Source organism: Pseudoalteromonas luteoviolacea NCIMB 1944, from assembly GCF_001625565.1.
In the GTDB taxonomy this organism is placed as follows: domain Bacteria; phylum Pseudomonadota; class Gammaproteobacteria; order Enterobacterales; family Alteromonadaceae; genus Pseudoalteromonas; species Pseudoalteromonas luteoviolacea_F.
Genome location: NZ_AUXS01000027.1, coordinates 1 through 57,671, shown reverse-complemented (window position 1 = coordinate 57,671; position 57,671 = coordinate 1). Strand labels below are relative to the sequence as shown.

At 41.7% G+C, this 57,671-nt stretch carries 54 protein-coding genes and 3 tRNA genes (1 of these 57 running past the window's edge); 22 read left to right on the top strand and 35 right to left on the bottom strand.

From position 1 onward, the window contains the following. Positions 1–706, top strand: partial view of a DNA repair protein RecN gene (recN, locus tag N483_RS10500; protein WP_023402218.1) — the 3' portion only. 971 nt of this gene lie to the left of the window's left edge; the window shows 706 of its 1,677 coding nt (coding positions 972–1,677); its start codon lies off the left edge, out of view; the stop codon is at positions 704–706. Between the two features lie 52 nt (positions 707–758). Here recN and N483_RS10495 read toward each other — a convergent pair whose 3' ends face one another. The 4 genes from N483_RS10495 to N483_RS10480 form a co-directional block, all read right to left on the bottom strand. Beyond that, positions 759–1,349 carry a cytochrome b gene (locus tag N483_RS10495; RefSeq protein WP_036977435.1) on the bottom strand — a complete coding sequence of 197 codons (591 nt, stop codon included), beginning with the start codon at positions 1,347–1,349 and terminating at the stop codon, positions 759–761. A 216-nt stretch (positions 1,350–1,565) separates the two neighbouring features. Continuing rightward, positions 1,566–2,981 carry an FAD-dependent oxidoreductase gene (locus tag N483_RS10490; protein WP_023402220.1) on the bottom strand — a complete coding sequence of 472 codons (1,416 nt, stop codon included), beginning with the start codon at positions 2,979–2,981 and terminating at the stop codon, positions 1,566–1,568. 10 nt (positions 2,982–2,991) lie between these two features. Next, positions 2,992–7,449 carry a glutamate synthase large subunit gene (gene gltB / locus N483_RS10485; protein ID WP_023402221.1) on the bottom strand — a complete coding sequence of 1,486 codons (4,458 nt, stop codon included), beginning with the start codon at positions 7,447–7,449 and terminating at the stop codon, positions 2,992–2,994. A gap of 489 nt (positions 7,450–7,938) precedes the next feature. Next, positions 7,939–8,277: a Grx4 family monothiol glutaredoxin gene (locus N483_RS10480; protein WP_023402222.1), complete on the bottom strand. Its 339-nt coding sequence runs from the start codon at positions 8,275–8,277 to the stop codon at positions 7,939–7,941. 235 nt (positions 8,278–8,512) lie between these two features. On the opposite strand from N483_RS10480, the gene N483_RS10475 reads away from it, so the two are divergent. The 4 genes from N483_RS10475 to N483_RS10460 all read left to right on the top strand — a co-directional run bounded on the left by N483_RS10475 (position 8,513) and on the right by N483_RS10460 (position 14,045). Next, positions 8,513–9,094 (top strand): superoxide dismutase, encoded by a 582-nt coding sequence (locus N483_RS10475; protein WP_023402223.1) that lies wholly within the window; start codon positions 8,513–8,515, stop codon positions 9,092–9,094. A gap of 192 nt (positions 9,095–9,286) precedes the next feature. Then, positions 9,287–11,209: a PrkA family serine protein kinase gene (locus N483_RS10470; RefSeq protein ID WP_023402224.1), complete on the top strand. Its 1,923-nt coding sequence runs from the start codon at positions 9,287–9,289 to the stop codon at positions 11,207–11,209. 22 nt (positions 11,210–11,231) lie between these two features. Beyond that, positions 11,232–12,518 carry a YeaH/YhbH family protein gene (locus N483_RS10465; RefSeq protein WP_023402225.1) on the top strand — a complete coding sequence of 429 codons (1,287 nt, stop codon included), beginning with the start codon at positions 11,232–11,234 and terminating at the stop codon, positions 12,516–12,518. 18 nt (positions 12,519–12,536) lie between these two features. After that, entirely contained in the window at positions 12,537–14,045 is a 1,509-nt protein-coding gene (locus N483_RS10460) for a SpoVR family protein (protein WP_023402226.1), read from the top strand. A 436-nt stretch (positions 14,046–14,481) separates the two neighbouring features. On the opposite strand, the gene N483_RS10455 is transcribed toward N483_RS10460, so the two are convergent. Continuing rightward, positions 14,482–15,453 carry a GGDEF domain-containing protein gene (locus tag N483_RS10455; RefSeq protein ID WP_023402227.1) on the bottom strand — a complete coding sequence of 324 codons (972 nt, stop codon included), beginning with the start codon at positions 15,451–15,453 and terminating at the stop codon, positions 14,482–14,484. A gap of 4 nt (positions 15,454–15,457) precedes the next feature. Next, complete coding sequence (locus N483_RS10450; protein WP_023402228.1) at positions 15,458–16,462, bottom strand: response regulator; 1,005 nt, start codon at positions 16,460–16,462, stop codon at positions 15,458–15,460. Between the two features lie 188 nt (positions 16,463–16,650). Between N483_RS10450 and tpx the strand changes: the two genes are divergently transcribed. Further along, entirely contained in the window at positions 16,651–17,238 is a 588-nt protein-coding gene (tpx, locus tag N483_RS10445) for a thiol peroxidase (protein WP_023402229.1), read from the top strand. A 168-nt stretch (positions 17,239–17,406) separates the two neighbouring features. Here tpx and htpG read toward each other — a convergent pair whose 3' ends face one another. Both htpG and N483_RS10435 read right to left on the bottom strand, forming a co-directional pair. Beyond that, positions 17,407–19,323, bottom strand: a complete 1,917-nt coding sequence (gene htpG / locus N483_RS10440) for a molecular chaperone HtpG (protein WP_023402230.1) — start codon at positions 19,321–19,323, stop codon at positions 17,407–17,409. 210 nt (positions 19,324–19,533) lie between these two features. Next, on the bottom strand, positions 19,534–19,836 hold the full coding sequence (locus N483_RS10435; RefSeq protein ID WP_023402231.1) for a helix-turn-helix domain-containing protein: 303 nt from the start codon (positions 19,834–19,836) through the stop codon (positions 19,534–19,536). Between the two features lie 192 nt (positions 19,837–20,028). On the opposite strand from N483_RS10435, the gene N483_RS10430 reads away from it, so the two are divergent. Continuing rightward, positions 20,029–20,481 carry a helix-turn-helix domain-containing protein gene (locus N483_RS10430; protein WP_023402232.1) on the top strand — a complete coding sequence of 151 codons (453 nt, stop codon included), beginning with the start codon at positions 20,029–20,031 and terminating at the stop codon, positions 20,479–20,481. Positions 20,482–20,533: 52 nt separating this feature from the next. On the opposite strand, the gene N483_RS10425 is transcribed toward N483_RS10430, so the two are convergent. The 10 genes from N483_RS10425 to N483_RS10375 all read right to left on the bottom strand — a co-directional run bounded on the left by N483_RS10425 (position 20,534) and on the right by N483_RS10375 (position 29,712). Beyond that, the gene (locus N483_RS10425) at positions 20,534–20,878 is read right to left on the bottom strand and encodes a hypothetical protein (RefSeq protein ID WP_023402233.1); all 345 of its coding nucleotides are present in this window, start codon (positions 20,876–20,878) and stop codon (positions 20,534–20,536) included. A 734-nt stretch (positions 20,879–21,612) separates the two neighbouring features. Continuing rightward, a complete protein-coding gene (locus N483_RS10415) occupies positions 21,613–21,981 on the bottom strand; it encodes a hypothetical protein (RefSeq protein ID WP_155250836.1) in 369 nt (122 codons plus the stop codon). A 293-nt stretch (positions 21,982–22,274) separates the two neighbouring features. Then, positions 22,275–22,874 (bottom strand): recombination mediator RecR, encoded by a 600-nt coding sequence (gene recR, locus N483_RS10410; protein ID WP_023402236.1) that lies wholly within the window; start codon positions 22,872–22,874, stop codon positions 22,275–22,277. Positions 22,875–23,005: 131 nt separating this feature from the next. Then, complete coding sequence (locus N483_RS10405) at positions 23,006–23,518, bottom strand: rhomboid family intramembrane serine protease (RefSeq protein ID WP_231105443.1); 513 nt, start codon at positions 23,516–23,518, stop codon at positions 23,006–23,008. Positions 23,519–23,717: 199 nt separating this feature from the next. Further along, positions 23,718–24,044: a YbaB/EbfC family nucleoid-associated protein gene (locus N483_RS10400; RefSeq protein ID WP_010368987.1), complete on the bottom strand. Its 327-nt coding sequence runs from the start codon at positions 24,042–24,044 to the stop codon at positions 23,718–23,720. A gap of 59 nt (positions 24,045–24,103) precedes the next feature. After that, positions 24,104–26,653, bottom strand: coding sequence for a DNA polymerase III subunit gamma/tau (gene dnaX / locus N483_RS10395; protein WP_023402238.1), 2,550 nt, complete (start codon positions 26,651–26,653; stop codon positions 24,104–24,106). A gap of 5 nt (positions 26,654–26,658) precedes the next feature. Then, positions 26,659–27,204, bottom strand: a complete 546-nt coding sequence (gene apt / locus N483_RS10390; protein ID WP_023402239.1) for an adenine phosphoribosyltransferase — start codon at positions 27,202–27,204, stop codon at positions 26,659–26,661. A 388-nt stretch (positions 27,205–27,592) separates the two neighbouring features. Then, positions 27,593–28,363 (bottom strand): DNA-binding domain-containing protein, encoded by a 771-nt coding sequence (locus N483_RS10385; RefSeq protein WP_023402242.1) that lies wholly within the window; start codon positions 28,361–28,363, stop codon positions 27,593–27,595. Continuing rightward, positions 28,363–29,208, bottom strand: coding sequence for a DUF692 domain-containing protein (locus tag N483_RS10380; protein ID WP_023402243.1), 846 nt, complete (start codon positions 29,206–29,208; stop codon positions 28,363–28,365). Before N483_RS10380 ends, N483_RS10385 begins: the two co-directional genes overlap by 1 nt. A 39-nt stretch (positions 29,209–29,247) precedes the next feature. Beyond that, positions 29,248–29,712, bottom strand: a complete 465-nt coding sequence (locus N483_RS10375; protein ID WP_063383341.1) for a hypothetical protein — start codon at positions 29,710–29,712, stop codon at positions 29,248–29,250. Between the two features lie 194 nt (positions 29,713–29,906). Here N483_RS10375 and N483_RS10370 point away from each other — a divergent pair, with 194 nt between their 5' ends. Together N483_RS10370 and N483_RS10365 are read left to right on the top strand one after the other, a co-directional pair. Next, a complete protein-coding gene (locus N483_RS10370; RefSeq protein ID WP_036977438.1) occupies positions 29,907–30,887 on the top strand; it encodes a tRNA-dihydrouridine synthase in 981 nt (326 codons plus the stop codon). A 42-nt stretch (positions 30,888–30,929) separates the two neighbouring features. After that, positions 30,930–31,295, top strand: a complete 366-nt coding sequence (locus N483_RS10365; RefSeq protein WP_023402246.1) for a TraR/DksA family transcriptional regulator — start codon at positions 30,930–30,932, stop codon at positions 31,293–31,295. On the opposite strand, the gene N483_RS10360 is transcribed toward N483_RS10365, so the two are convergent. The 9 genes from N483_RS10360 to N483_RS10320 form a co-directional block, all read right to left on the bottom strand. Continuing rightward, positions 31,282–32,304, bottom strand: coding sequence for a hypothetical protein (locus N483_RS10360; protein ID WP_023402247.1), 1,023 nt, complete (start codon positions 32,302–32,304; stop codon positions 31,282–31,284). The genes N483_RS10365 and N483_RS10360 overlap by 14 nt on opposite strands. 183 nt (positions 32,305–32,487) lie before the next feature. Further along, positions 32,488–33,750 carry a hypothetical protein gene (locus tag N483_RS10355; RefSeq protein ID WP_023402248.1) on the bottom strand — a complete coding sequence of 421 codons (1,263 nt, stop codon included), beginning with the start codon at positions 33,748–33,750 and terminating at the stop codon, positions 32,488–32,490. Positions 33,751–33,760: 10 nt separating this feature from the next. After that, the gene (locus tag N483_RS10350) at positions 33,761–34,375 is read right to left on the bottom strand and encodes an energy transducer TonB (protein WP_023402249.1); all 615 of its coding nucleotides are present in this window, start codon (positions 34,373–34,375) and stop codon (positions 33,761–33,763) included. Then, the gene (locus N483_RS10345; protein ID WP_023402250.1) at positions 34,375–34,779 is read right to left on the bottom strand and encodes an ExbD/TolR family protein; all 405 of its coding nucleotides are present in this window, start codon (positions 34,777–34,779) and stop codon (positions 34,375–34,377) included. The genes N483_RS10350 and N483_RS10345 overlap by 1 nt, the downstream gene beginning before the upstream one ends. A 14-nt stretch (positions 34,780–34,793) precedes the next feature. After that, positions 34,794–35,318 (bottom strand): MotA/TolQ/ExbB proton channel family protein, encoded by a 525-nt coding sequence (locus N483_RS10340; protein ID WP_023402251.1) that lies wholly within the window; start codon positions 35,316–35,318, stop codon positions 34,794–34,796. Beyond that, positions 35,318–36,682: a MotA/TolQ/ExbB proton channel family protein gene (locus N483_RS10335; RefSeq protein ID WP_023402252.1), complete on the bottom strand. Its 1,365-nt coding sequence runs from the start codon at positions 36,680–36,682 to the stop codon at positions 35,318–35,320. The genes N483_RS10340 and N483_RS10335 overlap by 1 nt, the downstream gene beginning before the upstream one ends. Positions 36,683–36,688: 6 nt before the next feature. After that, positions 36,689–37,459, bottom strand: coding sequence for a DUF3450 domain-containing protein (locus N483_RS10330; protein WP_023402253.1), 771 nt, complete (start codon positions 37,457–37,459; stop codon positions 36,689–36,691). 379 nt (positions 37,460–37,838) lie between these two features. Beyond that, positions 37,839–38,504 carry a CatA-like O-acetyltransferase gene (locus tag N483_RS10325; RefSeq protein WP_023402254.1) on the bottom strand — a complete coding sequence of 222 codons (666 nt, stop codon included), beginning with the start codon at positions 38,502–38,504 and terminating at the stop codon, positions 37,839–37,841. Positions 38,505–38,564: 60 nt separating this feature from the next. Beyond that, positions 38,565–39,605 (bottom strand): Leu/Phe/Val dehydrogenase, encoded by a 1,041-nt coding sequence (locus N483_RS10320; protein WP_023402255.1) that lies wholly within the window; start codon positions 39,603–39,605, stop codon positions 38,565–38,567. 421 nt (positions 39,606–40,026) lie between these two features. On the opposite strand from N483_RS10320, the gene N483_RS26955 reads away from it, so the two are divergent. Further along, complete coding sequence (locus tag N483_RS26955) at positions 40,027–40,194, top strand: hypothetical protein (protein WP_023402256.1); 168 nt, start codon at positions 40,027–40,029, stop codon at positions 40,192–40,194. 51 nt (positions 40,195–40,245) lie between these two features. On the opposite strand, the gene N483_RS10315 is transcribed toward N483_RS26955, so the two are convergent. Next, a complete protein-coding gene (locus tag N483_RS10315) occupies positions 40,246–41,772 on the bottom strand; it encodes a fumarate hydratase (RefSeq protein WP_023402257.1) in 1,527 nt (508 codons plus the stop codon). A gap of 241 nt (positions 41,773–42,013) precedes the next feature. Between N483_RS10315 and pabB the strand changes: the two genes are divergently transcribed. The 3 genes from pabB (at position 42,014) to N483_RS10300 (ending at position 45,388) form a co-directional block, all read left to right on the top strand. After that, positions 42,014–43,357 carry an aminodeoxychorismate synthase component I gene (pabB, locus tag N483_RS10310; protein WP_023402258.1) on the top strand — a complete coding sequence of 448 codons (1,344 nt, stop codon included), beginning with the start codon at positions 42,014–42,016 and terminating at the stop codon, positions 43,355–43,357. Next, the gene (locus N483_RS10305) at positions 43,354–43,911 is read left to right on the top strand and encodes a CoA pyrophosphatase (RefSeq protein ID WP_023402259.1); all 558 of its coding nucleotides are present in this window, start codon (positions 43,354–43,356) and stop codon (positions 43,909–43,911) included. The genes pabB and N483_RS10305 overlap by 4 nt, the downstream gene beginning before the upstream one ends. A 100-nt stretch (positions 43,912–44,011) precedes the next feature. After that, complete coding sequence (locus N483_RS10300; protein WP_023402260.1) at positions 44,012–45,388, top strand: L-serine ammonia-lyase; 1,377 nt, start codon at positions 44,012–44,014, stop codon at positions 45,386–45,388. A gap of 84 nt (positions 45,389–45,472) precedes the next feature. Here N483_RS10300 and cysB read toward each other — a convergent pair whose 3' ends face one another. After that, on the bottom strand, positions 45,473–46,450 hold the full coding sequence (gene cysB / locus N483_RS10295; RefSeq protein ID WP_023402261.1) for an HTH-type transcriptional regulator CysB: 978 nt from the start codon (positions 46,448–46,450) through the stop codon (positions 45,473–45,475). 279 nt (positions 46,451–46,729) lie between these two features. Here cysB and N483_RS10290 point away from each other — a divergent pair, with 279 nt between their 5' ends. Continuing rightward, the gene (locus N483_RS10290; protein WP_023402263.1) at positions 46,730–47,491 is read left to right on the top strand and encodes a hypothetical protein; all 762 of its coding nucleotides are present in this window, start codon (positions 46,730–46,732) and stop codon (positions 47,489–47,491) included. Here the strand turns inward: N483_RS10290 and N483_RS10285 are convergent, their stop codons facing one another. Then, positions 47,492–48,781, bottom strand: a complete 1,290-nt coding sequence (locus N483_RS10285) for an NCS2 family permease (protein WP_023402264.1) — start codon at positions 48,779–48,781, stop codon at positions 47,492–47,494. Positions 48,782–48,900: 119 nt separating this feature from the next. Between N483_RS10285 and N483_RS10280 the strand changes: the two genes are divergently transcribed. The 3 genes from N483_RS10280 to N483_RS10270 all read left to right on the top strand — a co-directional run bounded on the left by N483_RS10280 (position 48,901) and on the right by N483_RS10270 (position 50,366). Continuing rightward, the gene (locus tag N483_RS10280) at positions 48,901–49,359 is read left to right on the top strand and encodes a tetratricopeptide repeat protein (protein WP_023402265.1); all 459 of its coding nucleotides are present in this window, start codon (positions 48,901–48,903) and stop codon (positions 49,357–49,359) included. A gap of 110 nt (positions 49,360–49,469) precedes the next feature. Beyond that, a complete protein-coding gene (locus N483_RS10275; protein WP_023402266.1) occupies positions 49,470–49,895 on the top strand; it encodes a SulA-like leucine-rich domain-containing protein in 426 nt (141 codons plus the stop codon). Between the two features lie 15 nt (positions 49,896–49,910). Further along, the gene (locus N483_RS10270) at positions 49,911–50,366 is read left to right on the top strand and encodes a YchJ family protein (protein ID WP_023402267.1); all 456 of its coding nucleotides are present in this window, start codon (positions 49,911–49,913) and stop codon (positions 50,364–50,366) included. A 92-nt stretch (positions 50,367–50,458) separates the two neighbouring features. On the opposite strand, the gene N483_RS10265 is transcribed toward N483_RS10270, so the two are convergent. After that, positions 50,459–50,980, bottom strand: a complete 522-nt coding sequence (locus tag N483_RS10265; RefSeq protein WP_023402268.1) for a VC2046/SO_2500 family protein — start codon at positions 50,978–50,980, stop codon at positions 50,459–50,461. A gap of 112 nt (positions 50,981–51,092) precedes the next feature. Between N483_RS10265 and N483_RS10260 the strand changes: the two genes are divergently transcribed. From N483_RS10260 to N483_RS10250, 3 genes are all read left to right on the top strand, one after another. Further along, positions 51,093–51,177: transfer RNA gene (locus tag N483_RS10260), tRNA-Tyr, on the top strand. Positions 51,178–51,196: 19 nt separating this feature from the next. Beyond that, positions 51,197–51,281: transfer RNA gene (locus N483_RS10255), tRNA-Tyr, on the top strand. 23 nt (positions 51,282–51,304) lie between these two features. Beyond that, positions 51,305–51,389, top strand: a tRNA-Tyr gene (locus N483_RS10250). Positions 51,390–51,442: 53 nt separating this feature from the next. Here the strand turns inward: N483_RS10250 and N483_RS10245 are convergent. Next, positions 51,443–52,105, bottom strand: coding sequence for a M48 family metallopeptidase (locus N483_RS10245; RefSeq protein ID WP_023402269.1), 663 nt, complete (start codon positions 52,103–52,105; stop codon positions 51,443–51,445). A 78-nt stretch (positions 52,106–52,183) separates the two neighbouring features. On the opposite strand from N483_RS10245, the gene N483_RS10240 reads away from it, so the two are divergent. Continuing rightward, positions 52,184–53,164: an ion channel gene (locus tag N483_RS10240; RefSeq protein WP_023402270.1), complete on the top strand. Its 981-nt coding sequence runs from the start codon at positions 52,184–52,186 to the stop codon at positions 53,162–53,164. A 7-nt stretch (positions 53,165–53,171) separates the two neighbouring features. Here the strand turns inward: N483_RS10240 and N483_RS10235 are convergent, their stop codons facing one another. Continuing rightward, positions 53,172–53,804 carry an HD domain-containing protein gene (locus tag N483_RS10235; protein WP_231105442.1) on the bottom strand — a complete coding sequence of 211 codons (633 nt, stop codon included), beginning with the start codon at positions 53,802–53,804 and terminating at the stop codon, positions 53,172–53,174. 95 nt (positions 53,805–53,899) lie between these two features. Here N483_RS10235 and N483_RS10230 point away from each other — a divergent pair, with 95 nt between their 5' ends. Next, on the top strand, positions 53,900–55,090 hold the full coding sequence (locus N483_RS10230; RefSeq protein WP_023402272.1) for a class I SAM-dependent methyltransferase: 1,191 nt from the start codon (positions 53,900–53,902) through the stop codon (positions 55,088–55,090). Between the two features lie 38 nt (positions 55,091–55,128). Here N483_RS10230 and N483_RS10225 read toward each other — a convergent pair whose 3' ends face one another. Next, the gene (locus N483_RS10225) at positions 55,129–56,994 is read right to left on the bottom strand and encodes a S8 family peptidase (protein ID WP_023402273.1); all 1,866 of its coding nucleotides are present in this window, start codon (positions 56,992–56,994) and stop codon (positions 55,129–55,131) included. Positions 56,995–57,427: 433 nt separating this feature from the next. Further along, positions 57,428–57,671, bottom strand: a 244-nt coding sequence (locus N483_RS27480) for a hypothetical protein (RefSeq protein ID WP_231105441.1), incomplete at its 5' end; no start/stop codon positions are given.

Here is a 57,671-nt window from a genome sequence, read left to right as displayed (position 1 = left end):
TTCACATCATTTAGCCTTAAAGCAAGAATTAGACAACATTTGTTCAGATAACGCGCGTATTGACGACTTAGAACATGAAATTGCTGAAGCCCTGCATGCGTACCATATCTCTGCAAGCCAGTTGAGTGACAGCAGAGCAAATGCAGCTGGCAAATTAAACACACTGATCACCCAAAGCATGCACGAGCTTTCAATGGAAAATGGCCGGTTTGCCATTGAATTAAGTAAAGATGCCGACAGACGCCCCAATGAGCTAGGCATGGATAACATCGAGTTTTTAGTGTCAACTAACCCTGGACAACCAATGCAGGCCCTTGCAAAGGTGGCTTCTGGCGGTGAGCTATCACGGATCAGCCTCGCAATTCAGGTAATTATTGCTAATAAGGTCACCACACCGACTTTAATATTTGATGAAGTAGATGTCGGGATTTCAGGACCTACCGCCTCTCAAGTTGGTAAACAATTAAGGTTACTCGGTAACTCCACACAAGTCATTTGTGTAACACACTTGCCTCAAGTTGCCTGTAGTGGTCACCAACAGTTTTTTGTCCAAAAAGCGGTGAACAATGCGCAAACATACACCTCTATGGTGCCATTAGATATGCATCAACGCGTAGATGAGATAGCCCGATTGCTTGGCGGGGACAGTGTCAGTGACACCACCAGAGCCAGTGCAAAGGAGCTGCTGAGTGTGCAAAGCTGCTAAAACAGCGTGCATGTAAGTGATATCTCTTGTCGATATCACTTACATTTTTTATTTATGGTGCACTGGATGTCATTTTTTTCAGTGTCCGGTCTTTTTTCACATAGTGATGAAAAAGTGCAGCGACGACATGACCTGCTATTAATAACCAAATCAACCATGCTCCGAGTATGTCTTTGTGAATAAAATCAATGGGCTTCTCAAATTCCTTAAAGGTAAGCCCTAGACCATCTAGAACAAAGTATTGAAACAGAGCCGTGTCCTCGAATTTCGGGATCTCTAATAAAAAGAAAAACTCCGTATTTGCACCTGTCCCAATATACCCAGTCACAGGTGCGATAATCATGATGGCATACAAAGCGTAGTGACCCGCATGCGCTGCCAAATGTTCCACTTTGGTGCCGGGTTCCGGCGCTGGCGGTTTATTCATTGCTCGCCACAGGAGCCTCAACAAAACAACAACCATAATGGATACACCAAATGATAAATGCAGCTGCAATGCCGTCCAGTTCTCGGAGGTTTTTGCCTCAGTAAACCAATGACGATAATACACGCTCATATAGGCTGCCAAAAATAATATCGCTGTTATCCAGTGGATCCACTTGGCGATGGTACCATAATCCGTGTCTGTATTTTTTAGTGTCATAAATACCTCAATCATTTCCCGAAATATAACCAAGCTATAAGAGATTATTTTAATACTAACCCCCATAAGTGTATCTCGGTTAATGCTGGACAACATATTCTGAAAAATAGAATGTGAATAGATAAGCCGTACTAGATAAATTCCTAATAAAACAAAAAAGCCCCAGCGTTTATGCGCTGGGGCTTATCAAAGCATTAGATTAGTTCAAAGCGTAGCTTATACCTCAAGGTAATCTAAGATCCCTTCTGCCGCATTCCTGCCTTCAAAAATAGCCGTAACAACCAAATCAGAGCCGCGTACCGCATCCCCTCCTGCAAAAATTTTAGGATTGCTAGTTTGGTGCGTATATGCGCCTTGTTCAGGAGCGACAATACCGCCCCAATGATTTATCTCGACATCATATTGAGCGAGCCAATCTAAGTTATGTGGTTTGAAGCCAAATGCCAGTACTACTGCATCAGCGTCTATAATATGCTCAGAGCCAGCCACTTCCTGTGCTTGTCGACGTCCGTTGCCATCAGCCTCACCCAATTGTGTTTTCACCATTTTAACGCCGCTCACATTGCCCTTTTCATCGACAACAATCCCTTTGGGTTGAACGTTAAATTGAAAGACTACACCTTCTTCTTTAGCATTTTTAACTTCTCGCTTAGAACCAGGCATGTTGTCCTCATCACGTCGATAAGCACAAATCACGGATTTGGCTTTTTGTCGCACCGAGGTGCGGACACAGTCCATTGCTGTATCTCCTCCACCAAGCACAACAACACGCTTGTCAGCCATACTAATGTAGGGCTGCTGAGACTCGTCATAACCCATCACCCGGTTAGTATTGCCGATCAAAAATGGTAACGCGTCATATACCTGTTTTGAATCCTCATTCTCCAATCCACCGCGCATATATTGATATGTTCCAACACCGACAAACACCGCATCATATTGTGCGATTAACTCATCCATTGTTACATCAGAGCCAACTTCTGTATTTAATTTGAATTCAACGCCCATCTCGGTGAACACCTCACGGCGTTTTTCCATGACTGACTTTTCAAGTTTAAACGATGGGATCCCAAAAGTGAGTAAGCCTCCGATCTCTGGATTGCGGTCGTAGACCACTGCTTTAACCCCATTGCGAACTAAGATATCAGCGCAGCCAAGCCCTGCGGGACCTGCGCCGATAATCGCCACTTTTTTGTCAGTCCAAGTGACGTAAGACAAATCAGGCTTCCACCCTTGTGCAAATGCCGTATCAGTGATGTATTTCTCTATGTTGCCGATTGTAACGGCACCAAACTCATCATTTAGCGTACAGGCACCCTCACATAATCTATCTTGTGGACATACACGCCCACAGACTTCAGGCAAACTATTAGTACGGTGTGACAATTCAGCCGCTTCCAAAATACGTCCCGTTCGGATCAACTTCAGCCACTGAGGAATATAGTTATGCACGGGGCACTTCCATTCACAGTAAGGGTTTCCACAATCTAGACACCTGTCTGCTTGTGAGTCTACCTGCTGCCCAGAGAATGGCTCATAAATTTCAACGAAGGAGTTTTTACGCGTTGATATTGGTTTTTTTCTCGGGTCAACACGCTGCACATCGATAAATTGGTAAACGTTTTCGCTCATAATTCCTCCTCTACTGCGCCTGCACTCTTAGTTCAGCACTACTGCGCGCTCGATGCCCTAATAAACTCTTTACATCACTTGACTTAGGCTTTACTAACTTAAACATAGGAATATACAATTCGAAGTTTGCAAGTACTTGCTCAGCTCTACTTGAGCCTGTGCACTCCAAATGTTCTGCTATTAACCCTCTTAGATGCTCCTGATGTGACGGTAGTCTGTTCAAGGTCAGAACCTCCACCAGTTCTGGGTTAAAACGTTTGTCCATGTCATTTTCTTCATCAAGTACATATGCAAACCCACCTGTCATCCCGGCACCAAAGTTAACACCAATTTGACCAAGGACACAGACAACTCCACCCGTCATATATTCACAGCCGTTGTCTCCTAACCCCTCAACCACAGCATGTACACCGGAATTACGCACAGCAAAACGTTCACCAACACGTCCAGCCGCGAATAACTTACCTCCTGTTGCGCCATATAAACAAGTGTTACCTGCAATAGTCGCTTGATGAGACATAAAACTAGAACCCAATGGCGGTCTTATTACCAGCTTGCCGCCAGCCATACCCTTTCCAACATAGTCGTTGGCATCACCAACCAAAGTTAGCTCTAGCCCACCTGCATTCCATACACCAAATGACTGTCCAGCCGTACCATGTAACTCTATCGACACGGGATCTGCTGCCATTCCTTGATTACCGTATTTGCCAGCAATGTAGCCAGACAACATAGCGCCAACGGAGCGATCCGTATTTTTGATTCTACTAACAAGCGATGTGCCAGACTTTTCATCAATTGCTTGTTTAGCTTTACTCAATAACGACTCATTTAACTCCCCACGGTAGTGCGACGTATTCTCTGCGCTACAGTACAAAGTCTGATTACTCGGGTTATTGGGTTTAGCCAAAATTGGTGATAGATCTAACTTTTGCTGTTTGCTCGTTTTTCCTTCAAGTACATCTAAAAGATCTGTTCGGCCAATTAAGTCTGTTAATTTTGTTACACCTAGTGAAGCCATAAGTTCACGGGCTTCTTGTGCAATGAATTTAAAGTAATTCATAGCCATTTCAGGCAACCCATGGTAGTGGCGCTGTCTTAGCGTGTCATCTTGCGTTGCAACACCTGTCGCGCAATTATTCAGGTGACATATACGTAAGTACTTACACCCTAATGCCACCATAGGCCCTGTGCCAAACCCAAAGCTTTCAGCGCCCAAAATAGCAGCCTTGATAATATCTAATCCTGTTTTTAAGCCACCATCAGTTTGCAAACGTATTCTGTGTCTCAAACCATTTTCTACCAGTGCTTGTTGGGTTTCTGCTAATCCAAGCTCCCACGGACATCCGGCGTATTTCACAGACGTCAACGGACTCGCACCGGTACCGCCATCATAGCCAGCGATAGTGATCAGGTCGGCATAAGCCTTGGCAACACCAGTGGCAATAGTGCCGACGCCCGGTTCAGAGACAAGCTTAACGGAAATCATTGCCTGCGGATTAACCTGCTTTAGGTCAAAAATTAGTTGAGCTAAGTCTTCAATAGAATAAATATCATGGTGCGGAGGTGGAGAAATCAAAGTCACACCAGGAACAGAATAACGCAACTTGGCAATATATGGCGTTACCTTTTCGCCTGGTAGCTGACCACCCTCACCAGGTTTTGCGCCCTGCGCAACCTTAATTTGTATCACGTCAGCACTTTGTAAATAATGTGGCGTCACACCAAATCTTCCTGATGCAACCTGTTTGATGCGAGAGTTTTTCTCGTTACCAAAGCGTAACTTGTCCTCTCCACCTTCTCCAGAGTTTGAAAATCCGCCAAGGCGATTCATGGCAATCGCCAGTGCTTCGTGCGCTTCCGGTGAAAGAGCTCCTATACTCATTGCTGCTGAGTCAAAACGTTTGTATAGATTTTCGGCCGGTTCAACCTCGTCTATCGAGACTGCTTGTTGCGACGTTTTTAATTTCAACAAGTCCCTTAAATTAGTCACCGGTCGATTATTTACAATGTCCGCATACTTCAGGTAGTCTTCGTACTTACCCGACTTAACCGCCACTTGCAGCGACTGCACTACATCAGGGTTATAAGCGTGATACTCGCCGCCGTGCACAAATTTCAACAAGCCACCATGACTCAACAATTTTCGTTTGCTAAAAGCAAGCTGGTTTAACAATTTGCTTTCCGCTTCAAAGTCCGTAAAGTCCGCACCTTTAATACGGCTCACTACGCCTTTAAAACATAAATTGACAACTTCATCAGACAAACCTACCGCTTCGAAGAGCATTGAACAACGATAAGATGCAATGGTGCTGATCCCCATCTTAGACATGATTTTATACAAGCCTTTGTTAATCGCATTTCGATACGACAGCGTCACGTCACGATATGATTTTTTGATCACACCTCTGTCGCACAGAGAAACCAAGGTTTCGTAGGCCAAATAGGGGTAGATCGCAGTTGCGCCAAAGCCAAGTAATACAGCAAACTGATGAGGGTCACGCGCACTGCCCGTTTCTACAATGATATTTGAGTCGCAACGCAGATTTTCATTCACTAACCGTTGCTGAATTGCACCTACCGCCATCGCAGCTGGAATAGGTAAAAACCCTTTTGCGATATCTCTATCACTGAGCAAAATCATGACACACCCATTGGCGGCTTTTTCCTGCGCTTCATCACAAACACGACGCAGTGCACATTCTAAGCCCTCTTCAGGTGCGTAATTTAAATTGACCTGACCAACTTGGTAATGTTTATCATCAGCTGCTGTAAGCTGCTTGATATCCGAGTAGGTTAAAATCGGCGAGTCAAATTGCAAACGCTTTGCATGGCCAGTTGTTTCATTGAACACATTCTGTTCACGACCAATACAAGTTGCAAGCGACATCACGTGATTTTCGCGCAACGGATCGATCGGTGGATTAGTTACCTGCGCAAACTTTTGTCGAAAATAATCGTACAAAGAGCGTGCGCCTTGAGACAACACCGCAAATGGCGTGTCATCCCCCATAGAGCCAGTAGCTTCTTGTCCGTTGGCCCCCATCACGCTGATAACTTGCTCTACTTCTTCATTGCTATAGCCAAACTGCTTTTGATAGGTCAACAATGTTTCATCAGAAAAATCGCGCTGACCAGCATCTTTCTCATCGAGTTGTTCAAATGGCGTGAGACGTTGCACGTTTTGTTCGAGCCAAGCCCGATATGGGTGCCGTGCCTTTAGGTCTTGATCAATTTCACTGGATTGCCATATTTTGCCATGGAGCGTATCCACAACAAGCAATTCACCGGGTCCAACACGGCCTTTTTCAACAACTTCGTCCGCTTCATAATCCCAAATTCCAATTTCAGACGCTACGGTAATAAACCCATCTTGTGTGACTACATAACGAGCTGGTCTTAGTCCATTTCTATCTAAGTTACATGCGGCGAACCGGCCATCGGACATAACGATACCCGCAGGTCCATCCCAAGGCTCCATATGCATTGAGTTAAAATCATAAAATGCGCGCAGATCGTCATCCATGGCGCGGTTTTTTTGCCATGCAGGCGGAACCAGCATTCGCATAGCACGGAATATATCCATACCACCAGCTAAAAATAGCTCAAGGATGTTATCCAAGCTCGACGAATCTGAGCCTGACTCGTTGACAAATGGCGCGGCCAATTGTAAATCTGGCAGTAATGGCGATGAGAATTTGTAAGCACGCGCTCGCGCCCACTGTCTATTGCCCATAATCGTATTGATCTCACCATTGTGAGCCAAATATCGAAATGGTTGCGCCAACGGCCATTTGGGCTGGGTATTAGTAGAAAACCTTTGATGGAAAACACAAATAGCACTGGTCATACGAAGATCTGCTAAATCTAGATAAAAATTTGGCAGATCTGCTGGCATCATCAGACCCTTATAGACAGTTACAAGGCCCGACAAACTCGCAATATAAAATTGCTCATCTGCTGTAATTCTTTTCTCAATTCGGCGCCTTGCAATATAGAGACGACGCTCTAAATCTTTAGGTCTCCAACCCTCTGGCGCACTCACAAACACTTGCTCAAATTGAGGCAACTGAGATTTGGCTATCGGACCCAACATGTCAGGCTGAATTGGCACTTCTCTCCAACCGACAATACTTAGTGTTTCTTTTTCTAATTCTTCATTGATAATATCTCTAGCGGACTGAGCTAACGCGTCATCGGCATTTAAAAATACCATGCCAACCGCATAATTTTTACCTAATCGCCAGTCATTTTCAGCCGCAATAGCCCTGAAAAAGCTATCAGGCTTTTGTAATAACAAACCGCAACCATCACCAGTTTTGCCGTCTGCTGCAATACCGCCTCTGTGCTGCATGCGATCTAGACCCGTGATCGCTGTACGTATTAATTTATGGCTTGCCTGGCCTTGAGTATGCGCAATAAGACCAAACCCGCAGTTATCTTTTTCTAATGCCGAGTCATATAACATAGACCCCTCCCCTTGCTACACCTGCCAGCTGAATGACTTCGACGATTTGCTGGCAGATATTCAAAATTAGCGCTGAAATGAAAGCGAGTCAACAAAGAAAAGAATAAATATTCACTACATTGAATATTTTTCAACGACCCCATTTCGTAACCAAAATTTAATACAACGCATCAAACTAGCAAATTTCGTCCCTAAAAAACACTTGACACCGGTATCAAATGTTAATAAATAGAAGAAAAAAGAAAACTAAAGATCAGTTTACGTAAACGTAAACCTACGCATGAATGAATAAATATTCACAAATTTAATGCTGAGCATTTATTTGAGGTATATTAATTCAAAGCAAGACTACGCTAGTAGAGGAAACGTTGGCTGTGATGTGCTTTAAAAAGCTTACTGAGTGTGTCTCAATGAGATAAGTTAGTTTGGTAGGCATAAAAAAGCCCGAAATACATTCGGGCTTTTACTGTATCTTGGTGATCTGACTGATTACTCTGCCGCTTCTTCTTTGTATTTAGCCGCAGTCTCAGTGATCAAAGGCTGGAGTTCGCCTTTTTGGAACATTTCGATAATGATGTCACAACCACCGATTAATTCACCTTCAACCCATAGCTGTGGGAATGTTGGCCAGTTTGCATAATGAGGCAACTCAGCACGAATATCTGGGTTTAAAAGAATATCCACGTATGCAAACTGCTCTCCGCACGCCATCAATGCTTGTGAAGCTTGAGAAGAAAATCCACAGTTAGGTAATTTTGGAGATCCCTTCATATATAGAAGAATTGGGTTTTCTGCAATTTGCTGTTTGATCTTATCAATGGTTTCCATATATACCTCAAATGACGATATTATCTGTTCGTACGCGTACTTTTCGCTCAAAATTAACGCATACGATAAATTCACACTACAAGTCTTGGTCACGGGCATTGCTGTTTGCCAAAACTTGAGTAAAATACTCAGGAATTATAGTATCACTATATAACACTAAATCGTACTGAAATGTGCCAAGCAAGTGGCATCTTTTTAGATATTTAGAGTACTCAACCAAAAAATGGAGATTAAAATGGCTTTCGAACTACCGTCACTTCCTTATGCTATCGATGCATTAGAGCCACATATTTCTAAAGAAACTTTAGAGTTCCACCACGGCAAACACCACAACACTTACGTGGTTAAACTAAATGGTCTAGTAGAAGGTACTGACTTTGCAAACAAAACTTTAGAAGAAGTTGTTGTTAGCTCTGAAGGCGGTATCTTTAACAATGCAGCTCAGATCTGGAACCACACTTTCTACTGGCACAGCCTAGCGCCAAATGGTGGTGGTGAAGCGCAGGGTAAAGTAGCAGAACTAATTAACGCGAAATGGGGTTCATTTGCCGCATTCCAAGAAGCATTTAATGACAAAGCAGTAAACAACTTTGGCTCAAGCTGGACTTGGTTAGTTCAACTAGCTGATGGGTCTTTAGATATCGTTAACACTTCAAATGCTGAAACACCGCTTACACAAGAAGGCGTTACTCCAATTTTAACAGTTGACCTGTGGGAACACGCTTACTATATCGATTATCGCAATGTTCGCCCTGAGTACCTGAAAGGTTTCTGGTCACTTGTAAACTGGGATTTTGCGAACCAAAATCTAGCTTAATTACAAAGGTATAACTGTACCAATTTAAGCAATAAAAAAGGCACACAGGTGCCTTTTTTTTATGTCTCTGCATACCGCGATCACATTAAATTCTTATATTTTTTAAGCAAATATCCAATAACAAGACTAAGCTTTAAGTACGCCTTGCATTTTAGCCCACGCATTTAATTTAACTGGTTATTGGAGTTTGATATGACAATATTTGAGCATTACCAATCCCGATACGAAGCAGCAAAAGAAGAAGAATTCACAATTGCTGAATTTCTTGAAATCTGTAAAGAGGATAAGGCAGCTTACGCCAGTGCGCCTGAACGGTTGCTCATGGCCATCGGTGAGCCTGAAATGATAGACACCTCGACGGACGCGAGGTTAAGTCGACTGTTTTCAAATCGGGTCATAGCACGTTACCCTGCTTTCAACGAATTTTATGGTATGGAAGATGCCATTGAGCAAATCGTCTCATACCTCAAACATGCAGCCCAAGGATTAGAAGAGTGTAAACAAGTACTCTATTTATTAGGACCGGTTGGTGGTGGTAAGTCTTCAATCGCTGAAAAATTGAAGTACCTAATGCAACAAGTGCCTGTATACGCAATTAAAGGCTCTCCGGTCAATGACCACCCGCTTAGTCTATTTAACCCGCAAGAAGATGGTGAGTTACTAGAGAAAGAATATGGGATCTCTAAACGCTATCTAAAAACAGTGATGTCGCCTTGGGCAACTAAACGTCTCCATGAATTCAACGGAGATATAAGTAAGTTTAAAGTTGTAAAACGCTACCCTTCTATTTTGGATCAAGTCGCCATCGCAAAAACAGAGCCCGGTGATGAGAATAATCAGGACATTTCGGCGTTGGTAGGTAAAGTTGATATTAGAAAGCTTGAACACTTTGCACAAAACGATCCCGACGCTTATGCATACTCAGGGGCATTGTGCCTAGCAAATCAGGGACTCATGGAATTCGTAGAAATGTTCAAAGCACCTATCAAGGTGCTGCATCCTCTACTTACCGCAACACAAGAAGGCAATTATAACGGCACAGAAGGTATTTCAGCGCTGCCATTTAGCGGTATTATCCTTGCCCACTCAAATGAGTCCGAATGGCAAACATTCAAAAACAATAAAAATAACGAAGCCTTCTTAGACCGCGTCTTTATCGTCAAGGTGCCATACTGCTTGCGGGTATCGGAAGAAGTTAAAATATACAAAAAACTGCTCGAAAATAGTGAGCTCAAAGATGCACAGTGCGCGCCAGGAACACTCGAAACATTAGCAAAATTCTCTTCGCTTTCTCGAATCAAAGAGCCAGAAAACTCAAGTATTTATTCTAAAATGCGTGTTTATGATGGCGAGAGCTTGAAAGACACAGATCCAAAAGCAAAGTCTTATCAAGAATATCGAGACTATGCGGGTGTAGATGAAGGAATGAATGGTTTATCCACTCGATTCGCATTTAAAATATTGTCGCGCGTTTTTAACTTTGACCACGCAGAAGTTGCAGCCAATCCAGTACACCTGTTCTACGTCTTAGAACAACAAATCGAGCGTGAACAATTTAGTGCTGAAGTGCAAGAGCGATATTTAAGTCACTTAAAAGGTTACTTAATTCCTCAATATGTCGAATTTATTGGTAAGGAGTTACAAACAGCTTATCTTGAGTCCTACTCAGAATACGGACAAAACATATTTGATAGATATGTCACCTATGCTGACTTTTGGATCCAAGACCAGGAATATCGGGACCCAGATACTGGGCAGCTTTTTGATAGAGCGGCTTTAAACGCTGAACTTGAGAAGATTGAAAAGCCTGCGGGCATCTCAAATCCAAAAGATTTCAGAAATGAAATCGTCAACTTTGTTCTACGTGCTAGAGCCCATCACAACGGTGAAAACCCAGTATGGACTAGCTATGAAAAACTAAGAACAGTAATAGAGAAAAAAATGTTCTCTAACACTGAAGATTTACTGCCCGTTATTTCTTTCAATGCCAAGACGTCTGCTGAAGACCAGAAAAAACATGAAGACTTTGTCAATCGGATGATGGAAAAAGGATATACCCAGAAACAGGTTCGACTACTTTCTGAATGGTATTTGAGAGTTAGAAAATCACAGTAATCTAACGATTGGAGGATGGTCAATGGCACATTTCATCGATCGAAGATTGAACGGTAAGAACAAAAGCACGCCTAACAGGCAGCGCTTTATAAGACGCTATAAAAAGCAGATTAAAGAAGCGGTTTCGGATGCGATAAACAAACGAAGTGTGACGGATATTAGCAGTGGAGAAAGCATATCTATACCACAACGAGATATTAGTGAACCTGTATTTCACCAAGGTAAAGGGGGAAATAGGGAACATATACATCCAGGCAATGATCAATTTAGTACTGGTGACAAAATACAGCGCCCTCCTTCCGGTCAAGGAGGGGGCGCAGGTGAAGGTAATGCCAGTGATCAAGGTGAGGGACAAGACGACTTTGTGTTTTCTATTTCAAAGGATGAGTATTTAGACCTCTTATTTGAAGATCTAGAACTGCCAAACTTGCAAAAGAGCCAGTTAGACAAGCTCGTGCAAATGAAAACACACCGCGCGGGTTTCTGTAATGACGGGATGCCAAGTAATTTAGACATAGTGCGTTCACTAAAAGGCTCGATCGCAAGACGGATAGCAATGACAGCCAGTAAACGTAGCCGCTTAAAGGAGCTCGAAGCTGAGCTTGAGCAGCTATTGGCTGAACCTGTTCCACCTCAGCATCAAATTGAAACGATCGAAGCTGAAATTGAATCATTACGGAGACGAATTGCGGCAGTGCCTTTCATTGACAACTATGATCTTAGATTTAGAAATTATGAAAAGCGTCCACACCCAACGAGCAAAGCAGTTATGTTTTGTTTAATGGACGTATCTGGATCTATGGACCAAGCAACAAAAGATATGGCAAAGAGATTTTACATTTTGCTGTATCAATTTTTAACACGTACCTATAAAGACATTGAGGTTGTTTACATTAGGCATCACACGCAAGCAAAAGAAGTTGATGAACAGGAATTTTTTTACTCTCAAGAGACAGGTGGCACAATTGTTTCAAGTGCGTTGAAGTTGATGGATGAAATAGTTGCAGAGCGCTATTCACAAGGGGATTGGAATATCTATGCAGCACAAGCGTCAGATGGTGACAATTGGGCAGACGACTCGCCACACTGTACCGATATCCTTGCAAATAAACTGCTCAAAGTGGTGCGTTATTACGCCTATATAGAAATCACGACAAGAGCACATCAGAGCCTATGGAGAGAATACCAAGGGCTATCTGCAGCTTATAATAATTTTGCTATGCAGCACATACGCTCAGTAGAAGACATTTACCCAATCTTCAGAGAGTTATTTAAAAAGAACCGGCAAAAGCAGCAAGGTGCAGCATAACAAAGAGGGGAAGCGCAAATGACCTACAACCCTTTAAATGATGGTCCAGATTGGACTTTTGAAAGATTAGAACTGTATCAAGCCGAAATTGCTCGTGTAGCGGAGCACTATCGGCTTGATACTTACCCCAATCAAATTGAAGTGATCACCGCAGAGCAGATGATGGATGCATACTCTAGTGTAGGTATGCCCATCGGTTATGCGCACTGGTCTTATGGTAAAAAATTCATCCAGACGGAACAAAATTATAAACGTGGGCAAATGGGGCTCGCATACGAGATAGTCATTAACTCAGATCCCTGTATTGCTTACTTAATGGAAGAAAACACATTGCCAATGCAAGCACTCGTGATGGCACATGCTTGTTACGGCCACAACTCTTTTTTTAAAGGTAACTATTTATTTAAAACCTGGACTGATGCGTCTTCTATCATTGATTATCTGGTCTTTGCAAAAAACTATGTCGCCGAATGCGAACAAAAATACGGCATCGAGGAAGTCGAAAATTTACTAGATTCTTGTCATGCACTGATGAATTATGGTGTTGATAGGTACAAAAGGCCACAGCAAATTTCGTTATTTGAGGAACAAAAACGTCAAAAAGAACGTGAAGATTATCTTCAATCCCAAGTTAATGAATTGTGGAAAACCATTCCTAAAAGCAAACAGGAAGACACTGAGGATTTACCACACTTCCCATCAGAACCACAGGAAAATATACTCTATTTCATTGAGAAAAATGCCCCTTTGCTCGAGTCATGGCAACGCGAAATCATACGTATCGTAAGAAAGATATCTCAATATTTTTATCCTCAAAGACAAACTCAGGTCATGAACGAAGGGTGGGCAACCTTTTGGCACTACACCATCCTCAATCACCTGTATGATGAAGGAAAATTAAGCGATGCATTTATGCTTGAGTTCCTACAGAGCCATACTAATGTGGTTTATCAACCCCCCTATAACAGTAAGTTTTATTCGGGAATAAACCCCTATGCATTGGGGTTCAATATGATGGTGGACATAAGACGTATATGTGAAAACCCCACAGAAGAAGATAGACAGTGGTTTCCTGAATTTGCAGGTAAAAACTGGCTAGATACACTGCATTTCGCGATGGAAAACTTTAAAGATGAAAGCTTTGTCAGTCAGTTCTTATCCCCCAAGATAATCCGTGACTTTAAGTTATTTACCATATTAGACAAAGAGTCCTCACCTCATCTTGAAGTTAAGGCTATTCATGACGAAGCGGGTTACCAGAAAGTTAGAAGCAGCCTATCGGCACATTATAACCTCAGTAACAATGAACCAAATATACAAGTTTATAAAGTAGACGTTCGTGGGGACCGATCTTTGACTTTAAGGTACGTCCCTCAAGATAAGATTCCGTTAGCAGATTCAAAAATTGAAGTGCTCAAACATCTCTATCGTCTATGGGGGTTTGAAGTTAGATTAGAACAAGCTGAAGAGGATGGTAGCGTGACAACTCTTGGCCAGTGCCCGTTAGAAAACCCCGAAAGTGATTAGCCTGACAACACACGAGTTACCCTCGTGTGTTGTTTGCTTGCCTGTCCTGACGCACATTTTTCATTTATTACTCTAGTAATGCCAAGTACACCCTACACGTCCGCTGCATATGTTTGAGTGTTACGAAATATATTTCATTAAACTATTACCATACAAATGTAGTTAATATCGTTAACTAAAAAAGCTTAGATTCGGTAAAGTTAAACTCAATCAGTCGTCTGTCGAAGAAGAACATCCAATTAACGGGTATTGACAGCAACCTTTACATGCCTTGGATTTTTTAAAGGTCTTATCAAAACCTGATTTCATTAGTAGAAGTGAATTTCGTTATATCGGACACAGAGAAGCGGTTTGAGAAGATTTAGGCCTGACTCGCGACTTTGGGGTTTAATAACCGTTACAGTGCTCAATTAGCCTATTGAGCACTGTATTTCGTCTACTGAGACATCGACGGATCATATACGGTAACTTTGTTCCTACCAGTTTCTTTTGAATGATAAAGAGCAGAATCTGTCGCTTCGATCCACTGCTCATGCTTGTCAAAGCTATTGTCGTAACAAGCGATGCCAAGGCTCACAGTCAATCTAATTTCTTTCTTGTCATAATAGATCACTGAGTTTTCTATCATGCTTCGCAAACGCTCTGCAAAAATCAATGCCCCATCCGCATCGGTATCGACAAGTGTAACTGCAAACTCTTCACCGCCATATCGACCAGCAACATCTGTTTCACGCAGCGTTTTCTTTAAAAGGTCAGAGATATGACGTATCGCCTCATCTCCGCCGCTATGGCCATACTCGTCGTTAATTTTTTTGAAAAAATCTATATCAAACATCAACAAACAACTACAACCATTATTGCGCTTTAAACGTTTAAATTCAGTCCGCGAGCACTCTTCCCAATACCCTCTATTCGATAATTTAGTCAGAGCATCTGTACGGCTCATTTCCTCAAGCGTTTTGTTTGCTTTTTCCAACTCTAGCTTATTCATTGCTTCATCTGTGACATCATAGAGGATCACACATATGTGACCGACATCCCCTGTTAACGTTGTCAATGGAATAAACGTTGCGTTTTGATACATATATTCAGCTTTACCGGTAATAGGCCGGTAGTTTTTAAAGCGAAATATATATGGTTGCTGCTCCCATATGGTAAAAGAGCGATTCTTGAGGACAAAAACTGGCTCGGCTTTCCCCCTGAACCAAGACTCATCAATGCTCGGGAATAGATCGAATACATCTTTATCTTTTACTGCACTAGGCAATAATCCAGAATGATTTTCCATAAAACCATTCCAAACACATACACGATAATCTCGGTCCAGAACAACCAGCCCAACATCAACTGTGTTAAACATATCCATTAGCCAATGGATTTCATTCATATCAAAATCAGAAGCTGGCATAATTCTAATCTTCTAATAAGTATGCGACTTTAAATTTAAGCGTCTTCAAAGAATCTTCAGTGAATAGTAGCATCAAGTCGCAGTTAATATTATGGTGTTCAATTCCATAGCTAATTTCAATTGCTAGGGTCCTCTGCCACCTTGCTTTATTGGCTTTTACCAACTCAGATACCTCACAGTGTTGCCCAAGAACAACGGGATGTCCTTGGCTAAATGGCATATCGAGCTGTTTAGAGAGGCCTGTTAATATCGCACCAATCAATATGTTGCTAATGTCCATCAGCAGTTCGAGTTCAACCTTTTGGTTCAACTCACCTCCATATTTCATCAAAGACGCGATTTCTTTGAAGCTAGAATCATTCAATAGCAGCAATGCTTCTCCCGAAACACCACCACCGATGAAGCCTTGGCACACACCAGATGTAGAGGCGTTTGCGTCTATTGCTTGCAAGGCCATGTGTAATTCGTTGACTTCTAAAACATTGACGTTAGGAATTGGCAACTCCACAAAGACATTGAGCAACCTAGCCAGCAAGTCGCCAGCTTGGCCCATTGCGACATTTGCAATTTCTTGGTAAATATCTCTGAGCTCAGGTTCAATTTGCTCGCCAAGCTTGTGAACTAAGCTCTCGCGGATCGCTTTGTCTTTGATACCATGCTGAGTAATAATCTCTTCAAGCTTTTTTGCATCGCACGGTTTTCTAATAAAATCTATTGCCCCAAGCTCCATCACACGTTGATGTGCATTGGGCTGTATATCTCCTGATACAACAACAGTCAGAACATTCAGTCCTTGTTCTTGTATCGCTTGCAATACTTCATAACCATCCATATGTGGCATATTGAGATCTAAAAACAAAATTTCAGGCGTGATCTGTTTTATTTTCTCAATACAATCCAATCCGTGTTCTGCAAACTCAACTTTTATATCCCAGTCATCAGGCAAAGACCGTGCAAGTTGCCGTCTTGCTAGTTTGGAATCATCACAGATTAGGATGGGTGTTGACATAAAAGCTCTCTATATATTGGGTACAATACCCAAAATTCTAATTATAGTTATCAAACAGCAGTGTTTAGATTAAATATGTTAATCAATGCATGATTAATTTACAATCCAAATTACTACCAAAGCTTGGTTATATAAAATCAGTATAATACACTGTCGTGAATTGCGAAAAATTTAAAAAGGAATACGTTATGCGTAGAGTTCCCTTTATTACAACAACCATTTTCGCGCTGAGCTGTTTTTCAGCCAGTGCTGCGCTCGACGAAAACCAAGTAGATAAAGGCAAAGTTACTGCTGGGGGTAAACCAGTTACTTTGCTTGGCTCTGGTGTTACTGTCGGAGAGCAAGCACCTAGCTTTAAAGTAGTTAATGCCGATTTCACACCAGTGTCATTGTCACAGTTTGATGGAAAAGCTGTTGTGATCAGTGTTGTTCCCAGTTTGGATACTGGCATTTGTAGCCTTCAAACCAAATACTTTAATGAAAAAGTGGCAGCTCAGTACCCAAATATTGTGATGTTGACAATAAGTACAGACTTACCATTCGCTCAGAAACGTTTCTGTAAACAAGAAGGCGTTGATAAAGTTCAAACGTTATCTGATGCTGTATGGCGAAACTTTGGAGAGCAATATGGCTTGTTGATTAAAGATATGGGCTTATTGAGTAGAGCTGTATTTATCCTAGATAAAGATCATAAAGTAAAATACAAGCAACTCATCGGCAACCTTGCTTCTGAACCCAACTATGCTGACGTTATAAAGTCACTAGATACGCTTTAAATCACAACTAAAAAGTAGATCTCAAAACAAAAAAGCCAGCTATCGCTGGCTTTTTAATGATTCAATTGAAGAGAAACGGCTGTGGAGCAGTTTCAAAAATCGTCATTGCAAGCGCCCAATATGAGTAATCGGACGCTTTCTAATACTGATTGTAGACTAGTATCTCTCTTACTTACTTAAATCTAGCATCAGCTTGTTTAGGCGCGTTACAAAGCCAACAGGGTCTTTCAAGCTACCACGTTCAGCCAGTAGTGCTTGATCTAATAGTACTTCTGACCATTGAGCAAACTTGTCTTCATCTTGCTCATCGTTCAAGTGCTTAACAAGCTGATGGTCAGGGTTAAGCTCAAATATTGGCTTGCTCTCTGGCGCTGATTGACCAATTGACTCCATGAGCTTCTGCATTTGAGAGCTCATATCATGGTCATCGACAACCACACAAGCAGGAGAATCTGTTAGACGGTGTGTGAAGCGTACCTCTTTAACTTTGTCACCAAGTGATTCAGTGATGCGCTCAACTAACCCAGCTACCTCTTTTTCACTCTCTTCTTGCGCCTTTTTAGACTCTTCATCTTCTAAGTCACCTAAGTCTAAGTCACCACGTGTAATCGACTGTAGCTGCTTGCCGTCAAACTCAGTAAGGTGCCCCATCATCCACTCATCAACTCTATCCGACATAAGTAAGACTTCAATGCCTTTTTTGCGGAAGATTTCAAGATGCGGTGAGCTTTTAGCCGTTGCAAAGCTATCTGCAACAACATAATAAATTTTATCTTGCCCTTCTTGCATACGTTCAACGTATTCAGATAGCGCAACATTTTGTGTGCTTTCATCTGTATGTGTCGAACTAAAACGCAGTAACTTAGCAATTGCTTCTTTGTTTGCAGCGTCTTCTGCTGGACCCTCTTTGATAACTTGACCAAACTCATTCCAAAATGTTTGATACTCTTCAGGTTTGTTCTTACCCATTCTATCAAGCATTTTCAGCACACGAGACGTACAACCCTTACGAATTGCCTGAGTCACTTTGTTATCTTGCAAGATTTCACGTGACACGTTTAGTGGTAAATCATTAGAATCAAGCAAGCCTTTTACAAAGCGTAAATAGCTCGGCATGAACTGCTCTGCATCATCCATGATAAATACACGCTGGACATATAATTTTAGTCCCGTTTGGCGATCACGGTTCCACATATCAAATGGCGCTTTCTTTGGAATATACAACAGGCTTGTGTACTCAGTTTTACCTTCTACCTTATTGTGAGCCCAAGTTAATGGCTCTTCCCAATCATGACCAACATGCTTGTAGAACTCTTTATACTCATCTTCTGAGATCTCCGACTTATCACGCGTCCAAAGTGCAGTTGCTCGGTTAATTGCTTCCCACTCACCTGGTTGAGCTTCTATTTTTTCACCATCTGGTCCTTCTGATTCAGGGACCGGTGCTTTGAACATTTCAACAGGGATTGAAATATGGTCTGAATATTTGGTGATAACTGAACGTAGGCGGAAATCATCTAAAAACTCGCTTTCTTCTTCACGAAGGTGCAAAATAATTTCTGTACCGCGGTCAGCTTTATTGATTTCAGCTAGGCTGTACTCACCCTCACCTTTTGACTGCCATTCAACAGCAGACTGCTCACCCGCTTTGCGTGTACGAACTGTTACGTCATCAGCTACGATAAACGCTGAATAAAAGCCTACACCAAATTGACCGATTAGCTGTGAGTCCTTCGCTTGATCGCCAGTTAAATTTTGGAAAAATTCAGCAGTGCCAGATTTTGCGATTGTACCTAGAGAGTTAATCACCTCTTCACGGGTCATACCAATACCATTATCTGAAATGGTAACTGTTTTAGCATCTTTATCAGCACTTATTCTTACTTTAAGCTCAGCATCCCCCTCATACAGGTCGCCATTTTGCAAAGCTAGATAGCGTAGCTTGTCAGCTGCATCAGAAGCGTTTGATACAAGTTCACGTAAGAAGATCTCTTTATTTGAATATAAAGAGTGGATCATAAGGTTTAATAGTTTACCTACATCTGTTCCAAACTGATGATTTTCTTTGTTTTTAATATCAGACATCGACTATATCCTAATCTATTTGGTATACAGGGTTTTAAGCTGTTAATCGTATTATGAAACGATATATTGTGCTTCGATGTCATTTTTCAAGGGGAAAGTAAAAATTTTTTCTACTTGATAGGTTGTGGCGATTACTGATCTAATTGTCGTAGTTTAGCTGTGCTACCTAACGAGATAGCACAGCGACTTGAATCATATGAGCCAGGGGGACTAAGCTGTTTTCTTGTTATCAAAAGCACTTTCAGCAATATCACATTGTTCCAGTAGCATCAAAAAGTTTGGTTTGCCAAATAACATCATAACATCCAAAAGTTGCGAAGCGGATAGCTCGGTTTTGCCAGATTCCCAATTTGAGATAGTCGCCTGATCAACGGGTGTTACCAAGCTTTTGCCTAACTGGGCTTGAGTCAAATTCATATCTTGACGCATTCTACGTATTGTCATTTGAATATAGCGCTTTGCGTCTTGCGTTTGTGCTCTTCGAGAGCGCTCATTTCTAGAGATTATACTCATAACATATCCATATTATTTATATCATTGTTCTGACATTGAATTTAACAATATACATTGAGCAAATAGTGAGCTCACTAGATACATACATCAGAAAAAATGATTAAAATTAACCCCGACCCAATTAGACAACTTATATCATTTCATGTAGGCTATCTGGGTCAACTGAGTAAATAATTGATCGGATTGGGTTATATGTCAACATCTTTTGCTACAAGATTGAAACAACTAAGGGTTTCATTGGAAGAATCTCAAATCAGTTTTTCTGAGATATTAGATATACCTACAGCCTCCTATCGCAAGTATGAGAAGGGGGAAAGGGAACCTACTTTGTCAGTTATTGAAAAGTTCTTTACGCATCCACTGACAGAAAATCACGCCTGTTGGCTGATCACTGGCGAGGACCAACCCAATCCGACCACTTTAATCACTGAAGCACCCCAAAAAGATAGCACTCAGCCGTTTAGTAAAGACTTTGAATCAAAATTTATTCAAACTGCAAAAGAAAGTTTATTATTTATTTGTCATTTAGGTTGGTTTAAACGAGGAAAAGAAGTCAATTTTGACAGTTGCGGCAAAATTTTATTGAGAGATTTAGAGCCATTTTTAGATAAACACGCCAGTGTAGAAAACAAAAAGGTTGGTTAATGATAAAGGTATAGGGGCTTTTAAACGTACTAAGATCCACCCTGCAATTAATTCACTTAATCACTTTTAGTTTTACTTTTTCTTGCTCATCATTGCTTTGTTTTAGTTGATAGTCTTTAGAGTCATCTCTAAAATCTTCTACCCGTTTTAATGCTACTTGAACAGCGTCGTGTTTAGTCATGTCATTGTCGATCTCAAGCGCTTTACCCAGATCCATTACAATCTCATACGCTTCATCATAGAGCTCCTCAGGCACATCTTCATTACCCGTAGGTTTAATAAATAGTTCACGGATCTTCTCTTCAAATTTAGTCAGAGAATGGCCGTTAATAATTGCAGCGAGAATGAAGCAGATCACTAAGCAGTGAATTAAAAGCAGTACAATTAAAAATGGCATCCTAACATTCCTTTGCGTATTTTTTTTTCATTATTACATCAAACGGATATTTTGCTATAAGGAAAAATTGCAAGACGATTGTTATCAAAACCAAAATTGAATAGTAGTGTTTAAATGAGGTTATATCTAAATAACCAGCCATCAATAACTGTGCTGTTTTTAACAACATACCAATCAGAAATAAGTAACAAGAGTATCTGGCAACTGGGGAGAAAGTGCACCCTCTGATCGCATGCAATAAAGTTAGTGCTATGATAAACGACGCGTTACCGCATGCGGAAATGAAGTAAAATATTTGCCTTCGCACCATTTTGTCTATCTGTAAGTCAAGTAAACTGTTGAGTAGATGCTCGAAAAGAAGGAGGCAAAACACCGAGGTTATAGTCGTTAAAAAGCAAGAATGTAGCTCGTGGTCAGATTTGTTTTTTAAGCTCTTACTTCCACCAAAAATTAATTCTCGTCGTCGTTCTTTAAATAGGTAAAGAAAACACCCAAGTACCGAAAACTGAAGCCCTACGATAATCCAAGAAATTGTATCCAAAAACTCATTCATAAAATTTTGCTAATACTTTCTGGTTGCCCCCAGCTATTTCAAACCAGAGCAAGGTATACCTATTGACACCAGTATTTGAAAAGACTTTTCCGATAATATCTAAGTCACTCTCTTATTCATTAATCAACCAACTCAACACGGGGAGTGTTTAGCAATCACACGGACATTCATTGCAAAAATGCTATTTAACCACCCACAAATTGGCTGCTTTATTTTTTGTTGTTTTTTCAGCTACAGGCGCAGTCTGCTCTTGCTCTGTATGCTGCTTTTGATCCCTAAAGGCTTCAACTCGCTTAAACACACTTTTAACACCATTGTATTTAACCATGTCGTTATTACACTCCAACACAACGGCTAGATCATCCACGATCTCATATGCTTGATGATATTCTTTTTCCGAAATATCTTTATCTTCCACAGCTGTTTCTTTTACAACTACATTCTTTATTCTCTTTTCGATAAAATTCAAACTGTGGCCTTTCACTATCACAGTAATGCAAATAGCAATAACAAGAATATAAAGCAATGTAGCAGCGATGAGCATTATCACAATAAAAACCTTATATGTATCTATCTAAGATAGCGTGTCCAACTTACCCACATTTTTTGTACATGTGTCAGGCTCAATTAAGCTTTGGTCCAAAAAAGTGAGTTTAAATAACAATGCTTTGGGTCACGCTAGTCGTTTAAATACCATCAGTCACAAGATAATAAATTTCTCTATTCCGAATTGCAACTTTTAATTTTACAACTTTTAAACAAAATATACTGGCACACCAAGCACAGCTCAAAAACTATTCTCAAGTCGCATTCATCTTAAATATCTAAGAAAAAATGTAATATTTACAATACTTTTCGGCCAGAAAATGCATGCATTAACGTCATGCCATCTACCAAATCTAGCTCCCCTCCAACAGGCATACCATGCGCTATTCGAGACGCTTTTACGTTGAGATTATTACACAACTCTGCAATATAGTGAGCTGTTGCTTCCCCTTCAACAGTTGGGTTCGTCGCAAGAATAACTTCTTGAACCTGGCCCTTCTGCAAAGTCTGCTGGAGCTTATCCAAACCGATTTCTTGTGGTCCTATTCCATCTAGTGGAGATAAATGACCCATGAGCACAAAATATAATCCGGTATACTGACCCGTTTGTTCAATCGCAAGAACATCTGTAGGAGACTCGACTATGCATAGCAGCCCCGTATCTTGACGCTTTACACTTTGACAAATATCACATACCGGTGTTTCAGAAAAAGTTCGGCAAGATTCGCAGTGGCCAATATCCTGCATTGCTTGGCTTAAACAGTTGCCTAATTGAGCCCCTCCATCTCGGTCTCTTTCCAACAAATGAAATGCTATTCGCTGTGCAGACTTCGGACCAATTCCAGGTAAGCACCTTAGCGCTTCGACTAAGGCTGCCAATTTAGGTGATAACTGCATATATCCTCAAATAGGTGTGAAAACACCACTGACTTTTCTTAATAAAATGCGATGATAAGTGATCAAACGCCCGATTGAAAGACATCTAAATTACAACCTTGTCAATTTGTCCGAAAATTGTCGAACAGCGTTTAATTTTCGCTCTTAGCTGTTTTTTTCAGACTTTTTGACCTAATGGCATATGCCAATAGTAAACCACTTAAAAACCCAAATAGATGACTTTCTGTACTAATATTTTCGGAGAAATTAAACAGAGTTCCAAGAAAATTAATATTTGCTAAGTACGTCAACACCGCGAGTACTATTAAACTGATAAAGCTTGCTACGTGACGTTGAAATACTGCGACGCCTGATAAGTAACCATAATACCCCATCACCACACCTGATGAGCCGATATGATTACCATCTCCTGCAAAAAGCCATACTAAGGCACCGGTCATAACTACAATAGCAACGCTGACTCTTTTAAATTTTGCTTGTCTACTTGCAATGTAACCACAGATCCACAGGCCAATAAGGTTGCCACTCAGATGTGACCAAGAGCCATGAATAAATGGCGCTGTAACAATACCAATGAGATAGTTTTCTTCTCGCGCAATTATTCCCAGTCGCTCAATAGGTACGCCAATGAAACCAAGTAACATACACCCTATCATTATCAAGGATGCACCAATTATATATTTAAAGTCTGTAGGGAAAAGGATACTGGACCTACGCATATCTGTTTATCTAGAGTGATACGTAAATGAGAGGATAAAGCGGCCCATGTGAGTAGTTTCACCCGATTGCCGTTGAGCAATTTGGACCGCTACAAATAACTCGAATAAGTTACTAATATCTAATTTAGAACGGCATTTTGAAGCCTGGAGGCATTTGCATACCGCCGGTTACTTCTGACATACGCTTTTGCGTTTCTTCACCAACACGACGTACAGCATCATTTACTGCAGCCGCGAGTAAGTCTTCGATCATGTCTTTGTCATCTTCCATAAGACTCTCATCAATTTCTACACGACGGACATTGTGGCTACCAAGCATAGTTACTTTTACAAGGCCAGCACCTGCTTCACCTGTTACTTCTAAGCTTTTGATTTCTTCTTGGGCTTTTTCCATGCGCTCTTGCATTTGCTGAGCTTGCTTCATGATATTGCCCATTCCACCTTTAAACATAGTGTGCTCTCTTACTTCAATAATTTAATTGGCTAAAAGATAAGGGCTATTGTAACCAATTACAATGCCTTTACCGATTTTTCGTTGACCACTGCATCAAACTCAGCAACCATAGTTTGGATGATCGGGTCTGAATTGACAGCATCAACCGCTTCTAGGTAGCGCTGTTGATCTATTTCTTGTTGGATCAAAAATGGGGTTGCCTGTACCTTGTCGATAAATTCCATCCTCAATTCTACTGGTTCATTTAGTGCCAGAGAAAAAGACTGTTGCAACTTATCACGCAGCATAGGAGAGTCTAAATGCTGTTGACTTTGTTCCGCCTGCAATACACAAACGCCACCTTGTTTTTCATACATGGCATGCAAAGCAAACTGTCTCACTCGACCACTCAATGCCATTTTTTCAATCAAGTTTGCCCAATCATCCTTTTCATACGCAAATTTTAAACTGCTTATTGGGCTTGTAAAGTTTTCAGGAATAGGCATCTCAATGACATGTTCCTGCACGTCCTCTTTTGCTGGTTGAGGAGAGAGCTGCTCAAGCAACTCAGGTGCAAGCTTGCTCTCGTCCTTTTTAAATCTCTCCGTAATTTCAACTTTCTTTGGACGACTTGGCGGCTCGCTGCGGGGAACATTCGTTACCGCTGGCTGATGATTGCTATTTGATATGGCCTGAGATTGATCCACCCGGGCTCTCGATGTCGGCATATCATGATTTATATTGCCATCGATATTTGCAGGTGGCAGTTGGCCTTGAGTATCTCGATTGCTTGATTCAAGCTTTTTTGGCGTATCATTGCCTCCAAGCAATTTACCTGCACCAGAGATTTGTCTGTTCTGTAAAATTTTTGCGATAGCAGATTGTGCTTGTCCTTGCTTTTGCGCATACAGCTGTCCCGTAGGAGCATCATTGTGCACTGTATGCTGAGCTTCTGAATTATCACTAGAGTAACTCGACTGCTGAGAGTGCTCATTAAATCCCTGAGCAGCTGCTTGCGCCATAATGTCGTTGTACTGTTGCTCATACTCTGGCATAGCATCTTGTTGAGCACTTTGTATCGGCGATGCCGAGTCCAACTTCGCGGGCTCTGGCGTCATACCTGTTTGGCCCGCAGCTGTATGTACATGCCCTTGCTGAGGCTGAGGTTGTGCACTTTGAGGTGTCTGCATCTGTGCTGGCACAGCTTGCACCTGGGTCTGCTGCGGTGTATTCGATATTGGTGCTGTCTGAGTTGCTGGAGTCTGTGTTGACTCCGCAGGCAAAGTCTGCTGTGTATTCGGTATTTGTGCCGTCTGAGCAGCTGTAGTCAGTGGTGGCTCTGCAGGCGATGGTTCCGCAGGTATAGTCTGCGGAGTATTGATTGGTGCAGATTGAGGCGGCTCCGAATTAGCTACTTTCGGCTCGATAACTGTTTTTTTTTGATTGTTATTTAGTATATCTCGCAAAGCACCTGCTTTAGATTTTTTTGCCACAGGTTGCCCTGTTGACGAAGCCTGTATTGTCGTATTTGATTGCGCAAAATCAGTACCTTCGAACGCAAGTAGCCTAAGCATAACCATTTCGAAACCAAGCTTTGCATCTGGCGCCCAATTTAAATCTTTTTTACCACTCAAAAGCAATTGATATAGCAACTGCGCTGTCTGCGTTGAGATTTGCTCTGCCAATGTTTTTACTTGCTGTTGGTCAAATTGACCGACATGAGCTGCTTGCGGAACCAACTGGGTAAGCTGGATCACGTGTAACAGAGCGATTAAATCATCTATCACACTGACAAAATTTCCGTTTTTAAGAGCAATATTGTCTATCTCTGCCATCAATGCATTGCCATCTTGACAAAGCACAGCACTCATTAACAACATAGCGTGAGCACTATCCATAAGCCCCAGCATTTGCTGAACCGCGTTAACAGTCAAATGACCATTTGTTTGCGCAATAGCTTGGTCAGTCAAACTTAATGCATCACGCATACTGCCATCAGCTGCTTTTGCTAAAATATGTAATGCGTCTTCTTCAAACTGAAAATTTTCTTGCGGCAATATTTTTGAGAGCTGCTCAACAATTTGGCCTTTAGCCATTGCATTTAAATTAAATTGCAAACACCGAGACAATATCGTAATCGGTAACTTTTGAGGATCTGTGGTAGCAAGCAAAAATTTGACATGTTCAGGTGGTTCTTCCAATGTCTTAAGCAAAGCATTAAAACTATGCTTTGACAGCATGTGAACTTCATCAATCAAATACACTTTATAACGCCCACGAGTCGGCGCGTATTGAACATTGTCTAAAATCTCTCTGGTATCTTCGACTTTTGTTCGTGAAGCCGCATCAATTTCAATCAAATCTATAAACTTGCCAGACTCAATTTCTTCACACGTCCCACATTGGCCACAAGGCGTGGAAGATATGCCTTGCTCACAATTCAAGCTTTTAGCAAAGATCCTAGCAATAGTCGTTTTGCCCACCCCCCGGGTGCCAGTAAATAAATAAGCATGGTGCAACCGCTGCTCATTCAAGGCATTAATCAATGCCTGCTTTACATGTTCTTGACCCATCATTTCATGGAATGATTGCGGCCGCCACTTTCTCGCTAAGACCTGATAGCTCATTAATATTACTCGCCGTCGAACTCTACTAATTTTAGAATATTAATACCTAATGCAGCAACACGTTCTTCACCGCCCAATTCTGGCAATGAAATAACAAACGCAGCATCGGTTGCAGAACCACCTAAGCGTGAAACTAACTTTGCTGTTGCTTCAATGGTGCCACCTGTAGCCAACAAGTCATCGACAAGTAATACCTTGTCACCTTGATCAATAGCATCTTTGTGCAGCTCTAATGTGTCTTCACCATATTCTAATTGATAAGATTGGCTGATAACCTCTCTTGGTAACTTCCCTGGTTTTCTGACAGGTATAAAAGGGATACCAAGTGCAAGTGCTAAGGGCGCACCAAAAATAAACCCGCGAGATTCTGTACCAATGATTTTATCAAACCCTTGACCTTTGTATGCGTCAATAAATGCATCCATTGTCGCTTGAAAGGCTTCTGGGTTGGCGAGTAAGGTTGTTACATCTCTAAACATAATACCTGCTTTTGGATAGTCAGGTACTGTCGCGATGCTATTTTTGATCAAAGACAAATTTTGTTGTGTCATAATCGTTCGTTTTTCAGATTTATTTTAGAAAGGAGATGATTATAACAAGAAAGGATCGAGTTTAAATGGGATTGGGTAAAAATCGAAGAAAAAACGCTAAAGGGCTCAATAAATGGGCCAATCTCGATGAAGAAGTGACCCACAAAATAAATTTTACCTCTACTGGGGGTATAATTTGGCCTTTAACTTCCTAAAGTCATCCAACCAAGGATCGCATTTAGACATCCAACAAAAACAAAGCAGACTAAAAAAACAAAAAAGTACTTAACATTAAATGGATCTTTACGTTCAGTTTCTGACATGAGGGTTACCTTTAAAAATATAGCCTTGACCCTATTAAAGGAAAAACAAGGAGTTAGCACGATTCGCGGCTATATCATAGTAGAACTTAGGCTTTCAATAAAGGTGAACTGTTTACTTTATCAACCACAATACCCAACTGTGTAAACTGCTGCAGTGTTTGCAATGCGCCTACTTCAAGTTGCTTAGCACTAAAGCCAGGTATTTGCTCAGACAATTGAGCACTAAGTTGGGATACCGATATGCCAGGGCTTAGTTCAATGCTAGCCAACAGCAGGCTTGTCATCGGGTTGAGGGCGATAAACCGCGTTTCTTCATCTGAGTCTCGATACACAACAAAACTAAAAGGCCCCCCCTGCGGTTTCGTTGGCTGGAAATCAGCTTGGATCTGATGCACAGGGTAAGTATATTGTACACATTGCGCGACGCTCGACAGATACAGCGAGGCCGACTCGTCAATATCGCCCTCAAAGAGATCATCATCTTGAGCGCGCTTCAATATTGAGACATTCAGTTCAACCCACTCATAATGGGCCAATTCGTACATAAAGGCTGGGTCAGTTTCGGTGGTGTTATACTCTTCGTCTAAATATCTTAAAAACTCCTGACTGATCTCCAAAAAGTATGGCGTTTCACATTTATGCTGCGCAAAAAACAGCCTAACCAGAGCCAACCAATCATCGCTATGGTATAAGCTTTTCAGAACTGGAAATGCTGAGGCAATAAACCCTTCAACATTATTGAAGAATAGCTCCCTGTAAACTTGCATTCTTCGCTCTTCGACATCAGACGGCTTTTCAAAATTTTGAGGGTCCTTAATATGCGCGACAAAATCAGCTTGCACTTGATGAAACGACATTAGGCAATTCCTCTTTGTTCATTCTGATGTAATAACTGCGCTTGATGAATTTGCTCAACCTCTGTCAGCAACTCATTCATTGGAGGAAGATTAAAATCCCGCTCAAGTAATGTTGGGAACACACCATGGATATTGTACGCTTTTTGCAGAAGCTGCCATACTGGGTCACACACTTCGGCTCCATGTGTATCAATTAGTAAGTCTTGCGCTTCAACATAGTGCCCTGCAATATGCCCATATGCGATGCGCTCGGACGGTAACGCAGCAAGAAAAGCTTCGGCATCGTAACCATGGTTAATAGAATTCACATAAATATTGTTTACATCTAAAAGTAAATCACAATCTGCCTCTTGCAAAACAGCAAGGGTAAAATCTATTTCGCTCATTTGTTGACCAGGAGCTGCGTAATAAGACACGTTTTCTACAGCTATTCGTCTCTCTAGGCGATTTTGCACTTCGGCGATCCGCTTAGCTGTATGTAACACTGCCTCTTCTGTAAATGGAATGGGCATCAAGTCATACATGTGCCCATTGCCCGAACAATAGCTGAGATGTTCGCTATAGCACTTGATATTATGCTGTTCAAAAAATACTTTAAGTTCAGCGATGAACTGAGTATCAAGTGCGTCACAGGAACCCAGTGATAACGATAGTCCATGACAGACAAAATTATGCTGCTCGGTTAAGCGAGCAAACTGAGCGGCAAACTTTCCGCCTAGTGTCATCCAGTTTTCTGGAGCAACTTCATAAAAATCTACAGTCTTTGGGGGGGCGCCAAGTAAATCATCGAGCATTTCTCTACGTAGCCCCAGCCCAACATTGCCAAAAGTGTCTTTCGTTATCACGCTGTCAGTTCCTATCTCTGCAAGGTAGCCAAACCTAGTTTAGTGGCTACCACCACATTTACCTTCGCCGCATTTGCCTTCTTTATTTTTTGTGCTGCCGCCACATTTACCTTCGCCGCACTTGCCTTCTTTACTTTTTGCGCCGCCACACTTACCTTCGCCGCACTTACCTTCTTTACTTTTTGCGCCGCCACACTTACCTTCGCCGCACTTGCCTTCTTTGCTTTTTGCATCGCCGCCACATTTACCTTCGCCGCACTTGCCTTCTTTACTTTTTGCATCGCCGCCACATTTACCTTCGCCGCACTTGCCTTCTTTGCTTTTTGCATCGCCGCCACATTTGCCTTCTCCGCACTTACCTTCGCTTGCATCTAATTGATAGCCAGCGGTTAATACTTCGTACGAAAATGGGTTTGCATTTGCTTCACCTGAAGCAAGTGCTGCGGTGCTCGCAACTGCGGCAGTTAATGTTAAGGCTAAAGAATTTTTCTTTACTGTATTCATCGTTATTTCTCTCAATCATTAATTCGGGTTCGTTTAATAGACCCTATTACCTAAAAACTAATTTCAAAGTTTTTCTATTTTGAGTGTAGAGCCACACAAATGGGCAGTTGTGTATGAGGAACAGATAAGATTTATATTAATAATTCGCTCCATCTCATATAGAATAGCGCGAATTTTATTTTGGTGCAGTACTGATGAAACTTATATTGGCCCCAATGGAGGGCGTTGTCGACTTTAAAATGCGTGAATTACTGACAGATCTCGGTGGGTTTGACCTTTGCGTCACCGAATTTGTGCGAGTTGTTGACTTAACATTGCCAAGAAGAGTATTCGTGCGCTACTGCCCAGAATTACTGAATGGCGGTTTAACCCGAGCAGGAACACCTGTTAGGATCCAATTGTTAGGGCAAGTACCCCACGTACTCGCAGCCAATGCGCGCAAAGCCGTCAAACTGGGTTCTCACGGTATTGACCTTAATTTTGGCTGTCCAGCAAAAACCGTCAATAAAAGTAAAGGCGGCGCCGTTTTACTCAAAGAGCCAGAACAAATCTACCAAATCATTAAGGCTGTTAGGGAAGCGGTCCCCGAAGAGCACGTTGTCAGCGCTAAAATTAGACTTGGCTTTGATGATGACGCCAACAGTAGCGAAATTGTAGATGCAGTGCAAAGCGCAGGGGCATCAAGTTTAGCTATCCACGCAAGAACGAAACGCGATGGCTATAAACCGCCGGCATATTGGGAGAAGATCCCTCCATTGCTCAAACGACTCTCCATACCCGTTGTTGCCAATGGTGAAATATGGCAAATTGAAGATGCACTAAGATGCCAGCAGCAAAGTCAATGCGAAGACCTCATGCTTGGTCGAGGCGCACTTGCAACGCCGGACTTAGCAGCAAAAATCAAGGCGCATGCTAGTAATAAAATATACCAGCCCTTGAGCTGGCAAGAAGTTGTATACCACATTCTCAACTCATCAATGCATCAGGACGAGAATGTCAGCGAAAAGTATTTTTCTGCGCGAACCAAACAATGGCTAGGGTACTTAAAGTTACAATATCCTGAAGCACATGGTTTATTTGAAGAAATAAAACGTTTAAAAACAAAATTAGATGTCGTTACCGTGCTTGAGAAATACGCAAAATCTCCGTCACTTGATTCAAATCATAACATCTAACTGATTGCATTAGATAATGGGCATTCAGAGGAGAACCTGCCCATGAATGAAAATCTACTAAAGCAATGCCAAGTAAAATTACGGAACGAGCTTGTTCAGACTAGAACAAGCTTTATCCAAGACTTAAAAACCAACACTAATCCTGTGATTCTAGAACTCGCGGAAGTACTAGAAAGTACGTCACCGACAGACTGGATAGATAGTATCAATGAGAAAATTTGCCCAAGTCAGTTCCCTAGCTACCAGCGACTTGTGCAAATTGAAGCAGCATTGTGTCAAATCGACATCGGTCAATTTGGCTTTTGTTGTGATTGCGAACAAGAAATCGAAGAAGCCCTTTTAGAACAAGACCCAGCCACCCAAAGATGCAGCCAATGCAGCCCAGCAAAAGTTCTTACAGACGCTTGAAATGAGGTAAATAGACCAGTGTTGTAGCTGGGAATAATACAATATTTTTTAGTAACGCATAGGCTTGCGCTTCGTCTATCACTAAACGTGATTGTAACCTATGCATTGCTTGCTGTTGAGACCAAGCAAACATATGTACACCAATGTCTACCTCTGCGAGAGTCGCTGCAACAGATAGTTGCTCTTTACTTAGTACAGTTCCACACTCTAACACCGTTTTGCGGATATTGATAAACAGATCACGCCAGTTCATACCTGCAACAGGCTCGCATTTATCGCCCAACAGGTTCAATGCCATAGGCTGGGATATCAACTCTTCATTAGCTTGCCAATTAAGCCGAATTGGCTCAGACACTTTCTGCGTTGTCTGACTCAACATATCAGCAAGTTCGTAGGGCGCATAGACACCATCGGTATAGTAGTTGATTTTGCTTTGATACCACTCTTTTCCGTTGGGATGTTGATATAAACCGATCCCTGAGCGAGTATTGTACGTGTGTAAATAGTGCGCTAATTCGCGAGCCGCTTTACTGTTGTAAGATGTGGACTCCAGATAGGATAAGATCTGTGCCTTTTCAATACGAGATAACAAAATCTTACTGTCTCTGCCCGTTTGCAGTGTTAATTTTGCCAGAGATAGCCAAGCATCTATTTCTTGTTGGGAAAAGTGTTTGACCGCCGACTCTAGCACATTGATTTGGGCAGGCCATATCAGAAACCGCTCTGGATATCGCTGCTGAATTTTAAGGTAGGCGTAAGTGTGTTTATTCTCTCGGCTAAGCTCTGTATAGTCGAGGTTCTCAAGTAATGCATGACGACGAGATAAGTAAGCATCATCAAAAGGCATAACCTTTTCAACATCTGTATTGGGGCTACCGGCAGAAAACCAGTTTAAAGCGCGGATCTGCTGATCAAATTGCGCTAGATTGATAGTTTCTTTAGGGTTGCTACAAGCACCTAAACACATCGTTAAACACAACACAGTTACTATACTAAAATTTCTCAACATCAAATCTCCACTTCGTAAGTATTACATCAGTGCCCTATTACCATATGGCGTGAGTAATTATTTAAAGAGATCACTTTCACAAAGGAATGCATGGCATAGTTTACGCAAACTTTTCGACATGAATATGTTTTGAATCAAACTTTAGTAACAAGCAATAAAAAAGCCCCTGTCGGGGCTTTTAAATTAAAGACTGATGCCTTTACGCTGTGCTTTTTCTTTAATGAATGCAGCCCAGCTGCGAGCAAACCTGCGAGTTTGAGGATCTTTTTGAGCCTCAATAATTGCACGGTATGCTTGCTTGTACTTCTCTTGATAAAGATAAGCTTCGGCTAAATCAGAGTAGATAGTACCCTTCTTCTTCGAGCCAAGATCAAGTGCTTTGTTTAAACGAACAACAGCCGCTGCATACTGAAGGTCTTGTAGCAATAAGCTACCAGCCTTTCTGTACATCTCTGGGTCGTTATCAAACTTTGCTGCTTCTTCGTAGTACTTTGCTGCTTTGTCAATGTTCTTCGCTTGGTGGAAGTAACTTGCCGTCGCAGTCACATTTTGCTTTGTACGCTCAATGTGCTTGTCTTTGATCGCCTTTTCAAACGTAGCAGCCGCTTTATAAGGGATCTCATTCAATGAGTAGTAACTACCAAGGATCTTGTAGTGGTTCTCTTTCTCAAAATAGCCCTTATCATATGCAATTTCCATCACAGTTTGACCTTTACGGTACTGTTCTGTTTGCATATAGAATGAACCAAGTTGAGTCCAAACCTGCTTATCTTCCGGGAAGATTTTAACAAGCGTTTCAGCAACACTAACAGCGTTCTTATACTGCTTCAGTTCAAAGTATGAACCGATTTTTAGCATGTAGTAAGACTTGTTAGGCTCTTCTTTATTTAGAGCAATCGCTTGGTCAGCAGGCTCAATCACATCAGCAAACTTTTTAAGCTCATAGTTTGCTTGAGCAATACGACCATAAACTTTAGGGTCTTGTTCACCCGTAAAGTCCATCCAGTCGTAATAGGCCTTTTTAGCACCTTCATACTGCTCAGTACCAATTAATAGGTCACCGAGTAACTTCATAAGATCAGCATGATCTTTAAAGTTAAGTACGTCAGGCGCTACTGCTTGACGAATATACTTGATAGCCGTTTTATACTCTTCTTTTTGAGCATAAAGGTTACCTAAGTAACGATTTACCGTAGCCTTATCAAAATCGTCAGATGCATCGATATCAAGAAGTAAAGTGATGGCTTCATCAACTTTGTCTTCGTTGTAAAGGTCGAAAGCTTTAATGACCTTTTTACCAACACGCTCACCCATAACTTTAGTCTTAGCATTTTTGCGCGCTTCGATCTTTGCCGGATCTGGCGCTGCAAACGCAGCGGTGCTAAGTGCACCGCCCGCTAGAGACATCATCAGAGCAAGAGCTGTTGCTTTTGACATTTGCTTCATATCTTACTCCTTAGTCCTGGTTAAGGTTGAAATCTAGTTGAACCTGAATACCAAATTGTTTCTGAGGTTTACCATCAACAATCTTTGGTCTGTACTTCCACTTACGAAGTGCACGTTGCGCTTCACGGTTGAAGATACGCTTAGGTTCAGCTGCAATAATTTTAATATCTTCTACGCCACCCAGCTCATTGATAGTAAATTCAAGCTGTACCCAGCCTTCTTTACCATCACGCGCTGCTTGCGGTGGGTATTTAGGTTCAATACGAACGATAGGTGTTGCTTCACCATCACGACCGAAATCACCCGGGCCACTCAGACCACCTGCCGTACCACCAATACTGATGCTAGGCATGTTAAAACCAATTGCACCAGCAGCAGGGTTTGAAGTCTCTGGCTGTGGCGGCTGCGGTTTAGGCGGCTGCTTAGGCGGTGGAGGAGGTGGAGGCGGCACACGCTTCCTCTCCTGCACATCTGATTCAGGCGGATTCGACATAATCTCGACTATGATCTCTTCTTTTTGGTTGTCTGCCCTCTCAGCTCCACCGGAGATGAGGTAAGACATAAAGAAGAATAAGCCGAAAGTTACTGCCCCACCTGCGAGAAGTGAAAACAGAAATCGAATCATTACTTAGCTCCAGCTATTGAAATCTTCAGTCCATCATCAGTTGCCTTGATCTGGTCCATTACCTTCACAACAACACCGTGCTTAGCGCCTTTATCCGCTTGGATAATGACAGTCTCAGTTTGTTGTTCAGCCAATAGGTTCTCAAGGTTAGCGCTTACACGCTCAACATCGACTTGACGCTTGTCCATCCAAATCTCACCGTTTTCACGGATAGCGATGAAGATGTTTGCATTTTTCTTAGTTTGAGCCTGTGCAGCTTTTGGCTTTTTAACTTCAATGCCTGCCTCTTTAACAAAAGAGGTAGTTACGATGAAGAAGATCAACATGATGAATACGATGTCAAGCATCGGCGTCATATCTACTGCTGCTTCTTCTTCTTCACGAAAACGCTGTTTACGTGCCATATTTATATCTCTCTCTAGTGATGTGGCAAGCTATCGATAAGTTTTTCTTTAGCCATTTTTGCTCTCGCTTCTAGGCGAGTGCTAAAGAATACACCAGATAGTGCCGCAACCATTCCAGCCATTGTTGGTATCGTTGCCATTGAAATGCCTGACGCCATCAAACGCGGGTTACCAGTACCTTGTGTAGCCATGGTTTCGAATACCGAAATCATACCTGTAACTGTACCTAGTAGACCGATTAATGGACACATTGCAACCAATGTTTTGATAATCAACATACGCTCATCTAATTTTTCAGACGCTTCAGAAACCCATGCTTCACGGATTCTGTGTGCGTACCAAGATGTAGTATCTTGGCGGGCATCCCATTTAGCTACAATCCCCTTATGCATTCTAGGGAATTCAACTAATAGGAACCAATAGCGCTCAATCATTAATACCCACATAAGAAAGAGTGCCATCGCGACAACGAACAGTACGTCGCCGCCTGTAGCAACAAAATCCCTGATAGATTCCCACGTCTCCACCAGGACTAGCATTATGCTTTCTCCTTCTCCGCGTGCGCAGCAACGATACCCGCGCTTTGCTCGTCAAGAACGTGTAGGATTGATTTACTACGACCAGCTACAATAGCGTGAAGTAGGATTAGTGGTAGCGCAGCAATTAGACCAAGAGCTGTTGTAACAAGTGCTAGAGAGATGTTACCTGCCATGATCTTCGGATCACCAGTACCGAATAGAGTAATTGATTCGAACGTTAAGATCATACCAACAACCGTACCTAGTAGACCTAGTAGCGGTGCGATAGCAGCAAGGATCTTGATGATGTTGATACCAGCTTCGATGCGAGGCGTTTCACGTAGAATTGCTTCGTCAAGTTTAAGCTCAAGGTTTTCAACGTCTTGGTTCTTGTTGTCATGGTAAACTTTCAAGATACGACCAAGAGGGTTGTTGTCACTTGGGTTGTTCGCATTCTTGATTTGCGATTTGATTTTCGCACCAACAAGCATAAGGTCAACAAAACGTACAAGTGCGATTAGTGCACCTAGTGCTAACAATGCAGTGATGATGTAACCAACCGTGTCACCTTGGTGCCAACGCTCTTCTGGTGTTGCTTTCTGCGTGTTTAGACGAAGAATTGCGCCACGAGTTGGGTCAACAACGAAAGGTACATAGCTGCTTGCAGGCGTGTTAAGAAGATCGCCAATTGTAGCAACAACGTTTGATGCAGGCTGCTTACCTAGAGGAACGATTGATTTGTTCTCTGCATCGTAAACAACGTAACCATCTTGTGTGATTAGGTTGAAGTTACCGATACGAGTAACAGGCTTAACATTGATGTCACCGCTTAGTTCAGCTACTTCAGCTTCGAAAGTAGATGTTTTAGCAGATTCAGTCATTTCAGTTTGGAAAGCAATCCAAAGCTCTTCTAATTCACGTGTAGTTGGAAGCTCTTTAGCTGCTGCTAGAGAACGAAGAACTTCTGCACGTCCTGGCTTTTCAGCACTTACGATTGACGCTTCGATTGAACCGATAGCATCTGCCGCTGAACGACGTACCACACCGAACATCTCACCAAGAGTACCCTGTGCGTTTACTAGCTCAGTTTCTTTCTCAGAAAGTGTTACTTCGTTTTGCTTGAATTGCTTGTTAAGACGCTCACCACGTGCTTTTTCAGCAGCAAGGTCACGCTTAGCTTTGTTTAATAGCGCTTGCTTGTCAGCGCGATCAGACAAGAATTCTTGCTCACGAGCTTTGTTAATTTTACCTTCAGAGATACGGTTCTGTTTAACTTGCTCAAGGATCTTGTCTAGTGCTTCAGTGTTTGCATGTGCATTCAACGCGGCACCAGCAGAAACTGTTAATGCTGCAGCAACTGCAAAACCTTTAAATAGCTTCTTCATGTTTTATTACTCCGCGCCGAAAATAGGAAGTTTAACTAGTTCAGGGGCAGCCTGACCACGTGCGATACGGATCATGTCTTTGATAGGCTTAAGGTATTCTTCACCTAGTGATTGCCACTGCTTTGCACTGTTGTCCCAAACCCATGCATTCTTTTGATCGAATGACTGAGCAACATATGCAATACGACCTAGACGTGCGAAGTCAACGTTGATATTTTTACCGTCGATTTCCAGTGAACCTTGAGAAGCTGTCATTGCAGTACCGTAAGCAGTTTCAACTGTGTATGCTTCAAGTACCTGACGATATTTCTCAGAAGTGGTTACTTTTGCGTTAGATAGTGTTTCACGTAGTCTTTCAACACGCTCTAAACGCTTTTCTGTATCAAACGGGACGTCCGCTTTGATGAATTGCTCGAGTGTATCAATCATGCGATACATCAAAGGCACAACGTCTTGCTTAGTTTTATCAACTGTTGCGATCTGACGCTCTAGAGACTCAATATTTGCATTTTGGTCCGCTACCAAACGTGCAACGTGGTCGTTGTATACTTTTAGAAGCTCTGTTTCATCTACAGTAGTACGATATTCAGCAATCATATCGATAGACTGACCGTAAATTTTATCAACTTTTTCTTGAGACTTTTGAGCAGCCTTTTGAGTTTGCTGACCTACTTTCTGTATGTCATTCAAAGGATCTGCCATCACATTGCTGCTTGCAAATGCTGCCGCGCCAAATAACGCTGAAGCTACAAGACTCTTTCTGATTTTAACAGACATAGTTCCCAACCAATTAAGTAATGTTACTTTTATAATTTTTGCACTCAACTAAAGAAGAGTACCCCGGATACCTTTTTAGAAGTATCAACCGTGCAATAATGCTAAATGCATTTGCCCATGTCAACTTCATGTTTAAAACTAATTTTGTGATAGTACTTCTAATAACTTGAAATAAAACATTGCATTAACAACAAAACAAAGAAAAAAAACTTAAATCACTTACTTTTCATACACAAAGCAACTTAATTAACAATTTATTACAGTTAAAAATTAACCAAGTCTTATTTCCATCTACATTTAAAATCATCGGTTTGGCTTTATTTTTCATTGCGTTAGAATATTTTCGCAGGAAAAAAGAATTGCATATAACACAATATTATCAGCCCCCAAAATTTTTTTTACTTTGTAAATATTCACATAACGCAATGATCTGACGACGGAATTCATCTAAAAACAGTGATAAATGATACCCGTCCACCAATCCATGATGTACCTCTATTGATACAGACAAGCTATTTTTCTCTTTGTTAAATTTACCAAAAACAACTTTAGGGATGCCTAAATTATCCCCATTATGACGAGCATGCTTGAATCCATATACCTCAAACCAAGGTAATATAGAAACATAAACTCGATCGACAGCATCACTTTGAGAGATAAATTCTTCATTTAGTAATCGCTGTTTTAGCCCTCGCTGCTTATTAGCTTGGTTCTTTGTGACAAATTCATCAATTGAATCGCAGTTTTCTAACAAAATAAATCTGAAAGTTTTGTTCTCAGCTAAGAATGTACTACTAATTGCTACGTCATCAACTTCTACAGGTGCGTTGTCCACAATTCGCAAACGCATAAAATCACATACTCTCAGTGCTTGTGTTAAGCAGTATAGATAACAATCGGAAAAAGGCAGCTTTGCCTCCTGTGCATCTGCATATAAAGAATGAGTATCAAGTGAAGTGACAATATTGAAGTTTGGGTCATCGAACTGCTGATAAAACTGAAAATGCTCAGCTCGTTCCCAAGTAGTTAGATTTATTTTTTTCATAAATACAGCAACAAAAAAAGGGCGATAATCGCCCTCTATTATAGCTGCAATACTAATCTATCACAGTCCATTTTCAATGATTTCTAATGCAAGCTCATCCGCAATAACATGGGTAGATTTTTGTTCATCATCAGAACGCTTGAATATTTCCGCCAGCGTATCGAAAATGCCTTCAACATGCTTTGTTGCTAGTGCTTCATCATAACCTTCTGGTTTTGTCTCGTAATAAACATTAATGATGCCACCCGCGTTGATAACGTAATCAGGCGCATAAAGAACACCTTTTTCACGCAGCACATCACCATGTCTCGGTTCCGCTAATTGGTTGTTAGCACAGCCAGCAATGATTGAGGCTTTGATACGAGGGATTGTTTCATCATTTACAGTCGCCCCTAAAGCGCAAGGCGCATAGACATCTACGTCTAGGTCGTAGATTTCGTCAATTGACACAGCGGTTGCGTTAAAATCGTTCACTACGCGCGCTACAGATGCTTCATTGATGTCTGTTACAAAAAGCTGTGCACCAGCTTCGTGTAAGTACTTACATAAACTATACGCAACAGCACCTAAGCCTTGAACAGCGACTTTTACACCGGATAGGTCCTGATGACCATGCTTGTGTTGATAAGCTGCTTTGATACCCAAAAACGTACCTAGCGCGGTAAATGGTGAAGGATTACCACTTTTCCCTTCAAGACCAAGTACATAATTGGTTTCTTTATGCATCATCATCACATCACCCGTTGTGATGTTTACATCTTCTGCAGAATAATAACTACCACCTAGTCTTTCTAAGTGTTTTCCAAATGCTCTGAATAATGCTTCAGATTTGACTGTTTTTGCATCGCCAATGATCACCGACTTGCCGCCTCCGAACGGAAGACGTGCCACAGCATTTTTATATGTCATGCCTTTTGAAAGACGTAAAACATCGTAAACTGCATCTTGGTCTTCTGCATAATCCCATAGGCGACAACCACCTACAGCTGGACCCAATTTAGTATTATGTACTGCGATAATCGCTTTTAAACCCGATTTTTCATCAGAACAAAACACAACTTGTTCATGGTTATCAAATTCAACTTGGTTAAATACAGCCACTTTGATTATTCTCCGATTATTGTCTGACCCTGTCAGATAGCGCTGAAATTGGCCTGACTCTACCATTAACCCATTAGTCAATCCAGCAAATGAGATGATCTAAGCCGAACACCTCACCATCTCACATAAACAATCCAACATAAACAGCCAAATGGAAGGTTTAATCCAATATAGATTAACTTATGAACATATTTAATTATAAATACCTTTTTAACTCACGCTTTCTGTTTACGTAAACGTAAACAAAGCATCCCTTGTAAGTATAAATTTACACGCCAAATATGCTTCAATTTTACTCAGTATTTTAAACTATTAAATGTTTCATATGTAACCTGTTGACTCATCACGCGTTGTATATAATATACAAAATGCCATATCGGCAAATTTAATAATAAAATTAAAAGTTCAAAAGGATATTTAAGTGAAAGTTAAATTAGTAAAAAAAGAACTTAAGACACTCTCGGATAATAATGTCAGACTAGATAAAACCATGTTTGTTGCAGGCGGGACTGGTGGTCCTCCGGGGATCCCTGGGATTACAGGTACTCCTCGATGTGCAAAAATAACTCCAGGTAGTCAAATGTGCTAATAACAGTAGCATCGGCAGGCTGAGATTAGAACAGCCTGCCCTTTGCAGTAATTAGCTTAATTTACTATCAAGCTCTTCAATTTTTGCTTTCCAGATAGCAGGCCCTTGAGTATGTGCATTTGCACCTTCACTATCTACAGCTACTGTTACAGGCATATCTTCCACTTCAAATTCATAAATTGCTTCCATACCTAAATCTTCAAAAGCAACAACGCGAGATTTCTTAATCGCTTTCGCAACTAAATAAGCAGCACCACCTACGGCCATCAAGTATACAGCCTTGTTTTGCTTGATAGACTCTACAGTTGCAGGGCCACGCTCTGCTTTGCCTATCATTCCAACAAGACCTGTCTTCTCTAACATTAAGTCAGTGAACTTATCCATACGCGTAGAAGTTGTCGGGCCAGCAGGACCTACGACCTCATCACCCACTGCATCAACAGGGCCAACGTAATAAATAAACTTATTGGTAAAGTCCACACCTTCCGGTAAGCCTTCTCCTGAATTAATCATCTCTTGCAGTCGTTTGTGCGCGGCGTCTCGACCTGTCAAGATTTTACCGGATAACAATACAGTTTCACCCATCTTCCAATCTTGGATGTCTTCTTTAGTCAATGTGTCTAAGTTTACGCGACGCGTATCTTCACCCACTTCCCATGTTACTTCTGGCCAATCTTCTAATTTTGGCGCTTTAAGATCTGCAGGACCAGATCCATCAAGCGTGAAATGTACGTGACGAGTAGCCGCACAGTTTGGGATCATAACTACAGGTTTTGATGCTGCATGAGTCGGTGCTGTTTTGATCTTTACATCAACAACCGTCGTCAAGCCACCAAGACCTTGAGCACCAATACCTAGCTTATTCGCTCTTTCAAAGATTTCTATACGTAGCTTTTCTTCCGCTGTCTCAGCACCACGCTCTTGTAAATCATGAATATCAACAGGATCCATTAGCGATTCTTTCGCCAATACAGCCGCTTTTTCTGCTGTTCCGCCAATACCAATACCAATCATGCCAGGTGGACACCAGCCCGCCCCCATCGTTGGTAACGTTTTTTCAACCCAAGCTGCCACATCATCCGACGGGTTTAACATCGCCATTTTAGTTTTATTTTCAGAACCACCGCCTTTAGCTGCGATCATCACTTCAACCTCAGCACCAGGGACTAAATCCACATGTACCACTGATGGCGTATTGTCTTTTGTATTTTTACGGCTGCCAGCAGGATCTGCAACGATTGAAGCACGCAATGGATTGTCTGGGTTTGTATATGCGCGACGTGTGCCTTCATCAACCATCTGTTGTACAGTTAAATCCGTTTTGTCCCATTTTACGTCCATGCCCACTTTTACAAAGCAGGTAACAATACCTGTATCTTGGCAAAGTGGACGCTTGCCTTCGGCTGACATCCGCGAGTTGATCAGGATTTGTGCAATTGCATCTTTAGCTGCTTTGCTTTGCTCATTGTTGTAAGCTTTTTCTAATGCTTGCACAAAATCAAGAGGATGGTAAAAAGAGATATATTGTAATGCATCTTCAATGCTATCAATAAAATCTTGCTGACGGATAATGCTCATGACGGTTCCTTTATTAGCCACTTAATCTAACTAAATGGCATGTTCTTGATAAGTAGTAATATGCTAACGAATAACCAGTAACACTGCGAGTAAGTCACAAAATATATGGGTGCCCCTATTATGCTCAACTAAACTCCAGTATGAATATGGTATATGAGTTATCACTTCACTACTCTATAGATTCATTTCTAATTATGATAACCTCCTCGCCCGTTTCGGGCTAGTTTTCAGGGTCAAGTAAATGATAAATGCACAGAATAATTGCATTGCCGTTGACATTTCACTCTCAACCGTTGAAGTTTTTGAACAAATTGCAACTCAACATCACGCTATTCTTTTAGATTCTAGTGACGCAGCGCACGAGAATAGTCGATTTGACATTATTAGCTTTGCGCCAGTACATGTACTAGAAGCTAAAAACGGGACTGTTTATATAGATGGTGTCGAACAACAACAGAGTGTATTTGAAATACTACAACATCATTTAGATGCTCTTTGTCCACAACGCATTCATGCACTGCCCTTTTGCGGCGGATGGCTTGGCTATTTTGGTTACGATTTAGGCCGGTACATAGAATCATTACCCGCGCATGCCAATTCAGATATTTCGCTTCCCGACATGTCTGCTGGCCTCTATCTTGACGCCCTGATTTACGACAATAAACAGGCGCAATGGTTTTATGTATCTCAGCCAGAGGTGAATCGTCTTGAACATTATATGACCTTAATTGCGGACAATGCCGAGCAACATCACTTTGAATTGTGTAGCGATTGGCAATCTAATATGACCAAGCAGGAATATCAAAATAAGTTTCAGCGCATTCAAGACTACCTACTAAGCGGTGATTGTTATCAAATTAACCTAGCGCAGAGGTTCAGTGCGCAGTTTCGAGGCTCTCCATGGGCAGCCTATAAAAAATTAAGACAACACAATCAGGCGCCATTTTCTGCTTATTTCAATTTAGGTAATGATGCAGCAATCGTTTCTGTATCTCCGGAGAGGTTTATCTCTGTACGCCAAAGGAAAGTTGAAACAAAACCAATAAAAGGGACATTGCCTCGCTTGCCTGACCAACAAGCTGACATTGAACAGGCGCTCAAATTAAAAAATAGCAGTAAAGATCGTGCTGAAAACGTTATGATCGTTGACTTACTTCGCAATGACTTAGGTAAAGTTGCCAAGCCAGGTTCCGTCAGCGTGCCTAAATTATTCGACATAGAAAGCTTCCCAGCTGTTCACCATCTTGTCAGCACTGTAACTTGTGAACTCGCAGAAGGTAAAAAGGCGGTGGACCAATTACACGCTGCGTTTCCTGGCGGCTCGATCACAGGAGCTCCGAAAATTAGAGCGATGGAGATAATAGAAGAACTTGAACCTCATCGCAGAAGTGCGTACTGTGGTTCTATAGGCTACCTAAGCGCCTGTGGTGATATGGATACTTCAATTACAATTCGCACATTGGTATGTGAGAAGCAAACAATCCATTGCTGGGCAGGAGGTGGGATTGTCGCCGATTCTGAGCTAGAAGCTGAGTATCAAGAAACTTATCACAAGGTCAATAAAATTTTACCAATACTGCAATGAAACTCGACCATTTAATTAGTAGCTTTAGACTGTCACCTTTTGCAACCTCCTGTACAACATTACAGGGAGTTCAAAGTGCCGTTTTGGTGCCGCTAGTTGAAGTAGAAGGCTGTGCGCACATCTTGCTTTGTAAACGCAACGCCAGCCTAAGAGCACACCCAAGCCAAATTTGTTTTCCTGGCGGAAAAGTAGAGCAGCATGATAGCTCAGTTGAAGATACAGCCCTAAGAGAAACCTTCGAGGAAATTAACCTTGATAGAGAGCAAGTCACAACGCTTGGACAGCTGCCAACGCATAGCTCCTTGAGCGGATTTCATATTACTCCGGTCGTAGCTCTAGTACAAAACTCCGCCACGTGGCAACAAACAAGTAGTGAAGTCGACAGCGTATTTACGGTTTCTTTAAGCGCTTTAATGGACCCTAAACAATGGCGGAGCTACCCTTGCCAAATCCGTGGCAACACCATAAATATCAATGGATTCATGACATCGCATGGTCTTTTATGGGGGGCCACAGCAAGCATAATAAAAAAATTAACCAAGTCGCTTTCATAAACTCATTACAATTGTCAAATTTCCGTTCAATAACGGGTTACTTCTGCAATAATTAACGTTATTATGTGCGCCCGTTCAGAGGCAATGATGAGTAAATTTTATGATTAGTGCATTCGATATGTTTAGCATCGGTATTGGGCCATCGTCTTCCCATACTGTTGGTCCAATGCGCGCTTCGCGTCTTTTTGTCAAAGATCTACAAAATAGTAAATTAATTGACGACGTCACTTCTGTCAAAGTCGAATTATTTGGCTCCCTTGGTCAAACAGGGATCGGCCATGGTTCAGGTAAAGCTGTCATATTAGGCCTTGCTGGCCATGATCCCGAAACCATCGACGCAGATCTTGTTCCAGAAATACTCGAAAAAATTGAGCAAGAGCAAGTAATCTATCTTGATCAAAAACATAAAGCTGATTTCCCAAAGCAAGGCGCTGTTGTATTTCACCGTCGAAAAACACTGCCGAAGCATTCAAATGCCATGGAAATCCAAGCATATAAAGGTGAGACACTTTTACATAGCCAGATCTACTATTCAATTGGCGGTGGGTTCATTGTCACGGATCAAGATTTTGAAGCAGAAAAGCAAGCTGCACTTGATGTGCGAGAACAAAACCCAGCGCCCTATTTGTTTGATACAGCTGAGGAGCTTTTAAACATCTGTAAGGAAACTGGGCTAAGTGTTTCTGCATTAATGATGGCTAATGAAAAAACTCTTCGCAGTGAAAGTGAAATAAAACAAGAGCTGTTCAATATTTGGCAAGTGATGAAAGCGTGTACAGAGAGGGGAATGCGTACCGAAGGGATCCTTCCTGGTGGATTAAAAGTAAAACGCCGAGCACCGAGCCTATATCTTAAACTCAATGTAGAAAACAGCAACGATCCGCTTCGAGCAATGGACTGGGTTGATTTATTTGCCCTTGCCGTAAATGAAGAGAACGCAGCTGGAGGACGAGTCGTCACCGCACCGACTAACGGTGCCGCCGGTATATTACCAGCCGTATTGATGTATTATCACACCTTCATCAAAGAAGTTGATATCGAAATTGCAACACGTTACTTACTGACAGCCGCAGCCATTGGCATCCTCTATAAAAAGAATGCTTCTATCTCGGGAGCAGAGGTTGGTTGCCAAGGTGAAGTTGGTGTCGCCTGCTCAATGGCCGCTGGTGCATTGACTGAAATCATGGGTGGCAATGTCGTTCATGTCGAAAACGCAGCTGAAATTGGTATGGAACACAACCTAGGCTTAACCTGTGACCCTGTTGGGGGATTAGTACAAGTGCCGTGTATTGAACGAAATGCTATGGGTGCAGTCAAAGCCATCAATGCCTCAAGGCTTGCTCTTCGAGGTACAGGAGAGCAAAAGGTCTCTTTGGACAAGGTCATCAAAACCATGCTAGACACAGGTAACGATATGAAGACCAAATATAAAGAAACTGCACGTGGCGGTCTTGCCGTAAATATTATTGAGTGCTAAAACAAAAAAACCCAACGCAAGTTGGGTTTTTATATTAAAGCCGCAAAGAGAAAGTCTACAAGTAGACTATTCAAAACGCGGCTTTTATTTTACCGGTAAAGTGACTTTAGCGAACAATGCATCTACATCATCTTGATTACGCATAAGGCTGGCTTTTTCAACCACATCTTTCGTCAAATGCGGCGCAAAACGCTCTATAAAGTCATACATGTAGCCTCTTAAAAAACTACCTTTTCTAAAGCCAATTTTTGTCGTGCTCGCTTCAAACAGATGGCTGGCATCAATACAGACCAAGTCTTTATCTGCAATATCGTCAACAGCCATGGTTGCCAATACGCCTACGCCCAACCCAAGTCTCACATATGTCTTAATCACATCAGCATCAGTTGCTGTAAATACAATGTGTGGCTCAAGACCATGCGCATTAAATGCTTTATCTAGTTCAGAGCGACCAGTAAAACCAAATACATAGGTTATGAGTGGGTATTTTGCTACGTCTTGTACAGTAATATTCTTGCCAAGCTGCGCTAGCGGGTGGTCTTTCGTTACCACAATGCTTCTATTCCAGTGATAACATGGCAACATGATCAAATCACCGTATAAATGGAGCGCCTCTGTTGCAATTGCAAAGTCCGCGTCACCTCTCGCAGCCGCATCTGATATTTGCTGCGGAGTACCTTGATGCATGTGTAAAGAAACAGCCGGATACTTTTGCATAAACCCTTGAATAACAGGAGGTAAAGCATATCTTGCTTGGGTATGTGTCGTTGCAATGTTTAATTTACCTTGATCAGGCAAAGTGTGTTCATTTGCAACCGCTTTGATACCTTCAACTTTTGACAAAATTTCTCTGGCAATATTGATGATCTCATTACCAGCACTGGTTACATGTGTAAGGTGCTTACCACTACGGCCAAAGATCTGCACACCCAATTCATCTTCTAGCATACGTACTTGTTTTGAAATACCTGGCTGAGAAGTGTAAAGACTTTCAGCAGTAGCAGATACATTCAAATTATGATTAAGTACTTCAACTATGTATTTCAATTGTTGTAATTTCATAACATTGTTTATTTTTTTAGTTGTTATCCAATAAGTGACTTGGTTTACGCGGAACGCCGAGTCGGATCTTTTGTAAGACTAGCATAGTTATTGGTAGCCTGATAGTAATTGTAACAATTACGCAATCATATAAGAAAAACGAATTAGAAACGTCTATACTGAAAAATGGTGTATTCAAATTCATTTACATACACCTTGTTATTAAAACTATCCAATATACAATTGTTTGATGTAATATAAAAAATTATCGCCTTGGGTAGTTTTCGTAGAGATTCGGGTATGTTTGTTTACATAATAATATTGTTGATTGTTGCTTTGGTTGTGATAGCTGTATGGATTAGTGCAATACAGCAACACAAAGAGAAACAAGAAGCAGAAAGACGCAAAGAACTAGCAAAACAAAAGCGGATAATAGAAGAGTCCGAAGATGTTCTCGTGAATAGCACAAATATCCCTATGTCTGGGGACATGCTTAGGGTGATTCAAAAACGTGTTCATGATGCGTTAGCCATGATGGTAGAACTCACCCCCACATCAAGAGAGCTTAAAAACCGACTGCACGAATCTCAAGAACGCATGAGTATGGAACCTGCTAACCTCACTGACAGTGATAAAGTCTCATTGCCCGACAACGACAAACAGCTGATTGCGCTGGTGCAAGGCATCAAAAAACTTCGCCAACTTTTACGCTCTGAACACAGTAAAGGGAAAGTAGATACTCAAGTCTTTGTAAAAGAAGACCGTCGTTTAGAGAAGATCCAACTACGCATTAACGTTGAAAGCCAGATCAAACGAGGCCTATCTGCAAAAACAGCCAATATGGTTGGCTCAGCCAGACAGTACTTTGAAAAAGCCTATGCGACCATAATGGCTGTGACCTATAGCGACGAATATGTAACTGAGAAAAAGAACCAGCTAGAGACCTACCTCAACGAAATTAGTGTTGAACTAAAGGCTTCGAATGCTTCTGCGGTTAAGAAAAAAGCAGAAAAAGAAAAGGACGATTTAGACGTCCTTTTCGCTCCGAAAAAGAAATGGTGATCAACTAAGCGCAAATTTGACGATAAATAACACAGTCAGAACCCACACACTGATGGATATATCGTCTTTTTTGTTGCAAGCCAGCTTTACCGCAGTGTAAGCAATAAAACCCAATGCTATCCCATGTGCAATTGAGAATGTTAGCGGCGTCATCAACAAAACAACGCTAACAGGGATCGCGTCTGTCATATCGTCCCAGTTCACCAGCTTCAGGTTTTGCAACATCAAAACTGCGACATACAAAATTGCACCAGCAGTTGCATATGCAGGCACCATTTTTGCCAAAGGTGCAAAAAACATCATAAGTAAAAAGCAAAAGCCCACCACCACAGCTGTGAGCCCCGTGCGTCCGCCAACAGAAACACCAGATACAGACTCGATATAAGAAGTCGTCGTAGAAGTCCCTAAAAACGAACCTGCGACTGTCGCAGTGCTGTCTGCAGATAAAGCGCGCCCTAATCTCGGCATATTTCCTTTTTCATCTGCAATGCCCGCTTTTTGAGTTACTGCGACCAAAGTACCGCTAGTATCAAACAGGTCAACAAATAAGAAAGCAAATACCACGCTCAGCATAGTAATTTCTAATGCGCCGGCAATATCTAATTGGCCTAACGTAGGCGCAATGCTCGGTGGTGCAGAAATAATGCCTTGGTACTCAACTAAACCTGCCGCCCAAGCGATAACCGTGACTAATAAAATACTGATCAATACACCACTTTTCCACTCTCTATACATTAGTGCAGTAATCACAAAAAGGCTGAAAATGGCCAACAATGGACCGGGACTGGTAATATCGCCAAGTTGCACAAAAGTGGCTGGGCTTGAAACAATAATTTCAGCATTTTTTAATGCAATCAAAGCCAAAAACGCCCCAATCCCAGTTGCTATCGCACGCTTGAGTACAACTGGAATTGCCTGAATTACCCACTCTCTAATTTTGAAAATACTTAGTAGTAAAAACAGGCACCCAGATAAGAAGACCGCCCCCAAGGCAGTTTGCCAGCTATGCCCCATACCTAAAACAACACCATACGTAAAAAATGCGTTTAACCCCATACCAGGTGCCAAAGCCAATGGGTAATTTGCAAAGAAGCCCATAATAAAACAGCCAATTGCAGCGGCTAAACAAGTGGCAACGAACGCTGCACCATGATCAATCCCGGCTTCAGCCAACATGGCCGGGTTAACAAATACAATATAAACCATGGTAATAAATGTAGTGAGCCCTGCCACGACCTCCGTTTTTACATTGGTCTGTAGCGCTTTGAGAGAAAATAGTTTTTCTAGCATGTCTTTGTATTTTAAATAGAAACGAGGGAGGCAATTTTACCATATTTCCTCGTCATTAACGGACAAATAAACTAAAAATCAGCTACAATGAAAACTAAGTTGTAATAAGTGAAGAGAGTATGAAAAGCAATCAATCTACAAAAGCTTATGGCGGAGACCTCGAGCAACAACTATTCAATGTACTCGAATTTGTCACCCAAGAACCAGACCCCAAACACAGCTGGCCAAAGGCACAAGATCCAGAACAAGCTTATAAAAAAGGCCTTTATTACATCAAAGAAAAGCAGTATCCGCTTGCCGCTAAGTGGATGAGATTGGCAGCGATGTCTGGTGATAACAAAGCACAATTTTATTTGGGCTTGTTATTTATAAAAGGCCAAGGCGTGCCTAAAAGTGTTTTTCACGGTGTCGCTTGGTTAAGCTTAGCGCAGAGTCAAGGCAATAGCGCGGCATTAAGTACTCTCAATGAAGTCCGCCCTCACCTGACAACAAAACGTTATATAGATGCACAGTGCTATGCTGCTACTTTATTTGAACAAATCCATCAGCAAATGCATTTTGGGGCAAGCCCAGAGTAGCTTCAGGTATTAACAAGTCGAAGTGAACAAAAAAACACCAAATAAAACTTGATTAAAACCACTGTATGAAATACTGTATACATACTGTATAAAGAATCAGTGGTCTAATCATGTTACCAATCACACCCAATGTAAAAACGCAATCGAGCAGCATTAGTCATGCCAGTAGTTTGAATATCTTGGATGCATACGATGAAACAACCACCAGTAATGAACTTTTAAAAATCTTATATCGTTGCAATTCAAAAGCCGGCTGGACACTTTTGATAGCACCAGATCAGGTTTTCAGTAAATCTATGTTAGATGGCTACAATATTGATGTTAATAAGCTACTAGTGCTTAAGCAAAAGGATCTGATAAACTTAGAGCACACACTGGATAGCGCTTTGTCCAATGGTAATTTTGCAGCTGTCATCACTTGGCCTGGTATTTTGACGAAAAAGCAAATTGAATATCGTAGCCTAAATCACTCTAAAACAGCACTGTACTGCTTTAAAGACTTTGCTCAATTGCCACTATCAAAGCTCACACACTAACTATATAGGTCATTTATGTGTTTTTGTGGTAACACACAAGCCTTTGAGCAATGCTGCAAGCCATTTATTAAAGGACAGTCTATTCCTCACCAATCTGAACAGCTAATGCGCTCTCGTTATAGTGCATACTGTACAAAGGAATGTGAGTATATTTTAAATACGTATGCATCAAAAACACGCAGCGAGCACACAGTCGAAGATATACTCATGTTCGCTCAGCAAGTTAAGTTTGTTCATTTGGATGTTATTGAAACTGATCAAGATGACCAATATCAATATGTAGAATTCAAAGCAGCGTATTTAGAAGGGGTGCAGCTGAGCGTGTTGCACGAACGCTCCAGATTTGTAAAAGAGAATGGCGCATGGCTATATCTTGACGGCGCTCTTTACCCTGAAGAAAGTAAAAAAGTAAGCCGAAACGATCCTTGTCCCTGCTTAAGTGGGAAAAAGTTCAAGAAATGTCACGGATAACCTGCATTCAGCCTGAAGTGGCGTTACCTCACCAATGCCACTTTCGAGATTTAATCAGCACTCCCTATCTTATCAGAATCATAATAAAGCGATTATACAGCCACATTTAATTGAGACTGCATTTCTCCACTGGCCAACTGATCATAAAACCCGGCAGCATCTATTTCTCTTTCTTTAACCTCAATTTCAGGATGCTTTTGTTTATATAGTTTTGCTTTCACTGCCGGCTCTAGGTTTTCCATGACGTTTAAAGGGATATGCGTTTTATCATCACGAATATGAAATGGTTCAGGGTCAAGACACTCATTTAGCTTGATGTCTTCTAACCCACCATCTTTCACAAAATAACGGTTGTATTGTCCAATTAAAAAATCAAACTCTTCAGGTGCCAAAGGCTGCTTCGGGCCTACTTGTAACTCTTTTCGCAATGCCTCTTCAGACTTATCAGCTTCGTCAACAGCACTTCGTGGTAAGTCAAACTGGCTAAAATCCAATGCATCTTGTGATAATGCACTTAATAGCAGAGCAAAATCGCTTCTACGCGATTCATGGACACTCAAACTCAACGCATTGCCTAACTGCGCTTCTTTGAGTAACAATTGTTCTATCTGCATGGATTTTCGCCAAAATTTTCAAAGTCTGAAAATTTATCGGCATTTTTTGAAAAAACTTTAGGACATTTCTTTACTTCGTCAAAAACTTTGTTATTATCAGCGCCGTTGTTGAGGAGGGGTTCCCGAGCGGCCAAAGGGATCAGACTGTAAATCTGACGGCTCAGCCTTCGCTGGTTCGAATCCAGCTCCCTCCACCATCAACGACAAAGTACAATTGGAGGGGTTCCCGAGCGGCCAAAGGGATCAGACTGTAAATCTGACGGCTCAGCCTTCGCTGGTTCGAATCCAGCTCCCTCCACCACTTTGTACTTGAAAATCTGTTATGGAGGGGTTCCCGAGCGGCCAAAGGGATCAGACTGTAAATCTGACGGCTCAGCCTTCGCTGGTTCGAATCCAGCTCCCTCCACCACTTCCTTTTTATCTTAATTTAATTTCTTTACATCTTCATTTCATTTTTAGTATCTACAGGATAATCTTCATTTCCTGCTTCAAATATGCCTTTGCTTTTTCAAATTCAGGATTATAACGCCCTACAATACGCCAGAATGCCTGATTGTGCGCCATGACATGATAATGCGCGAGCTCATGCACTATCACATAATCAATAACCCATTTAGGTGCACTCAATAAAGCACTGTTGAAAGCTAATACACCTTTACTAGAAAGGCTGCCCCACCGCCGTTTATAAAAGCGTACTTTTAGGGTTTTATATTCCGACCCCATCAAAGCCTGATAGTAAGGTAATCTTGCATGTAAATAGGCTTCAAGTTCAACCTTAAACAAATCATATATTTCTCCAATGTGGTTATCTCTGTGCTGTTGCATTGATGATTCTATATAGATGCAATGGTATTGGTGATCAATATAGCCAGACGAATGCCCATAACAAACCGTGTAGTGCTCTCCATAGATTGCCACTTTTTCTATTGGTGTTTGCTTACATGGTAAAGAATCTGCTACCAAACGCTGTTTTTGAGCAACCCAGCTTTGCTTTGAGCTCAGCCAACCCTGTAACCAGTTTTCACAAATCCCCTCAGGCGCATAAACGACAACTCCGTCCGGTTTTACTTTAATTGCAACTGTCTTTCTTCGTCGACTGAGCTTAAGTTGGTAATTGAAATTCATAGTAAATTTATTGCTTTTTCATCTATCAATCTAATTTGCTGCTAACCTTTATACTTATTACGGAAAAAACAGGCTGCCATGAACAATAAACCTAAATGTCAGTATACATCTCCTGATGGACACAAGTGTCAAGAAATAGACATGGGCTCTGGATATTGTTTTTGGCACGATGCCAAATTCGACAAAAGTGGATTAGAGCTATCTCACAAACTCGAACGTTATGCCAAAAAAGGGGGGTTACTGCAAGGGCTTGAGCTGAAAAGAGCTAATTTGGAAGGACTAAACCTCGTTAAGTTCAATGATCACAACGGCTATGACCTATCGTATAGCAACTTTTATAGAGCGAACTTACACGGTGCTCACCTCTTTAACAGTACAATTCAAAATGCATCTTTAATGAAAGCGGACTTAAGGGATGCGAACCTACACTGTTGCAAGTTAGAAAACACCAATATTCTTGGAGTGAAATTGAATGCAACTAGAATTGATAACCTCGTATTGGGCGACAAGCTCTTACAAGAAAAACAAGCCATTGAGGCAACCAAACAAAAAAATATAGAGGAAGCGCAAGATTTATATTTACAAAGCGAAGAGATATACAGATTACTAAGAAAAGGTGCTGAACAGCAGGGTTTGTTTGAGATGGCAGGAAAGTATACTTATAGCGAGTTGCGCATGCGCCATGCACAATACCCAACCTATTCAAAAAAGCGCTTAGTATCGAGCTTTATCGACATGTTATGCGGATATGGGGAAAAACCAGAAAATGTAATTCGCTTTAGCTTAGGTATGATTTTATTGTGTGCTCTTTGTTATTTTATGCTGGGTATTAATTACAACGGCGAAATTATTCAATTTTCGACCAATGCGCCCCTCAAACAAAACCTTCATTCAATGCTGAATTGCTTCTATTTTAGCGTTGTTACATTTACTACCTTAGGGTATGGGGATATCACACCGGTTGGTATTACTCGCCTAATAGCGACCATAGAAGCTTTTATTGGCAGCTTTTCATTGGCGCTATTCGTCGTTGTATTCGTTAAAAGAATGACTAGGTAGCTTCTACCTAGTCATTCGAAATTTCACGCCCTAACTCCCTCAAGAACAGTTGCATAAACTCTGTGCGCCTCTGGGCTTCTTTTTTTGCCGCCTCAGTATGCATCTGCGACTCAATGTGCAGCAACTTCACAAAGAAATGATCAATAGTATAACTTTTATCATCTGGCTCTCTTTTCTCACAAAACGGGTCTTCGGTATGATATAGGTGTCTAGCTATTGCGCCGCCGACTTTCATACAACGGCTCACACCTATTGCCCCTAATGCATCCATTCTGTCAGCATCTTGTACGATTTGTGCTTCGAGTGTCGTTGGCGACACGTTCGCACTGAAACTGTGTGCAACGATTGCGTGATATATTCCTTCTAATTTGTCTTCAGGGTAGCCGATTTCAATCAAAAACCGTTCTGCTTTGTCGGCAGCCATTTTTGACGCAAATGCTCGATCTGGGTGATTTTTTGCAACAGCGACACAGTCATGTAACCAAGCTGCTGGTATTACAACCTCTAGGTCGGCCCCCTCTTCTATCGCTAACTGTTTTGCAGTTTTCACAACCCTCTGTATATGCGAAAGGTCATGTGCTGTGTCAGCAAAGGGTGTATCAAGCATAAATTCCTTAAATGCTGCTTCAAACTTATTCATATTTTCCATCATTTTTACTTAAACCTTCTGCTTCACATTGTATGTTGGAACCCCCTTCACTAAAATGACAGGATTCTACTTAGTAAGGAATTTATATGTCTTGCGCGCTGTATTTACAACCCGGCCGAGAAAAATCTCTTAAAAGAAAACACCCATGGATATTCTCCAAAGCAATTAAAAAGATCAAAGGTAAACCCGGACTTGGAGATATCGTAAAAATCTACAGTCACGATGGGCAATACTTGGCTACCGCAGCATATAGTCCAAGCTCTCAGATCCGCGCACGGATCTGGAGTTTCGATGAAAGCGAACAAATTGACCAAGCATTTTTTAAACGCCGCTTAGCACGTGCATTAGCAGTAAGAGACTATGCAATATCAGAAGGAGGTCTGACCGGCTTTAGGCTGAGCGCAGCTGAATCTGATGGACTACCCGGTATTACTATTGATAAGTTTGACAATTATTTGGTATGTCAGCTTCTGAGTGCGGGTGCCGAAAGGCATAAAGGTGAAATTGTTGCAGCTTTACGTGAACTATTTCCCGATTGTCATGTCTATGAACGCTCCGACGTTGATGTACGGAAAAAAGAAGGCCTTGAGAAGATCACAGGTGTGCTGCACGGAGATGCGCCACATGCACCTGTGCTGATTGAAGAAAACGGCCTCAAGTTGGAAGTCGATATTATCGGTGGGCATAAAACAGGTTTTTATCTCGACCAACGTGACAGCCGTGCTGCACTAGAGCGTTTCTCCAAAGGTAAAAGTGTACTGAATTGTTTTTGTTATACCGGTACGTTTAGCCTTTACGCACTCAGAGGTGGCTGTGATGAAGTAATTAATGTCGATGTATCGCAACCAGCACTAGACACTGCCAGAAGAAATGTAGAGCATAACAATCTAGATCTGAGTAAAGTAGATTTTGTCAAAAAAGATGTCTTTAAATTGCTCAGAGAGTACCGAGATGAAGGCAGGCAGTTTGATACCATCGTTATGGATCCACCGAAGTTTGCAGAAAGTAAAGCACAGCTTACGGGTGCATGTAGAGGGTACAAAGATATCAATATGCTTGCTATGCAGCTATTAAAACCCGGTGGTACATTATTAACCTTCTCATGCTCAGGTCTAATGGACCAAAACCTATTTCAAAAAGTCGTTGCAGATGCAGCACTTGATGCTGGTAAAGACCTAATGATAATGGAAAGGCTCAACCAAGCTGCCGACCACCCCATCGCGGGGTTTTATCCTGAAGGTTTCTACCTTAAAGGGCTTATTTGTAAAGTCTATTAAATAAAAAGGGAGCCAGTGGCTCCCTTTTTATTTCAATATTAGTAACTGCCCGTCAATGTGACACCTGAGTAAGCATTGTACCCGCGTAACATGATGTGATACGTCGCGTCTCCTCCAGTGTTTGTTAGGCTGCACGTTTCAGCATTGCCATTACGGTATGGTCTGCAATCATAGGTGCTTGTTGTTGGTGCAGCGCCTTTTCTCACATATAGGTCAGCATCACCTGAACCACCTGATATTTGAACATTAACAGTCGCATTAGCTGGCACGTCAATCGTATATGCAACCTCACTACCAGAAGCACCAGACAAGTTAGTCACAGGTACACCATTGCTCAAACAGTTGTTACCACAACCGCCACCATCTCCAGCTGTGCTTGCGACTAAGCTAGCACCGGAGTATGCACTGTAGCCGTGTAGCATGATATACCAGTCGCCTGCAACAGGGTTATTAAAGGTACAAACTTCTTCATTACCACTTTTGTAAGGACGACAAGAGTAACTGCTTTGAGTCGGCTGTTGACCTTGTTGGACATAAAGATCTGCGTCACCTGTACCACCAGAGAGTTTCACTGTTAACGTGGTTTTGCCCGCAGGTACTTTGAATAAATAATTTGATTCTTCACCGTTAGCTCCACTTGCATTTACTGCAACACCATCATCAAGCTCAGGTAACGGCGGTGGTGGAGGTGGTGGCGTTGAGTCTGCTAGCGAGAATAGTAATTCATTTGGAGAACCACTCTTCGCATCACTGACCTTATTTTTAGAGCTACGAGAACTGAGTAAAGAGTCGATCTGGCTAGGTGTCAGTGATGGATTTTCATCTAGGTATAGAGCAACAACACCAGCTACATGCGGTGCGGCCATTGACGTGCCGCTGATTGTGTTTGTTGCTGAATCTGAATTATACCAAGCTGACTTAATGCTAGAACCAGGTGCATAGATATCTAGACAATTACCGTAGTTCGAGAAGCTTGAGCGAGCATCAGAGCTAGTTGTAGAGCCCACAGTTACAGCATCTGCTGCACGTGCTGGCGAATAGTTACATGCACTGCTGTTATCATTACCAGCGGCAACCACGAAAGTCACACCAGACGCCACCGCTGCATTTACAGCATCATCAACAGCCTGAGATACACCACCACCTAAACTCATATTTGCGACAGATGGACCACTTGCATTGTTCTTAACCCAGTCAATGCCAGAGATCACCCCTGAATATGAACCAGAACCATTACATCCTAAAACACGCACACCTACTACGTTAACGTTTTTAGCTACACCATAAGCACCACCGCCAATCGTCCCAGCAACGTGAGTACCGTGGCCATTACAGTCACTAGAGTCTGCGTCATTATCAACAAAGTCATAACCATGGCTTGCGCGGCCACCAAACTCTGCGTGTGTGATACGAACGCCCGTATCGATTACATATGCCGTTACACCGCTACCATCAAAGTCATAGTGATAGTTGCTGTTTAGAGGCAAGTCTCTTTGATCGACTCTATCTAAGCCCCAGATTGCATTGCCTTGATCTGCGCTAGCATCAACCATTGGAGTAACAGTTACAATTTGGTCTTGCTCAATGTAGTCAATACTCGGATTGCTTAGTAGTTCTTGTACTTTCTGTTTTGAAGCTGTAACTACAACACCATTTAAAACACCATCAAAATGCTGAGTGACCTGCACATTATGCTGAGTGCTCAAAGCTTGAGCTTGACTCGCTGCATAGTTAGAAATGGCAGCACTACTCGAAGCATTCATAACGGCCGGCGTTTTAAAGACCACAATATACTGATCTTCAATTGCACTGTTTTGGTCAACAGACATCAGCTCAGCTTGTGCTAAGCAGCTGCCTGAAAGACCCGCCAAGACCGCAAATGCTAGTGTGTTTAATTTACGCATACTTGTTCCTTTATTATGTCATTTGGTTAATTTCCAATCAAAATGTAGCGCAAATGTAGAATTAATAAACAATTTATTTAACTTAAATTTAACCAAAAACCCTTCTTTTTGTAAGCTAAAATTTACAACAGCAAGTTTTATTCATTAATATCAATTCTTAAACAAACTTAATTCAAGTTGAGTGATTGCAATAGTTAAACCTTATACCCGGAAAGGAAAAAACCTTATTTTAAGTATTTTTTTCAATCATTTATACGAAAATAAAGTAAGCATCTTACAACCACTATACATTTAAAAGTTAATAGCAATAGTGCGCTAAACCGTTAACAACTCAAGGTTAGATAGTTTTCAAATAAAATCAGAGTGATTTTATTTCACTTTCTCTCACCTCCTAATTGGACGACTTATTCTAGTTGTTACAAATTAGCGACCCTCATACACTTGGAGTATTACAATAAGCATTGCAAATATCTCTTAATCGCACACATAGGAACAAAAAGCTATCGACTACTATCCGGTTCTTGTAGTGAAAATTGTAACGACAGCGAACGCAGTGAGCACGGTTCTTTTGCGCAAGGTGAATATCGTGCAAAATGTAACGTCTGCGAGCGAAGTGAGTGCGTTCAGTTTGCGCAAGGTGAAATGAGCTGTTTTGATAGTTGCTAAGGCTACCACCT

Coding starts and splice junctions, on each gene's coding strand:
- N483_RS10495 (WP_036977435.1), bottom strand. CDS start 1,349: ATGACACTAAAAAATACAGACACGGATTATGGTACCATCGCCAAGTGG.
- N483_RS10490 (WP_023402220.1), bottom strand. CDS start 2,981: ATGAGCGAAAACGTTTACCAATTTATCGATGTGCAGCGTGTTGACCCG.
- gltB (WP_023402221.1), bottom strand. CDS start 7,449: ATGTTATATGACTCGGCATTAGAAAAAGATAACTGCGGGTTTGGTCTT.
- N483_RS10480 (WP_023402222.1), bottom strand. CDS start 8,277: ATGGAAACCATTGATAAGATCAAACAGCAAATTGCAGAAAACCCAATT.
- N483_RS10475 (WP_023402223.1), top strand. CDS start 8,513: ATGGCTTTCGAACTACCGTCACTTCCTTATGCTATCGATGCATTAGAG.
- N483_RS10470 (WP_023402224.1), top strand. CDS start 9,287: ATGACAATATTTGAGCATTACCAATCCCGATACGAAGCAGCAAAAGAA.
- N483_RS10465 (WP_023402225.1), top strand. CDS start 11,232: ATGGCACATTTCATCGATCGAAGATTGAACGGTAAGAACAAAAGCACG.
- N483_RS10460 (WP_023402226.1), top strand. CDS start 12,537: ATGACCTACAACCCTTTAAATGATGGTCCAGATTGGACTTTTGAAAGA.
- N483_RS10455 (WP_023402227.1), bottom strand. CDS start 15,453: ATGCCAGCTTCTGATTTTGATATGAATGAAATCCATTGGCTAATGGAT.
- N483_RS10450 (WP_023402228.1), bottom strand. CDS start 16,462: ATGTCAACACCCATCCTAATCTGTGATGATTCCAAACTAGCAAGACGG.
- tpx (WP_023402229.1), top strand. CDS start 16,651: ATGCGTAGAGTTCCCTTTATTACAACAACCATTTTCGCGCTGAGCTGT.
- htpG (WP_023402230.1), bottom strand. CDS start 19,323: ATGTCTGATATTAAAAACAAAGAAAATCATCAGTTTGGAACAGATGTA.
- N483_RS10435 (WP_023402231.1), bottom strand. CDS start 19,836: ATGAGTATAATCTCTAGAAATGAGCGCTCTCGAAGAGCACAAACGCAA.
- N483_RS10430 (WP_023402232.1), top strand. CDS start 20,029: ATGTCAACATCTTTTGCTACAAGATTGAAACAACTAAGGGTTTCATTG.
- N483_RS10425 (WP_023402233.1), bottom strand. CDS start 20,878: ATGCCATTTTTAATTGTACTGCTTTTAATTCACTGCTTAGTGATCTGC.
- recR (WP_023402236.1), bottom strand. CDS start 22,874: ATGCAGTTATCACCTAAATTGGCAGCCTTAGTCGAAGCGCTAAGGTGC.
- N483_RS10405 (WP_231105443.1), bottom strand. CDS start 23,518: ATGTTACTTGGTTTCATTGGCGTACCTATTGAGCGACTGGGAATAATT.
- N483_RS10400 (WP_010368987.1), bottom strand. CDS start 24,044: ATGTTTAAAGGTGGAATGGGCAATATCATGAAGCAAGCTCAGCAAATG.
- dnaX (WP_023402238.1), bottom strand. CDS start 26,653: ATGAGCTATCAGGTCTTAGCGAGAAAGTGGCGGCCGCAATCATTCCAT.
- apt (WP_023402239.1), bottom strand. CDS start 27,204: ATGACACAACAAAATTTGTCTTTGATCAAAAATAGCATCGCGACAGTA.
- N483_RS10385 (WP_023402242.1), bottom strand. CDS start 28,363: ATGTCGTTTCATCAAGTGCAAGCTGATTTTGTCGCGCATATTAAGGAC.
- N483_RS10375 (WP_063383341.1), bottom strand. CDS start 29,712: ATGAATACAGTAAAGAAAAATTCTTTAGCCTTAACATTAACTGCCGCA.
- N483_RS10370 (WP_036977438.1), top strand. CDS start 29,907: ATGAAACTTATATTGGCCCCAATGGAGGGCGTTGTCGACTTTAAAATG.
- N483_RS10365 (WP_023402246.1), top strand. CDS start 30,930: ATGAATGAAAATCTACTAAAGCAATGCCAAGTAAAATTACGGAACGAG.
- N483_RS10360 (WP_023402247.1), bottom strand. CDS start 32,304: ATGTTGAGAAATTTTAGTATAGTAACTGTGTTGTGTTTAACGATGTGT.
- N483_RS10355 (WP_023402248.1), bottom strand. CDS start 33,750: ATGAAGCAAATGTCAAAAGCAACAGCTCTTGCTCTGATGATGTCTCTA.
- N483_RS10350 (WP_023402249.1), bottom strand. CDS start 34,375: ATGATTCGATTTCTGTTTTCACTTCTCGCAGGTGGGGCAGTAACTTTC.
- N483_RS10345 (WP_023402250.1), bottom strand. CDS start 34,779: ATGGCACGTAAACAGCGTTTTCGTGAAGAAGAAGAAGCAGCAGTAGAT.
- N483_RS10340 (WP_023402251.1), bottom strand. CDS start 35,318: ATGCTAGTCCTGGTGGAGACGTGGGAATCTATCAGGGATTTTGTTGCT.
- N483_RS10335 (WP_023402252.1), bottom strand. CDS start 36,682: ATGAAGAAGCTATTTAAAGGTTTTGCAGTTGCTGCAGCATTAACAGTT.
- N483_RS10330 (WP_023402253.1), bottom strand. CDS start 37,459: ATGTCTGTTAAAATCAGAAAGAGTCTTGTAGCTTCAGCGTTATTTGGC.
- N483_RS10325 (WP_023402254.1), bottom strand. CDS start 38,504: ATGAAAAAAATAAATCTAACTACTTGGGAACGAGCTGAGCATTTTCAG.
- N483_RS10315 (WP_023402257.1), bottom strand. CDS start 41,772: ATGAGCATTATCCGTCAGCAAGATTTTATTGATAGCATTGAAGATGCA.
- pabB (WP_023402258.1), top strand. CDS start 42,014: ATGATAAATGCACAGAATAATTGCATTGCCGTTGACATTTCACTCTCA.
- N483_RS10305 (WP_023402259.1), top strand. CDS start 43,354: ATGAAACTCGACCATTTAATTAGTAGCTTTAGACTGTCACCTTTTGCA.
- N483_RS10300 (WP_023402260.1), top strand. CDS start 44,012: ATGATTAGTGCATTCGATATGTTTAGCATCGGTATTGGGCCATCGTCT.
- cysB (WP_023402261.1), bottom strand. CDS start 46,450: ATGAAATTACAACAATTGAAATACATAGTTGAAGTACTTAATCATAAT.
- N483_RS10290 (WP_023402263.1), top strand. CDS start 46,730: ATGTTTGTTTACATAATAATATTGTTGATTGTTGCTTTGGTTGTGATA.
- N483_RS10285 (WP_023402264.1), bottom strand. CDS start 48,781: ATGCTAGAAAAACTATTTTCTCTCAAAGCGCTACAGACCAATGTAAAA.
- N483_RS10280 (WP_023402265.1), top strand. CDS start 48,901: ATGAAAAGCAATCAATCTACAAAAGCTTATGGCGGAGACCTCGAGCAA.
- N483_RS10275 (WP_023402266.1), top strand. CDS start 49,470: ATGTTACCAATCACACCCAATGTAAAAACGCAATCGAGCAGCATTAGT.
- N483_RS10270 (WP_023402267.1), top strand. CDS start 49,911: ATGTGTTTTTGTGGTAACACACAAGCCTTTGAGCAATGCTGCAAGCCA.
- N483_RS10265 (WP_023402268.1), bottom strand. CDS start 50,980: ATGCAGATAGAACAATTGTTACTCAAAGAAGCGCAGTTAGGCAATGCG.
- N483_RS10245 (WP_023402269.1), bottom strand. CDS start 52,105: ATGAATTTCAATTACCAACTTAAGCTCAGTCGACGAAGAAAGACAGTT.
- N483_RS10240 (WP_023402270.1), top strand. CDS start 52,184: ATGAACAATAAACCTAAATGTCAGTATACATCTCCTGATGGACACAAG.
- N483_RS10235 (WP_231105442.1), bottom strand. CDS start 53,804: ATGAATAAGTTTGAAGCAGCATTTAAGGAATTTATGCTTGATACACCC.
- N483_RS10230 (WP_023402272.1), top strand. CDS start 53,900: ATGTCTTGCGCGCTGTATTTACAACCCGGCCGAGAAAAATCTCTTAAA.
- N483_RS10225 (WP_023402273.1), bottom strand. CDS start 56,994: ATGCGTAAATTAAACACACTAGCATTTGCGGTCTTGGCGGGTCTTTCA.